At 60.5% G+C, this 57,671-nt stretch carries 37 protein-coding genes, 1 pseudogene and 2 riboswitches (1 of these 40 running past the window's edge); of the genes and pseudogenes, 18 read left to right on the plus strand and 20 right to left on the minus strand.

From position 1 onward, the window contains the following. The 6 genes from PMI01S_RS25005 to PMI01S_RS25030 form a co-directional block, all read right to left on the minus strand. A partial coding sequence (locus tag PMI01S_RS25005; RefSeq protein ID WP_371850938.1) for an SMP-30/gluconolactonase/LRE family protein occupies positions 1-999 on the minus strand: 999 nt, incomplete at its 3' end. A 68-nt stretch (positions 1,000-1,067) separates the two neighbouring features. After that, on the minus strand, positions 1,068-2,207 hold the full coding sequence (locus tag PMI01S_RS25010) for a sterol desaturase/SRPBCC family protein (protein WP_084322793.1): 1,140 nt from the start codon (positions 2,205-2,207) through the stop codon (positions 1,068-1,070). Between the two features lie 105 nt (positions 2,208-2,312). Further along, on the minus strand, positions 2,313-3,176 hold the full coding sequence (locus PMI01S_RS25015; protein WP_084322794.1) for a LysR family transcriptional regulator: 864 nt from the start codon (positions 3,174-3,176) through the stop codon (positions 2,313-2,315). 952 nt (positions 3,177-4,128) lie between these two features. After that, on the minus strand, positions 4,129-5,976 hold the full coding sequence (locus PMI01S_RS25020; RefSeq protein WP_084322795.1) for an amidohydrolase: 1,848 nt from the start codon (positions 5,974-5,976) through the stop codon (positions 4,129-4,131). A 293-nt stretch (positions 5,977-6,269) separates the two neighbouring features. Beyond that, entirely contained in the window at positions 6,270-6,584 is a 315-nt protein-coding gene (locus tag PMI01S_RS25025; RefSeq protein WP_084322796.1) for an SCP2 sterol-binding domain-containing protein, read from the minus strand. Between the two features lie 64 nt (positions 6,585-6,648). Beyond that, the gene (locus tag PMI01S_RS25030; protein ID WP_084322797.1) at positions 6,649-7,359 is read right to left on the minus strand and encodes a histidine phosphatase family protein; all 711 of its coding nucleotides are present in this window, start codon (positions 7,357-7,359) and stop codon (positions 6,649-6,651) included. A gap of 198 nt (positions 7,360-7,557) precedes the next feature. On the opposite strand from PMI01S_RS25030, the gene sohB reads away from it, so the two are divergent. Beyond that, complete coding sequence (sohB, locus tag PMI01S_RS25035) at positions 7,558-8,580, plus strand: protease SohB (RefSeq protein ID WP_084322798.1); 1,023 nt, start codon at positions 7,558-7,560, stop codon at positions 8,578-8,580. A gap of 187 nt (positions 8,581-8,767) precedes the next feature. Next, positions 8,768-12,613, plus strand: a complete 3,846-nt coding sequence (locus PMI01S_RS25040; RefSeq protein ID WP_084322799.1) for a dermonecrotic toxin domain-containing protein — start codon at positions 8,768-8,770, stop codon at positions 12,611-12,613. 41 nt (positions 12,614-12,654) lie between these two features. Here the strand turns inward: PMI01S_RS25040 and PMI01S_RS25045 are convergent, their stop codons facing one another. Further along, positions 12,655-13,149, minus strand: a complete 495-nt coding sequence (locus PMI01S_RS25045) for a DUF934 domain-containing protein (protein WP_084322800.1) — start codon at positions 13,147-13,149, stop codon at positions 12,655-12,657. After that, a complete protein-coding gene (locus PMI01S_RS25050) occupies positions 13,133-14,791 on the minus strand; it encodes a nitrite/sulfite reductase (protein WP_084322801.1) in 1,659 nt (552 codons plus the stop codon). The genes PMI01S_RS25045 and PMI01S_RS25050 overlap by 17 nt, the downstream gene beginning before the upstream one ends. Before the next feature lie 523 nt (positions 14,792-15,314). Here PMI01S_RS25050 and PMI01S_RS25055 point away from each other — a divergent pair. After that, on the plus strand, positions 15,315-16,388 hold the full coding sequence (locus PMI01S_RS25055) for an ABC transporter substrate-binding protein (protein WP_084322802.1): 1,074 nt from the start codon (positions 15,315-15,317) through the stop codon (positions 16,386-16,388). On the opposite strand, the gene PMI01S_RS25060 is transcribed toward PMI01S_RS25055, so the two are convergent. Continuing rightward, positions 16,385-16,603, minus strand: a complete 219-nt coding sequence (locus PMI01S_RS25060; protein WP_084322803.1) for a DUF2970 domain-containing protein — start codon at positions 16,601-16,603, stop codon at positions 16,385-16,387. The two genes, PMI01S_RS25055 and PMI01S_RS25060, sit on opposite strands and share 4 nt — an antisense overlap. A 139-nt stretch (positions 16,604-16,742) precedes the next feature. Here PMI01S_RS25060 and PMI01S_RS25065 point away from each other — a divergent pair, with 139 nt between their 5' ends. Next, positions 16,743-23,732 carry an NEL-type E3 ubiquitin ligase domain-containing protein gene (locus tag PMI01S_RS25065; protein WP_084322804.1) on the plus strand — a complete coding sequence of 2,330 codons (6,990 nt, stop codon included), beginning with the start codon at positions 16,743-16,745 and terminating at the stop codon, positions 23,730-23,732. Positions 23,733-23,794: 62 nt separating this feature from the next. Here PMI01S_RS25065 and metH read toward each other — a convergent pair whose 3' ends face one another. Beyond that, on the minus strand, positions 23,795-27,505 hold the full coding sequence (gene metH, locus PMI01S_RS25070; RefSeq protein WP_084322805.1) for a methionine synthase: 3,711 nt from the start codon (positions 27,503-27,505) through the stop codon (positions 23,795-23,797). A 155-nt stretch (positions 27,506-27,660) separates the two neighbouring features. On the opposite strand from metH, the gene PMI01S_RS25075 reads away from it, so the two are divergent. From PMI01S_RS25075 to nfuA, 3 genes and pseudogenes are all read left to right on the plus strand, one after another. Next, on the plus strand, positions 27,661-29,955 hold the full coding sequence (locus PMI01S_RS25075; RefSeq protein WP_084322806.1) for a fatty acid cis/trans isomerase: 2,295 nt from the start codon (positions 27,661-27,663) through the stop codon (positions 29,953-29,955). Positions 29,956-30,127: 172 nt separating this feature from the next. Further along, positions 30,128-30,771: pseudogene (locus tag PMI01S_RS25080) on the plus strand (hypothetical protein). Between the two features lie 57 nt (positions 30,772-30,828). Then, positions 30,829-31,413: a Fe-S biogenesis protein NfuA gene (nfuA, locus tag PMI01S_RS25085; RefSeq protein ID WP_028621370.1), complete on the plus strand. Its 585-nt coding sequence runs from the start codon at positions 30,829-30,831 to the stop codon at positions 31,411-31,413. Between the two features lie 171 nt (positions 31,414-31,584). Here nfuA and cobM read toward each other — a convergent pair whose 3' ends face one another. The 4 genes from cobM to PMI01S_RS25105 form a co-directional block, all read right to left on the minus strand. Further along, positions 31,585-32,331: a precorrin-4 C(11)-methyltransferase gene (gene cobM / locus PMI01S_RS25090; protein ID WP_084322807.1), complete on the minus strand. Its 747-nt coding sequence runs from the start codon at positions 32,329-32,331 to the stop codon at positions 31,585-31,587. An 82-nt stretch (positions 32,332-32,413) separates the two neighbouring features. Beyond that, complete coding sequence (locus tag PMI01S_RS25095) at positions 32,414-32,827, minus strand: cobalamin biosynthesis protein (protein ID WP_084322808.1); 414 nt, start codon at positions 32,825-32,827, stop codon at positions 32,414-32,416. Beyond that, complete coding sequence (locus tag PMI01S_RS25100) at positions 32,824-33,528, minus strand: CbtA family protein (protein WP_084322809.1); 705 nt, start codon at positions 33,526-33,528, stop codon at positions 32,824-32,826. The genes PMI01S_RS25095 and PMI01S_RS25100 overlap by 4 nt, the downstream gene beginning before the upstream one ends. Positions 33,529-33,539: 11 nt before the next feature. Beyond that, a complete protein-coding gene (locus PMI01S_RS25105; protein ID WP_084322810.1) occupies positions 33,540-33,731 on the minus strand; it encodes a CbtB domain-containing protein in 192 nt (63 codons plus the stop codon). A gap of 119 nt (positions 33,732-33,850) precedes the next feature. Beyond that, a riboswitch (cobalamin riboswitch) is annotated at positions 33,851-34,078 on the minus strand. A 175-nt stretch (positions 34,079-34,253) separates the two neighbouring features. Then, positions 34,254-34,466: riboswitch (cobalamin riboswitch) on the plus strand. A 100-nt stretch (positions 34,467-34,566) separates the two neighbouring features. Here PMI01S_RS25105 and cobW point away from each other — a divergent pair. From cobW to PMI01S_RS25130, 5 genes are all read left to right on the plus strand, one after another. Continuing rightward, positions 34,567-35,628 carry a cobalamin biosynthesis protein CobW gene (cobW, locus tag PMI01S_RS25110; protein ID WP_084322811.1) on the plus strand — a complete coding sequence of 354 codons (1,062 nt, stop codon included), beginning with the start codon at positions 34,567-34,569 and terminating at the stop codon, positions 35,626-35,628. 3 nt (positions 35,629-35,631) lie between these two features. Beyond that, positions 35,632-39,426, plus strand: coding sequence for a cobaltochelatase subunit CobN (cobN, locus tag PMI01S_RS25115; RefSeq protein WP_084322812.1), 3,795 nt, complete (start codon positions 35,632-35,634; stop codon positions 39,424-39,426). A gap of 165 nt (positions 39,427-39,591) precedes the next feature. Further along, a complete protein-coding gene (locus tag PMI01S_RS25120) occupies positions 39,592-40,590 on the plus strand; it encodes a magnesium chelatase ATPase subunit I (RefSeq protein ID WP_084322813.1) in 999 nt (332 codons plus the stop codon). Between the two features lie 119 nt (positions 40,591-40,709). Beyond that, positions 40,710-41,255 carry a vWA domain-containing protein gene (locus tag PMI01S_RS25125; RefSeq protein ID WP_167362957.1) on the plus strand — a complete coding sequence of 182 codons (546 nt, stop codon included), beginning with the start codon at positions 40,710-40,712 and terminating at the stop codon, positions 41,253-41,255. 184 nt (positions 41,256-41,439) lie between these two features. Next, on the plus strand, positions 41,440-43,086 hold the full coding sequence (locus tag PMI01S_RS25130; protein WP_084322815.1) for a phospholipase D-like domain-containing protein: 1,647 nt from the start codon (positions 41,440-41,442) through the stop codon (positions 43,084-43,086). Between the two features lie 163 nt (positions 43,087-43,249). Here PMI01S_RS25130 and PMI01S_RS25135 read toward each other — a convergent pair whose 3' ends face one another. Beyond that, entirely contained in the window at positions 43,250-44,473 is a 1,224-nt protein-coding gene (locus PMI01S_RS25135; RefSeq protein ID WP_084322816.1) for an NADH:flavin oxidoreductase/NADH oxidase family protein, read from the minus strand. Between the two features lie 77 nt (positions 44,474-44,550). Here PMI01S_RS25135 and PMI01S_RS25140 point away from each other — a divergent pair, with 77 nt between their 5' ends. Continuing rightward, the gene (locus PMI01S_RS25140) at positions 44,551-44,961 is read left to right on the plus strand and encodes a MerR family transcriptional regulator (RefSeq protein ID WP_084322817.1); all 411 of its coding nucleotides are present in this window, start codon (positions 44,551-44,553) and stop codon (positions 44,959-44,961) included. Here PMI01S_RS25140 and PMI01S_RS25145 read toward each other — a convergent pair. Then, a complete protein-coding gene (locus PMI01S_RS25145) occupies positions 44,945-46,486 on the minus strand; it encodes an MFS transporter (protein WP_084322818.1) in 1,542 nt (513 codons plus the stop codon). The genes PMI01S_RS25140 and PMI01S_RS25145 overlap by 17 nt on opposite strands. Positions 46,487-46,651: 165 nt before the next feature. Here PMI01S_RS25145 and PMI01S_RS25150 point away from each other — a divergent pair, with 165 nt between their 5' ends. The 3 genes from PMI01S_RS25150 to PMI01S_RS25160 all read left to right on the plus strand — a co-directional run bounded on the left by PMI01S_RS25150 (position 46,652) and on the right by PMI01S_RS25160 (position 48,289). After that, the gene (locus tag PMI01S_RS25150; RefSeq protein ID WP_084322819.1) at positions 46,652-47,518 is read left to right on the plus strand and encodes a LysR family transcriptional regulator; all 867 of its coding nucleotides are present in this window, start codon (positions 46,652-46,654) and stop codon (positions 47,516-47,518) included. A gap of 251 nt (positions 47,519-47,769) precedes the next feature. Beyond that, complete coding sequence (locus tag PMI01S_RS25155; protein WP_084322820.1) at positions 47,770-48,018, plus strand: type II toxin-antitoxin system Phd/YefM family antitoxin; 249 nt, start codon at positions 47,770-47,772, stop codon at positions 48,016-48,018. Beyond that, positions 48,008-48,289 (plus strand): type II toxin-antitoxin system RelE family toxin, encoded by a 282-nt coding sequence (locus PMI01S_RS25160; RefSeq protein WP_084322821.1) that lies wholly within the window; start codon positions 48,008-48,010, stop codon positions 48,287-48,289. The genes PMI01S_RS25155 and PMI01S_RS25160 overlap by 11 nt, the downstream gene beginning before the upstream one ends. Positions 48,290-48,462: 173 nt before the next feature. Here the strand turns inward: PMI01S_RS25160 and PMI01S_RS25165 are convergent, their stop codons facing one another. The 4 genes from PMI01S_RS25165 to wecB are packed head-to-tail and all read right to left on the minus strand — an operon-like array spanning position 48,463 to position 55,821. Beyond that, positions 48,463-49,338 (minus strand): DUF4434 family protein, encoded by an 876-nt coding sequence (locus PMI01S_RS25165; protein WP_084322822.1) that lies wholly within the window; start codon positions 49,336-49,338, stop codon positions 48,463-48,465. Beyond that, complete coding sequence (locus PMI01S_RS25170; protein ID WP_084322823.1) at positions 49,338-52,499, minus strand: NfrA family protein; 3,162 nt, start codon at positions 52,497-52,499, stop codon at positions 49,338-49,340. Before PMI01S_RS25170 ends, PMI01S_RS25165 begins: the two co-directional genes overlap by 1 nt. Continuing rightward, positions 52,496-54,670, minus strand: a complete 2,175-nt coding sequence (gene nfrB / locus PMI01S_RS25175; protein WP_084322824.1) for a cyclic di-3',5'-guanylate-activated glycosyltransferase NfrB — start codon at positions 54,668-54,670, stop codon at positions 52,496-52,498. The genes PMI01S_RS25170 and nfrB overlap by 4 nt, the downstream gene beginning before the upstream one ends. After that, positions 54,667-55,821 (minus strand): non-hydrolyzing UDP-N-acetylglucosamine 2-epimerase, encoded by a 1,155-nt coding sequence (gene wecB / locus PMI01S_RS25180; RefSeq protein WP_084322825.1) that lies wholly within the window; start codon positions 55,819-55,821, stop codon positions 54,667-54,669. The genes nfrB and wecB overlap by 4 nt, the downstream gene beginning before the upstream one ends. On the opposite strand from wecB, the gene PMI01S_RS31415 reads away from it, so the two are divergent. Both PMI01S_RS31415 and PMI01S_RS25185 read left to right on the plus strand, forming a co-directional pair. Next, a complete protein-coding gene (locus tag PMI01S_RS31415) occupies positions 55,805-56,398 on the plus strand; it encodes a hypothetical protein (protein ID WP_139273049.1) in 594 nt (197 codons plus the stop codon). The genes wecB and PMI01S_RS31415 overlap by 17 nt on opposite strands. A gap of 79 nt (positions 56,399-56,477) precedes the next feature. Next, positions 56,478-57,671, plus strand: the 5' portion of a protein-coding gene (locus tag PMI01S_RS25185) for a TerC family protein (protein ID WP_084322826.1). It continues 366 nt past the right edge of the window; the window shows 1,194 of its 1,560 coding nt (coding positions 1-1,194); it begins with the start codon at positions 56,478-56,480; its stop codon lies off the right edge, out of view.

Genomic DNA, 57,671 nt, shown 5'->3' on the forward strand with positions numbered 1-57,671 from the left:
CAGCGGCAAGCGCGTCATATGCGTCGCCTTCAACGATCCGAAATACAACCACTCCCCATACTCGCGCACCGTGGTGATCGGCGAGTAATTATCGCTGCTGCCGTCCTGCAGATTGGCAATCACCTTGCCCTCGACATCCAGTCCCAATACAAACCCGCGCTTCTCCACCGGTTTGGGCAGAACGGTCATCGCCCGCACGATCATCTTGCGCACGAAGGGATGCGCGGCCGTGGCATCGAGCAGCGCGTTGCGCGGGGCATACAGCGCCACCCAGAAGCGGTCCCGGCCATTGAACGCGAGGTTGTCCGGCAGGCCCGGCAGGTTGTCGATAAACAGATCGTGGGTGCCGGCCTTCGGACCGCTGAGCCAGTATCGACTGATGCGATAGGCACCGGTTTCGTTGACCAGCACAAAAGCCTCGTCCGGTCCCAGGGTCACGCCGTTGGCAAACTCCAGTTTATCCAGCAGGACCGCTGTTTTACCGGTCTGGAAGTCATAGCGCAGCAAGCGACCATCGCCGCCGTGCTCGATGATCGCCTCGCCGTCGTGGCCGTACCCGAAGCGGCTGGAAGCATCACTGAAATAGGCGTAGTGCCCGGACTTGTCGATGACCACGTCGTCGGTGAACCCGAAGTCCACGCCATTTACCGTCGTGGTCAGCGCGATCAATCGGCCCTGAGCGTCCAGCGACAGCAAGCCTTTGACGCCGTCGGCGATCACCAGCAAACCATTGGGGTGACGCGCCAGGCCCAACGGCCGGCCGCCGGTGTCGGCCAGCACTTTTGTGTCCTTGCCGTCGAGGCTGGTGCGAATCAGCCGGCCGTCATGCAGGCCGGTGATGAGGACATTGTCTTCCAGCAGCAAGGCTTCCGGCCCGTCGATATCGTCGGCGCCCACACGCTCCATACCTTTGAGGCGCTGGTTGTCGGCGTACGGCCCACCGGTGAGTGAAGGCGCCGGTGGCGGCGTCCAGGCCACCGGTTGCACCTTGGTCGGCATCAGCAGCAGAAACGCGGCAATGGCCACGATCAGCAGCAGCACGACATGGCGAAACTTGACGGTTCTACTCACACGGTGACTCCCGTCGGAGTCAAACGTTTGTGGGCCATTTCGCGCAAGGCCAGCATCGACGCGGCGGATTCATGATCGATGCGCCGCTTCAGCAAAAAACGGTTGGCAATGCGCATGCCCAGGCCGCTGAACTGGTACTCCAGGGTGCGGACAAACCGCGTGCCATCGCCCTCGGCCTCACATTCGTAGGTCACCTCCAGCGACAGGCCATGATCGCCCTGAGCGCGAGCACTCCAGCGACGACCGGGCAAATACTCGCTGACCGCCCAGCTTAAATGCCCCTCACGCCCGCCGGCCCTGATGTCTTCTTCGAAGCGCGATCCGGCATGCAGCGGACCGCTCTGGCCCTCGACCTTGAGCGACGACGGGTGCCACTCCGGCCAGCGGGTCGCGGTGCTGGCGTAGGCGAGCACGTCAATCGGGTTGCCGGCAATAGTGATCTGATGCTGCATGCGGGTCATGGGCGTTCTCGTCAGGTACGTGGGCTCCGGCTCCCAATAAAGGGTGCCGAACAGGTAGTCCGTCAGTGGAAAAACGATGTTGAAGTTGCGTTCCTGCATCAATTCCCGGCGGTGATGCAGTTCGTGCAGGCGGCGCATCTGACGGATCCACGGCCAGCGCGTCACCGGGTTCGAGGGCGGCAGGTGCTCGCAGGCATGGAACACTTCATAGGTGAGGTAACCGAGGACCAGACAGCCGCCGACCAGACCGGCGACGTTGGCATCGAACTGCTTGAGCATCCACCAGACGGGCAGGGTGATGACGAGCGTATGCATTACGATCAGCCAGGCTGGAAACAGGATCACCCGCCAGTCGCGGGCGCTGTCGTACGTCATGTTGCCAGGCGCGAAGAAGCTGTGATGGTCACCGGCATGGCGGGCATAGAACATCCGCGCGAAGTTTTTTTTGTGATGCCCGAGGTGGCGATGCACCGTGTACACGCCGAAGTTGAAGAACAGCAATGTCAGCGGCACCGCCAGCCACTCCAGCGGCAGCACCTGATGCACGCTGCTCCAGAATGCACCGATGGCCAGCAAGCCGAACAGCAACACAAAACCGCCGTGCAGCCAAGGGTTGTAGCGTGGATGAATGTCAGCGCGATAGCGGCTGCGAAAAGCCTCGGTGGTCTGCCTCACTGCGTTCACCTGTGGTTATTGTTGTCCCCGCAGATTAGACGATCCCGCCGTTTCCGGCGGGCCGAAGCGAGGGACACAAACGCCATGTTCCGGTGTAAAGCGGACTCAGGTCAGCGGGTTCCAGCGTTGCGACCAGTCATCGTCTGACTGGATGACTTCGCGCAGCAAGTCGAAGGCGTGTTGCAGGGTGGCCGAGTCACGGTCGCGGGAGTAGACCAGATAGGTCGGGTAGCTGAATTCCGGGGCTTTTGGCACTTGTTCCAGTACGCCGCTTTCCAGGTAACTCTGCACCACCCGGGTACGAAAGTAGCCACTGCCGCCGTTTTCCAGAATGTATTGCAAGGCCAGGGGGCCGAGGTTGAAGCTCAGCGCGGCCTTGGCTTTCTCTGGTAACGCGGCATCGTGCTGACGGCGAAAGTCCTGGCCCCAGTCGATGTACACGTAGGGGGCTGGTTTGCCGGCCAGGCGCACCAGAATCAGTTTTTCTTCCAGCACTTGCTCGACTTGCAGACGGGGCCAATATTCGGGCTGATAGACCAGTGCCGCGTCCAGCACCCCCAGTTCCAATTGGCGCAGCAGGTTTTCGCCGTCGCGGATTTCCATGCGCAATGCGTGGCCGGGAATTTTCTCCCGAAGTTCGGCGGCCCAACTGAGCATCAACGGGTTGCACAGACTGACTTCTCCGCCGATGTGCAGCACGTCGTGGTAACCCTCAGGCAGCGGCAAGTCCCGGCGCGCGGCTTCCCAGGTTTCGACCAGTTGATTGGCGTAGACCACGAAGGCTTCGCCGTTCGGGGTCAGGCGAGCACCGGCGCGGTTACGCACGAACAGCGTGCTGCCCAGCTGGTTTTCGAGTTTCTGTACACGTGCGGTGATCGCGGTCTGGGTGACGTGGAGTTTTTCCGCTGCGGCGACGAGGCTGCCGTGGCGGACGATTTCCAGAAAGGTGCGGGCGAGGTCGATGTCCATGGGGTGGCCGGTGCGGGAGGTTTGGGCATTGTAAACGGATACGGTTGGAGTCGTTTGTATGGCTTTCTCGCGATGAAGGTGTACATATCCGTTGTTGCGGTAACGGTGGCTATTGGTTCCGCCCTTACGGCGGGTCACTTGGAAATGCGCCAAGTAACCAAGCGCTTTTGCCCCTTTCGTTCGGTGCCTCGCTGTGGCTCGACATGCCCTCCTTCCGGTCCTGATCCGTGGGCCCGCCGCCATCGGCCATCCATGCCGGGTTGCCCACTGCGCAGAACCTCCACTCGGCCTCTCGATGGGGCGACTACCACCACAGCTCCGCGAGGCGGCCTTCGGGCCGACCTGGTTCTTGGATTGTGCGCATTCCCCCTGTGGGAGCTAGCAGGCTAGCTCCCACAGGGGATTGTTGGCGGGCATGACATGGGTGTTCACCGCCGATGGCGTTGACGGAAAACAGGTCGGCTATCAGGCCGCCTCGCTTTGTTTTTGATCTTGATCTTGATCTGCCCCGTCGGAAGGCCGAGCGCAGGTTCTGCGCAGTGGGCAACCCGGCAAGGATGCCGGGTTAGCCGCCCCCGGCCATGGATGGCCGATGGCGGCGGGCCCACGGAGCAGGACCGGAGCGAGGGTATGGCGAGCCTAGGCGAGCCACCGTACGTCAGGGGCGCAGGCGCTTGGTTACTTGGCGCTTTTCCAAGTAACCCGCTGTAAAAGCGGAACCAATAGCCGCCGTTACCGCAGGAATGGATATGTACACCATCAAAACCTATGTCGCCTGACGCTCAGCCATCGCTAGCAAGCCAGCTCCTACAGGGGTTTTGGGTACATCCGCAAGGTCAGGTCAGCTATCTACCCTGTAACCGAAATTGCCGGCGGTAGAGACCGACGAGGTATCCCCCCCGCAGACAAAATTTCAACCGCAGCCGCAGAAAGCACTCTTCAGCGGTTCAACTCAAAACGCAAAACACGAACAGCCAAACGCTCCCCAGAAGCCCTGAAAGTCACTGACCGGTGCCGAAGACAACCGCGCCCGTTCATGACGGTGAGCATGCACCGCACAAGCCCCGACGCATTGATGAGCCTGCGCCGTCATCGGCGCCAGCGGTCTCCAATGGCCCGGCACATTAACCACCGGTGACCATTCCGGCACCACCGGCACAGGCGGTGGACCGAGTTTTTCAAACTCGGCGGTGCCATGGACAATCTTGCCATCGACAATCGTCAGCACCGACTCGATCCATTTCACGGCCTCATCCTCGATATGGAAATAGTCCGCCGACAGCGCAATCAAATCCGCCAGTTGCCCGACCTTGATCTGACCCTTCTTGCCTTGCTCGGAAGAAAACCAGGCACTGCCGTGGGTGAACAGCTCCAGTGCGGTGTCGCGACTCAAACCTTGTGGGTGCAACGCCAGACCACCAACGGTACGCCCGCTGACCAGCCAGTACATTGAAGTCCAGGGGTTGTAGCTCGACACCCGCGTGGCATCGGTGCCGGCGCCGACGGGAACGCCCTCGGCGAGCATCCGCGCGATCGGTGGCGTGTGCTCGGCGGCCTTGGCGCCGTAGCGGTCGACAAAGTACTCGCCCTGGAACGCCATGCGATCCTGGATGGCGATCCCGCCGCCCAAGGCTTTGACCCGCTCGATGTTCTGTGGAGTGATGGTTTCGGCGTGATCGAAAAACCATGGCAAACCGTCAAACGGAATGTCGTGATTGACCTTCTCGAACACATCGAGCATGCGGCTGATGGATTCGTTGTAAGTGGCGTGCAGGCGGAATGGCCAGCGTTGCTCGACGAGGTGGCGAACCACGGGCTCCAGTTCCTGCTCCATGGTTTGCGACAGGTCCGGACGAGGTTCGAGAAAGTCTTCGAAATCCGCCGCCGAAAACACCAGCATCTCTCCGGCGCCGTTGTGTCGCAGGAAGTCGTCACCCTGGCCGTAATGGGAGGTACTGGTCCAGTTCTTGAAGTCGGTCAGTTCTTCCTTGGGTTTCTGGGTGAACAGGTTATAGGCGATGCGCACCGTGAGCTGTTGGTCCTTGGCCAGTTGCTGAATGACCTGATAGTCGTCCGGGTAGTTCTGATAACCACCGCCGGCGTCGATGGCGCTGGTGACGCCGAGGCGATTGAGTTCGCGCATGAACTGCCGGGTCGAGTTGACCTGATATTCCAGCGGCAGTTTCGGTCCCTTGGCCAGGGTCGAGTAGAGAATCATCGCGTTGGGGCGGGCGATCAGCATGCCGGTCGGGTCGCCATTGGCGTCGCGCTGGATTTCACCGCCCGGCGGGTTCGGCGTATCTCGGGTGTAGCCGACCACTTTCAATGCGGCGCGGTTCAGCAGGGCGCGGTCGTAGAGGTGCAGCACGAACACCGGTGTGTCTGGCGCAGCTTTGTTCAGTTCCTCAATCGTTGGCAGGCGTTTTTCGGCGAACTGGAACTCGTTCCAGCCACCGACCACGCGCACCCATTGCGGCGTGGGCGTGCGGTCGGCCTGATCCTTGAGCATGCGCAAGGCATCGGCCAGCGACGGCACGCCTTCCCAGCGCAGTTCGAGGTTGTAGTTCAAACCACCACGGATCAAGTGCAAGTGCGAGTCGTTGAGACCGGGAATCACCGTCCGGCCGTGCAGGTCGATGATTTGTGTGCCCGGACCTTGCAGCGCCATGGCCTGGGCGTCGCTACCGACCACCACGAAGCGCCCGTCCTTGATGGCGACGGCACTGGCCTGGGGTTTCTTGCGATCGACGGTGTGCAGGCGTCCGTTGTACAGAATAAGGTCGGCCGGGGTATCTGGCATGGTTTTACTCCCTGCGAATAGAGGGCTGATCCAGGCACCGACGGCACCTGCCGAAAGGCCTTGCAGTACATGTCGGCGATTAAAGCCTTTGTGGTCGTCAGGTGGGGGCATGGCAATGTTCTCCGCAAAAATGATCGGATTGAACAGCCGATGTCTGACGCATGCGGCCAGAAGGAATATAGACGGCAAATCCGCCGGTAGCCGATTTCCATAGGCGAAAAACGACGAATCCCGCCACAAGGGGCGGGATTCGTGTGCAGCCAGAGAGGCTCCCGAGCGCGGGAGCCGCCGTCTTAGGCTGGGAACAGCTCGGACAGTTTCATGGCCAGCATCATGTCGCCTTCAGCGCGCAGCTTGCCGCCCATGAACGCCTGCATGCCGTCGGTCGAACCATCAACGATGCCTTCCAGGGTTTCGCCGTCCATCACCAGAGTGACCTGGGCGTCAGGGTTTTCGCCTTCTTTCAGCTCGCAGGTGCTGTCCTTGACGATCAGCGAGAAGTTCTTGGTGTCGTCGATGCGGAAACCGAAGACCAGGTCCAGACCGGCAGCAGCGGCTGGGTTGAACTTGGCTTGCATTGCTTGTACGGCATCAGCTACGGAGGTCATGGTTCGATCCTTTCTTGGGTAATAAGAGCTGGGTGATTACAGCCAGGGTCACAATAGTCCGGACTCAGCGAAACGTGATGAGTTCCGGGGCTTTCAACAGCTGCAGATGCGCATGACTGTTGAAAGAAGCCAGTGCCACCTCGCGACCACGAAACTTCAGGTGGTTGAGCGAGGTGTTGACGATTTGCCAGTTAAGTTCAAATGCCTGCCGGGCAGGCATTTGCGTAATGAGGTGGAGCAGGGCGGTGATGGTGCCGCCGGAGGTGAACACGGCGATTTTCTGTGAGTTGTCGGCGCTTTCGAGGATCCGGTGCAGACCGGCCTGCACCCGCTCGACAAAACCCAGCCAGCTTTCAAGGCCCGGGGTGTCATACGTGCCGGCGAGCCAGCGCTCGATGATCAGGGCAAAAATACGCTGGAATTCGGCACGGTTCTGCGCGGCGTTGCGCAGGATCTCCAGCGCTTCGGGCTCGTCGTCGAGCATGGCCGGCAACAGCGCGCGGATTACCGCGTCGGCGTCGAATTCGTTGAAGGCGGAATCGGTTTCCACGATCGGCGCCGGCAAGCCTGCGGCAGCGAACTGTTCCAGTGCGCTGCTGGCGGTATGTTGCTGGCGACGCAGATCACCCGAGAGGCAGCGATCAAAGCGGATACCCAGCCCGGCGAGGTGCTGGCCGAGGACTTCTGCCTGGCGAATTCCGGTCGGCGACAGAACGTCATAGTCGTCTGCACCAAAGGAGGCCTGGCCATGTCGAATCAAATAGATACTGCCCACGTCCGCGTCATCCCGGTACGTTGAAGGTTTGGCGAGGTTATGAGGATGAGGGTGAGCTGTCAATGAAAAAACATACGCTTGTTTGAAATGCCCGTTACAGCTCGCTGCCAGAGGTTTCACGGCTGGTCGCCGGGCCGGCGCATGGGTATGCTGATGTTATCCCGCGCGCGATGAAGCGCATTGTATTGAGGAGTCTCTGTGGAGTTTCTGTCCGAATATGCCAGTTTCCTGGCTAAAACCGTGACACTGGTGATCGCCATTCTGGTGGTCCTGGCCAGTTTCGCGTCGTTGCGCAGTAAAGGTCGGCGCAAGTCGGCCGGCCAGTTGCAAGTCAGCAAACTCAATGATTTCTACAAAGGGCTGCGTGAACGCCTGGAGCAGACCTTGCTCGACAAGGATCAGCTCAAGGCCTTGCGCAAGGTCGAAGCGAAAACCGAGAAAAAGCAAAAGAAAAAACCCGAAGCCAGATCCCGGGTGTTCGTGCTGGATTTCGATGGTGACATCAAGGCTTCGGCCACCGAGAGCCTGCGCCACGAAATCACCGCGCTGCTGACCCTGGCCACGCCCAAGGATGAAGTGGTGCTGCGTCTGGAGAGCGGTGGCGGCATGGTCCACAGCTACGGCCTGGCGTCCTCGCAACTGGCGCGCATCCGCGACGCCGGCGTGCCGCTGACCGTGTGCATCGACAAGGTCGCGGCCAGCGGCGGCTACATGATGGCGTGCATCGGCCAGAAGATCATCAGCGCCCCGTTCGCGATCCTCGGCTCGATCGGCGTGGTGGCGCAGTTGCCGAACGTCAATCGTCTGCTGAGGAAGCACGACATCGACTTTGAAGTCCTCACTGCCGGCGAATACAAGCGCACCCTGACCGTGTTTGGCGAAAACACCGAAAAGGGCCGCGAGAAATTTCAGGAAGACCTGGACGTCACCCATCAGTTGTTCAAGAACTTCGTTTCCCGCTATCGCCCGCAATTGGCGATCGACGAAGTGGCCACCGGCGAAATCTGGCTCGGTGTTGCCGCGCTGGACAAGCAACTGGTCGATGAACTCAAGACCAGCGATGAATATCTGGCCGAACGGGCGAAGAAATCCGAGCTTTATCACCTGCACTACGCCGAACGCAAAAGCCTTCAGGAACGCATCGGCATGGCGGCCAGCGGTTCGGTCGATCGCGTTTTGCTGAGTTGGTGGAGCCGGTTGACCCAGCAACGCTTCTGGTAACTTTTATAGCTTCAAACAAATGAAACCGTGGATTCCCTCCACGGTTTCATTTTTTTGCCCTTCAGAAGCTCTGCTTTCCGTGCCCAAGCAGCGAAATTTCCTATCGTCCCTGTCAATCGCTCCCGCTTTTTCGGGGGCACGGGTCGGGTAGGGTGGTGGTCCTGAAATGACTGCAACGGAATGCACCATGAAAGAACTTCCTCTCGACGTTGCCGGCCCTTCTCCGGTGCCGTCTCTGCAAATGCGCGATGAACTGAAAAGCGCCGTGGACATCGCACTGCCACAATCCCCCAGTCAGTTTGGCGAGCGCTTGATCAAGGAAAAGTGGGGGGCGAACATCGATCCGCAGACTGCCTTGCTGGTGACGCTCGATTACCACTACAAGGGCCATCCTGCACAGGAGGGTATCGAGCAGGGGCAAGTGGCCAGTTCGCGGTCACTGCTGCAAGCCCTGCTTGCCAATTACCAGACCATTGGAGACGGGCGTTTTGCTGAAACGGCCTTTGGTCTGTACACGCCGCCGGACATCGGGCCTTCCGTGCGGATCGTACAGAACGTCGATGAATTCGCCGATCATGGCCGCGGCAATCATGAGACGTATGAAGGCATCTATCGCCAAACGGCTCCACAATCCTATGGCCCGCTGACTCAGATCGATTTGAGGCCGGCGGATTTCAAACGATGGGTGTGGGAGCTGGACCTGCAGGGGCTCTATAAAACGTACCTTGATCACGCCTGGCCGTCGGACGACGTGCTCGCTGCTGCCAGTCCTTACCCCTTGAGAACGTCAGTCAAAGCGGCGTTCGTCATGACCGCCTGGTTGCAGCTTCATGAACAACGCTTGACTCAAAAAGGCCTGGAACTGGTGTTGCAGGCGGCAGGCTTGCCGCCAGACCAGTCTTGGGAAACGCTGACCATCAAGCAACTGCAAGCGCCGACTCGCGTTTCTTCGTACGTCAAAGCCGGCCGTTTGAAACTGTACCGTTATACCGCGACCGATATCTGGGCCTTGCGCGACACCGCCAGTGCCCGCGTGCTGTTGTACATACCGGGCAACTCGTCACCCTTGCATGAGTTCGCCAACGCCACGCAAATGCACCACTGGATCGTCGCGCAGGGCAAGGTCAGCACGACAAAACAGGCATTGGCCTCGCACTTTGCCGAAGGCGATCGCGAGGACGGGACGTTTCACGCCGGTGTGCTGACGGCGCTGGATGGCATGGCGCAGTATCCGGCGAAACACCGACTGACCAACAATGCCGGTTTCTTCAACAACGACGGTTACTGGGGGCCGGACGAGTACATCGGCTACGACGATCCGCCACCGGCGACCGATCCGTTTGCGCAACTGGTGCTGACGATGAAACAGGCAGCCATGGCCAGCCTCGACAGCATCCGAAGCGATGCCCAGGTCAATCGCGATAACTTAAGTGCAGTCGTTGAACCGCTTGTGCAATGGATCAACCGATTCGGACCCCTGGCACTTTTCGTTCCGGGGGGCGAGGGAATATTGGCGCTGGCCGGGCTTATTGACGCGGGTTACGGTCTGGATCAGGTGGTCAACGGTAAAACCTCGAACGAACGGTCGGAAGGTGTGACGCGCACCGTTTTTGGTTTGCTCAATGCATTGCCGATAGCCGCAGAAGTGGCGCTGAAGGGTGAAACTGCGGTGGCCCATCCGGAAGAAGGAGGTGTGAGGCCTGCGCCGGAAATGCCCGTTGCCCCAACGCTACAACCAACCAGCCTGACACTGCCGACACGGGTCGAACTGATCCGCGGCATCGGCTCATCCGTGGCGTCTTTGAGCGATGACGTCCTGGCACAGATCGGCAAAGTCAGCGCGATCGACGACGATATGTTGCGGCTGATGCACACGGGTCATCCACCGACGCCTCTGCTGGCTGACACCATCAGTCGCTTCAAGATCGATCAGGATCTTGGTCCGGGGAGCGCAGCCGAGCCGTTCAACAGCCGTTACGCAGCGCTTCAACACTCGGAGCATGAGTGGGTGCGGCTGTTTCAACGCGAATATCCGGGCCTGCCCAAAAACGCCATTGAGCAAATGCTCGACCGCTACGGCGTGAATCTCCAAGCGACGCCCAACGTGACGGAGGCCAGGCAAGTGTTCGCACGCCTGGACAGCAAGGCACGGCAATACCAGCAACATGTACGTCTCAATCGAGCCTATGAAGGCCTTTATCTTCGTTCCGCGGTTAACCCGGAGTCGGACACACTGGCCTTGCACTCACTCCAGAATCTGCCCGGCTGGCCGAAAAGTCTTCGGATCGATGTACTCGATCAGACTGCCATCGGAAGCGTACTGGACCGCAGCGGTCCACTTGATGCAGCGGATGTCCGACACCTGATCAAGACCCGCGATCATTACCTGCATCACGGTATGCAGACCGACCTCTACCACGCGCTGCTGGGTGTGCTGTCAGAGGACGAGCGATCAGCGTTGCATTTGGTGTCGCTTGATCCGGCCAGTGAATTGCGGCTGAAAATCGGTGATCAGGCTTTACCCCGCTCAGAATTCAGACTCGGCCTCGGGCGAATGGACGCCAGGCTACCCTTCGACGCCCGGGGGCTCAGAGGCGGCGGCTTTCCGGCAACGCCCCAGACCGAGGCGCTGACGCAGCAGATGATGCGGCTGCAACTCAAAGAGATCTATCCGGAATTCACCGATGCCCAGGCGGATGCGGTTCTTCAGCGGGAAGGCTTGAACGCACAGGCTCACATTGAGTGGTTGAAGCAACAGTTGCAGCAACTCGACACCGACCTGACCGGCTGGGTAGATCAGGTGGAGAGCGACGTCCATGGCATGGATCTCGATTTTCTGACCCTGAATGATCCCGGAGCGGCGGGACTGAACGCTGCACAAATCGAAGCCTATAACGTTCAGCTCGGACAGATTGAAATACAAAGCGAACGTGCAGTTCGAAATGAGTTGGCCGAGCAGTTGGTCGACATTTGGCAACAGCGCGGACCACAGCAGGATCTTCTCCTGGCAGGGGATCAGGTACGCGGCGTCAAGCTGGATCTCGACTTCGAGAACTACCACCGGTTACCCAATTTGAATGTTCGGTTCAACAACGTTCTCGAGTTATCGATGCGTGGCTTCCACCTGACCGAAGAGGAAAGCCTGAACGGGTTTCTTGAGGGTTTTCCAAACCTTGAAGTGCTGAATCTGGAAAGTGTCGACCTGAGTCACTTCAACCGAGGCAGCGACGCGCAACGCTCCTTGCCTCCTGCAATCAATCAAATGCGGCATCTCACTACGCTGAATCTCAGGTCGACAAACCTGACTTTCAGTGAACGCGCGGCTTCTCAACTGACTGATCTGACCCGTTTACGCACTCTGGTGTTGAGCGATAACCCGCTAGGTGTCCCGCCGTTGGTGCTGGGAATGAACGACTTGCGCTGGCTCGACTTGAGACGTACCCGGATCAGGTCTTGTCCGGTCGGGATTATGGACGAGCCTTGTCTGCTGAGCCTGGACTTACGCAATAACTGGATAAACCGGGTTCCGCAACAGGTCCTGAATCAAGCTATCGCCAGAGACCGCGTGCTGTTGCAGGGCAATCAGTTAACGGACGAGGACACCCTGTTGCGTCTCGTGGACCACCGGAGGCGAACAGGAATCAACGTGTGGTTGAGCGACCCTGGCCCCAATTACGGCAACCCCATCGAGTGGTTACGCGAAGGCGATAGCGGGCAACGGGAAGCCCGAGCATCGACGTGGCAGAGGCTGGCAGCCAGGCCGCTCGGCAGCAGGTTCTTGAGAATAATGGACGGCCTGACGCTGACGGCGGACTTCAGGGTCGATTACTTTGCATTGCAGGCGAGGATGTGGCGACTTCTCGGCGACGCCGAGGCGTCAGAGGCGCTGTGGGCGCAACTGGTTCAGGATATTGAAGCGGCCGAGGTCGACCCTGAAAACCCGTTTACGCTGTTCGCGGCACTTGAGGATCGTGCCCGGTTTTATCGGGATTGGGAGACTATGGGCAGACCCTTTCCGATAAGCGCACAGTAGGGGAGAACCTTGAACCCCGGGCGGGGTTCAAGGTGTGACGATCAGCGGCGACGGAACAGCGGCAGCGGTTCGTCGGTGGCGGCCTGATAGGTCACCGAGAAGTCCTTGAGACCTTCCAGCGCTTCGTACGGGTCTTTGTCGGCGCGAATGGCAAACGCGTCGAAACCGCAGCGATGCATATAAAACAGCTGGTCGCGCAGCACATCGCCAATCGCCCGCAATTCACCTTTGAAACCGTAACGGTCACGCAGCAGGCGGGCGTTGGAGTAGTTGCGGCCATCGGTGAAGGCCGGGAAGTTCAAGGCGATGACCTGGAAGTTCGCGACGTCTTCACCGATTTCTTCGGCTTCTTCATTGGCATCCAGCCACACACCCAGGCCGCCATCGCGGGCCTTGAGCATGCGGCTGTGTTCGCGCCACAGCTGCAACGGGACGATCAGGTCGTCGCAGTTGCTGATCTCGTCGATGTTGAAGTCCTTGGGCAACAGGTGCCAGGTTTCGTCGACGACTTCGTTGTTCTTAATTATTCGCTGCATAGACGCGTTCCTTGAAGAGGTCGATGCCAATACGCTGATAGGTGTCGATGAAGCGCTCGTCTTCGGTACGTTGTTCGATGTACACGTCGATCAGCTTTTCGATCACGTCAGGCATGGCTTCCTGGGCAAAGGACGGGCCGAGGATCTTGCCCAGGCTCGCATCGCGGCTGGCGCTGCCGCCGAGGGACACCTGGTAGAACTCTTCGCCTTTCTTGTCCACCCCGAGGATGCCGATGTGACCGACGTGGTGGTGACCACAGGCGTTCATGCAACCGGAGATGTTCAGGTCGAGTTCGCCGATGTCGAACAGGTAGTCCAGGTCGTCGAAACGGCGCTGGATCGACTCGGCGATCGGGATCGATTTGGCATTGGCCAGCGAGCAGAAATCACCGCCAGGGCAGCAGATGATGTCGGTCAGCAAACCGATGTTCGGCGTGGCGAAACCTTGCTCGCGCAATTCGCCCCACATGGCGAACAACTGGCTCTGTTCAACGTCGGCCAGAATGATGTTCTGCTCGTGGGAGGTGCGCAGTTGACCGAAGCTGTAGCGATCGGCCAGGTCGGCCACGGCGTCGAGCTGTTTGTCGGTGATGTCGCCCGGCGCAACGCCGGTCGGCTTCAGTGACAGGGTCACGGCGACATAACCCGGCTTCTTGTGCGCCAGGGTGTTGCGGGTGCGCCAGCGGGCGAAGCCCGGGTGTTGCTTGTCGAGTTCGGCGAGTTCGGCGGTCTGGTTGTCCAGTGCCTTGTAGTCCGGGTCGACGAAGTGTTTGGCGACGCGATGCACTTCGGCTTCGGTCAGCGTGGTCTGGCCACCGCGAAGGTGTTCCATTTCCGCATCGACTTTTTGCGCAAAGACTTCAGGCGTCAGGGCCTTGACCAGAATCTTGATCCGCGCCTTGTACTTGTTGTCGCGACGGCCATAGCGGTTGTAAACACGCAGGATGGCGTCGAGGTAGCTCAACAGGTCTTGCCACGGCAGGAATTCATTGATGAACGCGCCGACCACCGGGGTACGGCCCAGGCCACCGCCGACCAGCACACGGAAGCCCAGTTCGCCCGCGGCGTTGTGCACCGGCTCAAGGCCGATGTCATGGACTTCGATGGCCGCACGGTCGGAAGTCGAACCGTTGATGGCGATCTTGAATTTACGCGGCAGGTACGCGAATTCCGGGTGGAACGTCGTCCATTGGCGAACGATCTCGCACCATGGGCGCGGGTCGATCAGCTCATCGGCAGCGACACCGGCGAACTGGTCGGTGGTGACGTTGCGCAGGCAGTTGCCGCTGGTCTGGATCGCGTGCATCTGCACGGTCGCCAGTTCAGCGAGGATGTCCGGGATGTCTTCCAGCGCCGGCCAGTTGAACTGCACGTTCTGGCGGGTACTGATGTGGGCATAGCCCTTGTCGTAGTCGCGGGCAATCTTCGCCATCATTCGCGTCTGGCGCGAAGTCAGCTGGCCGTAAGGCACCGCCACCCGCAACATCGGCGCGAAACGCTGGATATAAAGCCCGTTTTGCAAGCGCAGAGGGCGGAATTCTTCTTCGCTCAGCTCGCCTGCCAGATAGCGTCGGGTCTGATCACGGAACTGCTTGACGCGGTCCTCGATGATCCGCTGATCGTACTCGTCGTATACGTACATATAAGTCCTGTTCTCAGGCTTGGGCCGGTCGGATCCAGTTGCGATTTTCGCTTGCTGACATCTCCGATACTGCCTCGGCAATTCTGCGCGCACGGCCGCGCACTCCCTACGGAGCCGGGGCAAGATACCAGTTTGGAGTTATGCGCAAAAGTGATGTTTGAGTATATGTAAAGAACCAAAACGACTAACGAGAACTGTTATTGATAAACCCGTATTTGTCGTGCGGGCAATCCTCGTCTTTACTGTGGACGAGTCTTTATGCAATCACCGATAAAACCGACAAGAGGCGATGCAATGAGCAACCCTACCAAAGCTTCAAAGCCTGACAGTACGGTCGATGCGTGGGCCATTCTGTTTCTGATCATTCTGGTCGTAGGCACCGCGGTATTCTGGGTCAGCCATCAATAACCGACCCCGTCCGGGCCCGACGCTGACGATTGTCGGACAAAAACCGGAATAAACGCCGTTTTACGGAGGTTCGCTGGCTATAATGCGCAGCGAATTTCCGGGGCTCGGACGATCAATGTTGAAGTTCTTCTGCACTTTCCTGCTGATGCTGGGCATCACTTACGGCCCTGTTGCGCGTGCGGAATCGGTGTTGTTCCTGAATCCGGGAAAGGTGGATGAAGCCTTCTGGGTCAGTTATTCGCAATTCATGCAGGCAGCCGCCACGGACCTGGGGATTGACCTGCGAATTCTCTATTCCCGACGCATGCCGGAGCTCATGCTGGCGCAAGCCCGTCTGGCGCTGCAAGGCCCCGATCGCCCGGATTATCTGGTGTTCGTCAACGAACAGTACATTGCCCCGCAAGTCCTGCGTATGGCTCAGGGCAGCGGTGTAAAGCTGTTTATGGTCAACGCGTCGCTGACCGCCAATCAACTGAGCCTGTTGGGCGAGCGCCCCGACCGGTTGGGCAGCCTGGTGCCCAACGATGAGGAGGGTGGCTACCTGATGCTCAAAGAGCTGATCCGCCAGCATCCGCCCGTGGCGCCCGGTGAGGTGATCGAGTTGCTGGCGTTCTCCGGCCTGAAGATCACGCCATCGGCGCAACTGCGCGAGCAAGGCATGATGCGCGCGTTGGCCGAGCATCCCGAGGTACGTTTGCGGCAACTGGTTTACAGCGGCTGGACTCGGGACCGTGCGTATGAACAGGCGAAATTGCTGTTGCGGCGCTACCCGAAGGTGTCGCTGGTGTGGTCCGCCAATGACGAAATGGCGTTTGGCGCCATGCAGGCGTATTCAGAGACGGGCGGCGTGCCCGGAAAGGACGCGTTTTTCAGCGCGGTCAACACTTCCACCGCCGCGCTGAAGGCGAAAGTGGACGGACGATTGAGCGTCTTGTTGGGCGGACATTTCACCCTGGGCGGTTGGGCCCTGGTGGCATTGCATGATCTCGATCGGGGTGTGGACATCAGCCAGTATGGCGGCCGTGATCGCCAGATTCCGCTGCTGCAACTGGTCGACAAGGCCACCGCCAGGCGAATGCTGGCCATGGGGGACTCGCCGGATTACGGCGTGGACTTCCGCCGTCTGTCGGCCAAGGGCCGCCCGACGTCCTATCGCTATCCGTTCAGCCTGCAAACCCTGATGCGCTAAACCCCGGCCAGCAACAGCACCAGTTGCACGATGCCGTAGAGCGACAAAGCGAACACCGTCGTGAACAGAATCCCCAGAATCACAAAATGACTGGGTTTGCCGTGGGTGAAGTCCCGCGCCCGGTTTTTCCCGCTCTGCACCCCGAATGCCGCCGCCATGACGCTGTGCAGCATCTGCCACAACGTTGGTGGTTTGTTGTCGACTGGATCGTCCATAAATCCCTCTTCAGCAAGGTCTGAGCTATCAGCATAGCCAAACAACCTGCCCATTTCCCCCCTATAAATATGTACCGCCATACCGCCGGATGGCTGTGATGTCCTGATGCGCTCTCAATCGAGCATCAGGAGCAACATCATGCCGGACCGTTCCACGCCCACAGAGCCCGGGATTCACGTCCCCTTTATCAAGAGCCGCGTCCCCGACTGGACGCGTCACCTGACCAGCTCCCATCTCCAGGCCATGACGCAAGCGCGTAATCCCGCCCAGCGATTCATCGACACTTCCCCCGAGCTGTATGCCAAGGCGTCACAGGCCTTGCGCCAGGCTTTGCTCGACAGTCAGGCACAGAGCAACGCTTCCAGCCAGGCGCTGGCCACGACTCTCAAGGATTTCAAAGGCATCACCGAGTTCGCCAAGCCATTGCTGACGGATGCGTTGCAGAAAAAATTCGGTCAGGCTCCGGATGTTGTCGACACGGCGCTGTTTCATATGCGTTCGCCCAACCTGGCTGAAGAGCAGTCACTGTTGCAGGCGGCACTGCGTAACTTCGAAGAAGATGAGCCCTTCGACGGCGTTGCCCTGCAGGAGACCAGCGCGCTGGCGCCCGTAGGGGCACTGGAGCAGCACCTTTACGATGAAAGCACTCGCTACCCGTTCGCGAAGGTGCGCTACAGCATCCGTGACAAGTTATCGATCAAGCCCGCAGCGTTCGCCAGCCTGTGCCGGGAACTGGACGTGGGCAAGCAGTATCAGGACCATCTGAGTTCGGTATTCGATGCGCCCGACAAGGCTGCGACTGTACGCCAGCAGACGATTGCGGCGGACAAGGAGCGGATGCGCGTGCAGGCGCACATCGCTCGAATGAGGTCGGACATCGACGCCGCGGACCATGCCACGGTGTCAGCGATACTCGACGGTACCTCGGGGGCGCGCCTCAATGGGGAATCGGCCATTTACAGTCGGTTGCAGGTGTTCGGCTCGACGCTGAACGACGTGCTGATTATTGGCGCGGCATCGCGCAAAGTCAGAGCGACCCTGCAAAATCCCTGGCTCTTTGTGCTGCCGTTCACACCCGAACTGGCCAAGCTGATTCCTGATTCACGGATCATCGTCTACATTCCGGGTGATCCCGTCAGCCCCCTCAAGGCGTATGCCTCGGGCCGCGAGTTTGCCCGAGACCTTGCGATCAAGCTGCGCTCCGTCAGGTACCAGCGCTTCTTTGCCGGCTTTGTCGCACAAGATGAGTCAGGGCGTTTTTTCCACCGGCTCAAGCGCCAGCTCAAGGTCCAGAAGTGGGACCCGGCTCCGGTTTACCCCGGCCCGCCCTATGCGCCGGGCGCGTTCCTCAATGGCATGTATGTAGAGGTGTGGAACGAGAATGTTGACCTGGGGATGGATGAAACCTTCATTGATGGCGAAGTGTTTGCAGCCCGTTATGAGTTTCATCTGGCCAGGCTGAAGTCCAATGCCAGGTTGCTGGCAATACCCACCGCCGAGGTTGACCACGAAGCCTGGATAACGCGACTTGAACACTATGCCGAATGGGGTTTGAGCGTCTTGAACGTGGCAGCCTTTTTCGTGCCGGGGCTGGGTGAGGTCATGCTCGCCGTCACCGCCGTGCAATTGACCTACGAGGTTTACCAAGGGGCGGAGGCGTGGAAAGAGGGTGACGCCGAGGAGGCGTGGGGCCATCTCAAGTCAGTTGTGCAGAACGTAGCCTTCATGGCCGTGTTGGGCGCGGTCGCCAACAAGGCGCCGCCGATCATCAACTCGCGGTTTGTCAACGGGATGGCCAGGGTCGCCACGCCTTTTGGTGAATCGCGTTTGTGGAGTCCCGATCTGGCCCCGTACAAGAGCAGTGTGTCTCTGGAGGGTCTCGAGCCGAATGCATTGGGGCAGTATAAGGTCGGGGACAAGACCTGTATTCGACACGAGGGAAATGTCTACGAAAAGACCTTCGACCCGGTGTTGAAAAAATGGCGGATCCAGCACCCCGGCGATCCCCAGGCCTATCAACCGATCTTGCGGCATAACCGACTCGGTGCCTGGCATCACACCCTTGAACGACCGCTGGAGTGGGATCGCCCAACGTTGTTGCGCAGAATCGGGCCGCAGATGGACGTTTTTTCTGATGCGCAGTTACAGCAAATTGCCGAGGCCAGCGGGGTCAGTGATGATGCGTTGCGCCAGATGCACATCGATCTTCAGCCACCGCCGCCGCTATTGGCCGAGACCATCAGGTCGTTCAAGGCTGACCAACAAGTGAACGAGTTGATTGATCGGATCCGCAACGGCAATGAACTGGGCAGTGCTTACGAGGCTGTCGTACCGCTGGCTGTGGGGCTGCCAGACTGGCCCGTCGAGGAAGTATTGGAAGTCTTCGAGGGACCGGAACCCTGGGGGGCCTCGCAGCGCTTCGGTTCAGCGTCGGCAAGCAACAGTGTGAAGCCCACGATCAAGATCACCCGAGCCGAAGTGCAGGCCGGAAAATTGCCGGAGCGCGTATTACGGGCGCTAGACGAGCCACAAATCACCCGGTTGCTCGGCGCGCGCAGCGCACAACAAGGCGCGGACCGCGTGCAGATGTTCAGGGACAGCCTGGCCAACCGCGCCCTGGATAGCCAAAAGGCCCTGTTCGACCGACTGCTCACCGACCAGCAGACGACCAATGCCGATATTCAACGACTGCAGCGCAGTTTTCCCACACTGTCGCCGGAGGGGGCGCGACAGGTGCTGAGCAGTGCCAGTGCCGCCGAGCTGTCCCAATTGCGCAGCAGCGCAAAAATACCCTTGCGCCAGGCGCAAGAAATTCGCGCCCATTTACAGCAGGGCGCCCTGAACCGGGCGCTCTGCGGTTTACATCTGGAGAACATGGCGTCTGTGGCCAGCGATCGTCTGGCGTTGCACAGCCTGGAGCAGTTGCCCGACTGGTCGACAGATAGGCGCGTGGAGCTGCGGTCCGGCTCGATCAAGGGCCCATTGCTGGACAGCGTTGGCGGCGACAGTGCGACGATTCGCAATTACCTGGTCAAGGGCGACGGATATTTTCGGGCCTATGACACCCAGGGCAGGCCTCTTAACAACATCCCCGCCCATGGCCGCAATCTGTATGAATCGCTGCTGGAGTTCTTGCCCCAAGCGACACGGGCAACCCTGGAAGGCAATCAAGGCCAGGCCTTGCAAAAAAAACTGGCGAACCATGCCAGCACTCATCGCGACGACATGGCGCTGATCTTGAAACAGCGCCCGTTAAATGCCACCGGGCCGTCCCTGCGTCTGCCCAATGGCCGCCTGGGTTACCTGGCCAGTGGTCGTGGTGTCGGCTTCCACGATGGTGCATTGGTCTCCAGGGTACGGAACCTTTACCCGAACATCTCCGATGCGCATGCCAGTCAATTCGTCAGAAGCCGCCTGAGCGCGGGAGACACCGATCAGCAAGTGTTCAATCTGTTGAACAACCGTCAACGGGAATTCGACGCATTGGAAACCTCATTGAACACCTGGGTCGACGCTGTCGTGCCGGCCCCTGCTGGTGGGCAGTCTCGCCGGGTGATCGCCGATGGGTTGATCCAGTGCTGGCGTTATGGTCTTTACCGAGGGCTGGAGCCGGCTTTTGATCTGAATTTAAGCGGTATTGACACGTTGCCCGAGTGGGATGCCGACTTCACCCATGTGCGTAATGTGCAACTGGACAGTGGCCAGCTTATCGGGAACTCGGGCAATGAACTGCTTCAGCGGTTTCCAAAGATCAAAAAGCTGGATCTCTCCGTGAAAGTGCGGGACATGGCAGCCCTGGCCGAAAAACTGCCTGAATTGACCGAGATTACCGAGCTGACGCTCGATGGCGCATTGGAGACCTATGCACCGCAGTTGGTGCAGGCGCTCCAGGGCATGACTCAACTGGAGCAGCTGTCGCTCAGGGGCGATATGGGCGCAATGGACTTCGGCACGCTGACGAATCTGCGGTCCTTGAGGTTGGCGGGGAATCTGACCGAGTGGCCGACCGGGGTGTCGGGCCTGAACAGGCTTGAAACCCTCGATCTGCAGCGAATGCCGATCAAGTTGCTGCCTGACGAACTGTTCAGCGGGCGGGCGTCGATATGGCGGTGCTTGCAGCTGGATTGGGCGGCCCTGGAGCCGCAAGCTTTCATGAAAGCCTATGATTATGTGCATGACAACCCGGCACATCTGGTCGACGAACCGCAAATGATTGCCCAGTACTGTGGAGGGCGTTTGAGGAAGCTGGCACCGAATGATTACACCTTTGCATCAGACGCAATGGCGCGTTTCAGTCGCGACGGAGTATCGGGGCGGGCATTACTGGAACAGGTTGATGCACTGCACGAGCAGCATCTGGCATTCAATCAGTCATTGGATGCCTGGAAGGGCAGGGTTGTGCGGGTCGATGGCAGGCAAATGGAGATCTCGCACCGTGAGCTGATCGCTGAAAGAATCCGCGAATGCGCTCGCAAGGGACTGCGTTCCCGGTATTTACCTGCGGAACCTATGGCGGGCCCGTCGTGGTCGCGCGGTGACGCGGTGAACGAATTGTTGGACCTGACGGGGTTTGGGCCGCTGGGTGATTTACCCGCGCTTGGCGATACGGTCTTTCCTCATGTGCGCAGCCTGGTCCTCACTGGCAGCGGGCTTTCGAGCGTGCAGGTCAATGAGTTTCTGAGAGGATTTCCCCAACTGCGGTCCCTCAACCTCAGCTCCAACCAACTGACCGGACTGCCACAGGCCATTGATTCGCTCCGGGAACTCAGTGAATTGAACCTCTCATTCAATCAGATGAGAATCACGGCGTCAGCGCAAGCACGGTTGAACCGTTTGACCCACCTGAAAACGCTGAGCCTGGCGTACAACCGGGTCGATGCTCTTGAGGTCGGTTCGATGACCCGCCTGCAGAGCCTGGACCTGAGTCATACCCATATCCGCAGTTGGCCCGAAGGCGTGTTGTCGTTGCCCAACCTGCGCCGTCTGGCCTTGAATCACAGCGCCATTACTGACATCCCGGCAGCGGCCCTGACCGGGCATGATCAGCTGTTGATGGGGACCTCGCTGCAAGGTTGCCGGCTGAGCCCGCAAGCGGTGACGGCGGTGCGGGCATACGCGCAACGCACGGCGTCCCTCAACCCGATGGATATTTCACCAGTGCACCTGTCCGCCGGACGAACCGGTGGCGATCCGGAGTTCTTTCCGGAGGAGGTATCGGAACACCCGGACCTTTTATTGCCTTTGCACCTGGAACCAGGCGAAGGTGATTTGCCCCAGACCTCAGCCGCCAGGCTGCAGCGCCTTGATCCCCAGCTGGGTGATGCGCAAGCCGTTGAACGAATCGAAGCATGGCTTGCCCAGGGCATGACGGCTCTGGAAATTGAAGCCCGGCTGATTCAGTGGCAGCAACAGCAGATGCAATTGATCAAGCACTTGAATGACTGGATCGATGTCCCTGCCGTTCGCAGTCGCCAGGGTTGGGTGGGCGCGGTAGACCGCCGCCGGGCGGCTGATCAGCTCGTGGAGTGCTGGCGAGCCACCTTGCGAGATGTTCCTGCGGCGGAGGGAGCGCCGACTGATGCTGTCCTTGATTTTAACGGCCTGATCATCGGCGATTTGCCTGCCTTGCCGGTCACGTTCGAGCAGGTCGGTGCGTTGGACCTGAGCGGTGTCGGGCTCACGGAAAGCTCGGATGCGTTCCTGCGTTCGTTTCCCCGGCTGCGCAGTCTGACACTCAATCACAACGGCCTGGGCACCTTGCCCGAGGCAGTGGGGCAATGTGAACACCTCACCCGGTTGAGTGCCACGTATAACGATCTGCGTGCCAGTGATGAGTTGTCGCGCCAGTTGCGCTCGCTGAGGCATTTGCAATGGCTGGACTTGAGCGAGAACCGCATCGCCAGCTTTGATGTCACTGATCTTGAGCAGTTGCAGGGGCTGAATCTGAGCAACAACAATCTTTGGGAATGGCCGGAGGGTGTGCTGGAAGCGCCGGCGCTGACAACCCTCAACCTGAGTGGCAACCAGATAGAGGTCATTCCTCGCGCTGCCTTGCTGCCTCAGCACGAAACTTTGATGGCCGGCACCAACTTGACCGACAACGTCAATCTGGAACTGGATGAAATGTTACGACTGCAGGAGTACCTGGCGGACACTGGCCGTGGCTTGGGGTTCACCGCGCAAGAGATTGAGCGACTGCTCGAGGGCTACGGGCCTGAATCGGTCGACGGTTCCGAGAGCTCTGACTTGGAGGATCATCCCGACCATGAGATGCCGGAGGTAGAAAAAGCGCGGTGGTTTTCCGGCGTGGCGGCAGACTCGGAAAAACACCGGATGTGGAATGCCTTGATGGAGCAGGACACCACCCAGGACTTTTCATACATTCTCTCGCAACTTCAGCACACCCGGGACTTTGCCGCCGATCGCCTGGATCTCACGCAGCGCGTCTGGCGTGTCCTTGAAGCCGCTTATGGCGATCAAGCGCTGAGCGAACGGTTGATGGTTCTGTCGAAGGCATTGAGGAATCGCGCGACCTGTGGTGACGGTCGGATATTGTTGTTCAACGAGCTGGAAATCGAGGTCTATGAGTTCAATGCCTTGAAGGCCATTGCCCCCGAACACAAAGGTCGCGAGCTGCTGAAACTGTCGAGAAACCTGTTCCGCCTGGCGCAGGTCGAGGAGATCGCCAAAACGCGCATCCAGCTCAGGCCCGCTATCGATCCTGCCGAGATTCGCCTGGCCTATCGAATCGGTCTGGCTCAGCGTCTTGAGTTGCCCAGTCAGCCCAAAGGCATGGTGTATGAGAACCTGGCGCAGGTGGCGCCAGCGGATCTGGACGAAGCGTACGCAAAGATCATCGCCAAGGAAAAGACGCCCGTGTTCATCGAACAACTGACCGCGCGTAAATACTGGCGAGACTTTCTGGAGGAGAAATACCCTGGGGAATTTACCAGGGTGCAGCAGGGTTTCCAGGACAAGGTCAGTGAGCTGGAGGACAAGTACCCGGAGCTCAATACGGCCTACCTACAGGAGATGGACGCCCTGGATACCGTCAATAAAGCCAACCGCCTGCAACTGCTGACCACGCTCAGCGAGCGTGAGATAGCCGTGTTGGGCGCACAGGCCTGATCGGCCAGCCGTGGGCTCTGGAGTCAGTACATCTGCCTTCAGAGCCCACGGCTTCGGATCAATCAGTTGTCGTAGCCGAGGTTCGGCGCCAGCCAACGCTCGGTCACGCTCAACTCCTGGCCCTTGCGCGACGTGTAGCTCTGGACCTGATCCTTGTCGATCTTGCCCACGGCGAAATACTGCGCTTGCGGGTGAGCGAAGTACCAGCCGCTGACCGCCGCCGCCGGGAACATTGCATAGTGCTCGGTGAGGAACACGCCGCTGCGGCCGGCCTGCATCTCGCTGGCTTCAGGGTCGAGCAAGGCGAACAGAGTGCTTTTCTCGGTGTGATCCGGGCACGCCGGGTAACCCGGGGCAGGGCGGATGCCGGTGTATTGCTCTTTGATCAGCGCTTCGTTATCGAGGGTTTCGTCCTTCGCATAGCCCCAGTGCTCTTTACGCACTTGCTGGTGCAACCATTCGGCGCAAGCTTCGGCCAAACGGTCGGCCAGGGCCTTGACCATGATCGAGTTGTAATCGTCGCCCGCGTCCTGATAAGCCTTGGCCACTTCTTCGGCGCCGATGCCGGCGGTGGTGATGAAACCACCCACGTAGTCGGTAATTTCGCTGTCCTTCGGCGCGACGAAATCGGCGAGGGAGAAGTTCGGCTTGCCGTCGGTCTTGATGGTCTGTTGGCGCAGGTGATGCAGCTTGGCCAATGGCTTGCCGTCATCGCCGTAGACTTCGATGTCGTCGTCGCGCACCTGGTTGGCCGGCCAGAAACCGAACACCGCACGGGCGCTGATCAGTTTCTCGTCGATCAGTTTGGCGAGCATTTCCTGGGCGTCGGCGTACAGCGCGGTAGCGGCTTCACCGACCACTTCGTCTTCGAGGATGCGCGGGAATTTGCCGGCCAGGTCCCAGGAGATGAAGAACGGTGTCCAGTCGATGTATTCGGCCAGGACTTTCAGGTCGATGTTGTCCAGCACTTTGGAACCGGTGAACGTCGGTTTGACCGGCACGTAGGTGCTCCAGTCGAACTGCGGCTTCTTGGCGATGGCGGCCGGATAGCTCAGGCGTTCGGTGCGGGCGCTGCGGTTGGCGGTGCGCTCGCGAACGTCGATGTATTCCAGGCGGGTCTTCTCGACGAACGCCGGTTTCAATTCCTTGGACAGCAATTGCGTGGCAACGCCTACGGCGCGGGAGGCGTCGGTGACGTAGATCACCGCGTCGTTGCTGTACTTCGGCTCGATCTTCACCGCCGTGTGCGCCTTGGAGGTGGTCGCGCCACCGATCATCAGCGGCAGGTGGAAATCCTGACGCTGCATCTCGCGGGCCACGTGGACCATTTCATCCAGCGAAGGCGTGATCAGGCCGGAGAGGCCGATGATGTCGCATTTCTGCTCCTTGGCCACCTGCAGGATTTTCTCTGCCGGCACCATCACGCCGAGGTCGACGATGTCATAGCCGTTACAGCCCAGCACCACGCCAACGATATTCTTGCCGATGTCGTGCACGTCGCCCTTCACCGTGGCCATGAGGATCTTGCCCTTGGCTTCCGGTTTGTCGCCTTTTTCCAGTTCGATGAACGGGATCAAGTGGGCCACGGCCTGCTTCATCACGCGGGCGGATTTCACCACCTGCGGCAGGAACATTTTGCCGGCGCCGAACAGGTCGCCGACGATGTTCATGCCGGACATCAGCGGGCCTTCGATCACTTCGATCGGGCGCGCGAACGACTGGCGCGATTCTTCGGTGTCTTCGACGATGTGCGTGGTGATGCCCTTGACCAGCGCGTGTTCCAGACGTTTGTTGACGTCCCAGCCGCGCCACTCTTCGGTCTCGGCTTCCTTGACGCTGCCGTCGCCCTTGTACTTGTCGGCGATGGCGAGGAGGGCGTCGGTGCCTTCCGGGGTGCGGTTGAGGATCACGTCTTCGACGGCGTCGCGCAGTTCCACCGGGATCTGGTCGTAGATCTCCAGCTGACCGGCGTTGACGATGCCCATGGTCAGGCCATTGCGGATCGCATACAGCAGGAACACCGAGTGAATCGCCTCACGCACCGGGTTGTTGCCACGGAACGAGAACGACACGTTGGACACGCCGCCCGAGGTCAGCGCATACGGCAGCTCGTCACGGATGTAGGCGCAGGCGTTGATGAAGTCCACGGCATAGTTGTTGTGTTCTTCGATACCGGTGGCCACGGCAAAGATGTTCGGGTCGAAGATGATGTCTTCCGGCGGGAAGCCGACTTCGTTGACCAGAATGTCGTAGGAGCGTTTGCAGATTTCTTTCTTGCGCGCTTCGGTGTCGGCCTGGCCGGCTTCGTCGAAGGCCATCACCACCACGGCGGCACCGTAGCGTTTGCACAGTTTGGCGTGATGAATGAACTGCTCGACGCCTTCCTTCATGCTGATCGAGTTGACGATGCCCTTGCCCTGGATGCACTTCAGGCCGGCTTCGATCACTTCCCATTTGGAGGAGTCGATCATGATCGGCACGCGGGAGATGTCCGGTTCACCGGCAATCAGATTGAGGAAGGTCACCATCGCCTTCTTCGAATCGAGCATCCCCTCGTCCATGTTGATGTCGATGATCTGGGCGCCGGCCTCGACCTGCTGCAGGGCGACCTCCAGCGCTTCGGTGTAGTTGTCTTCACGGATCAGGCGGGCGAATTTGGCCGAACCGGTGATGTTGGTCCGCTCGCCGACGTTGACGAACAACGAGCTGCGATCGATGGTGAACGGCTCCAGGCCCGAGAGGCGGCACGCCTTCGGAATGTCCGGGATTTCACGCGGCGCATAACCGGCCACGGCTTTGGCGATGGCTTCGATGTGGCCCGGCGTGGTGCCGCAGCAACCGCCGACGATGTTGAGGAAGCCGCTTTGGGCGAATTCCTCGATGACCTTGGCGGTCTGCGACGGCAGTTCGTCGTACTCGCCGAATTCGTTCGGCAGGCCGGCGTTCGGGTGCGCCGACACGTGGGTGTTGGCCTTGTTCGACAGCTCTTCCAGGTACGGGCGCAGCTCACTGGCGCCGAGGGCGCAGTTCAAACCGACCGAGATCGGCTTGGCGTGGGCCACGGAGTTCCAGAACGCTTCGGTGGTCTGGCCGGACAGGGTGCGGCCGGAGGCGTCGGTGATGGTGCCGGAAATCATGATCGGCAGCTCGACGCCCAGCTCTTCGAACACCCCTTGCACGGCGAAGATCGCGGCTTTGGCATTCAGTGTGTCGAAAATGGTTTCAATCAGGATCAGATCGGAACCGCCTTCGATCAGGCCTTTGGTGGCCTCGGTGTAGTTCTCCACCAGTTCATCGAAGGTTACGTTGCGGTAGCCGGGGTTGTTGACGTCCGGCGACAGCGAGCAGGTGCGGCTGGTCGGGCCGAGCACGCCGGCAACGAAGCGCGGCTTGTCCGGGTTTTCGAGGGTTTTCGCGTCGGCGATCTTGCGCGCCAGGCGAGCGCCTTCTACGTTCAGTTCGTAGGCCAGTTCTTCCATGCCGTAATCGGCCATGGAAATCCGGGTGGCGTTGAAGGTGTTGGTTTCCAGAATGTCAGCGCCGGCATCCAGGTAGGCTTTTTCGATGCCACCGATTACGTCCGGGCGCGTCAGCACCAACAGGTCGTTGTTGCCTTTGACATCGCTCGGCCAGTCGGCGAAGCGTTTGCCACGGTAATCCTGCTCCTCGAGCTTGTAGCTCTGGATCATCGTGCCCATACCGCCATCGAGAATCAGGATGCGCTCTTTGAGGGCGTGCTTGAGAGCTTGAAGGCGAACACTGCGATCGGACATTGGGACTACTCGGAAAGACCATGACGAAGGGCCGGGATCATAGCAAACCTGTGCGCTTTTAGAGCATGTGCGGTTTTTGCATGAATATCGCTCATGTTGGCAGCGAGGCCATACCGGTAGAATCGCGGCGTTTTTTCACGATCAGGACCAGGGACATGTCTTTTCGCGTCATCAGCAGTGTTTTGCTGTTTTTAAGCTGGGGCGCCGCCGCGCAGGATCCGGCCGTTTCCGCTGCCATTTCTTATACCCGCGACATTCAACCGATCTTCACCGAAAAGTGCGTGGCCTGCCATGCCTGCAATGACGCCGCCTGTCAGCTCAATCTGGGCAGCGGCGAGGGTGCTGCGCGCGGCGCGTCGAAAGTCCCTGTCTACGACGGCGAACGCAGGCAGGCTGCCGCGCCGACCCGATTGTTTTATGACGCTTTCGGCAAGCACGCCTGGCAGCAAAAAGGCTTCTATCCGGTGCTCGACGCTCAGGGCAGCCAAGCCGCGTTGATGGCGCGGATGCTGGAGCTGGGGCACAAAACGCCGCTGACGCCCAACGCCAGGTTGCCGGAAGACATCGTCCTGGGTCTGAACCGGGAAAACAGTTGCGCGATGCCGGCCGAGTTCGACGGTTACGCCAGCGCTCATCCGAAGGAAGGCATGCCGCTGGCGGTCACCGGCCTGACCGATCAGCAGTACCAGACGCTGCAACGCTGGCTGGCCTCGGGCGCGCCGATCGATGAGCAAGGTCTGGTGCCGTCGGCGAAAGAAGCCTTGCAAGTGGTGCAATGGGAAAACCTGCTCAACTCGCCGGGCGCCCGCCAGAGCCTGGTGGGGCGCTGGTTGTTCGAGCACTGGTTCCTCGCCCACATTTACTTCAAGGACGGCGAGCCGGGGCATTTCTTCCAGTGGGTGCGTTCGCGCACGCCGACCGGCCAGCCGATTGACCTGATCAACACGCGTCGCCCGAATGACGATCCAGGCACCCAGGTGTATTACCGCTTGTGGCCGGTGCAGGGTGTGATCGTGCAGAAGACCCACATCACTTATCCGCTGAGCGCGGCGAAGATGGCGCGGATCAAAAGCCTGTTCTACAACGGCAACTGGCAGGTCAACGCCTTGCCGGGTTACGGGCCGGAGCGCCGGGCCAATCCGTTCACCACGTTCGAGGCGATCCCGGCGCAGGCGCGTTATCAGTTCATGCTCGATAACGCCGAGTACTTCGTGCGCACGTTTATCCGCGGGCCGGTGTGCCGCGGCCAGATCGCCACCGACGTGATCCGCGATAACTTCTGGGCGCTGTTCCAGGCGCCGGAACACGACCTCTACATCATCGACCCGAACTACCGCGGGCAGGCCACGCCATTGCTGGCGATGCCGGGCCAGAACGATGACGTCGGCAGTGTCCTGAGCCTGTGGCATGACTACCGCGACAAGCGCAACGAGTACGAGGCGCTGCGTCGCGACAACTACGCCGATGCGCCCGCGCCGAGCTGGTCGACCTTGTGGGCAGGCAACGATAACGCGCTGCTGACCATCTTCCGGCATTTCGACAGCGCCTCGGTGGACAAGGGCCTGATCGGCGAAGTCCCGCAAACGATGTGGCTGTTCGATTTTCCGCTGCTGGAGCGCACGTATTATCAATTGGCGGTCAATTTCGACGTGTTCGGCAACGTTTCCCATCAAGCGCAGACGCGCCTGTACTTCGACCTGATTCGCAACGGCGCCGAGCAGAATTTCCTGCGCCTGATGCCCGCCGATTCGCGGGACGGTTATCTCGACGACTGGTATCAGAGCGGCGGAAAATTCAAGATGTGGCTGGACTATGAAGCCATCGACAACGACAAACCGACCGCGCTGAAACTCGACGAGAAAGACCCGAAACACGACTTTGCGATGCAGCTGCTGGCTCGCTACGGCGAGCTCAACGCCAGGCCTGATCCGATCAACCGCTGTGACGGCGCTTATTGCTCGAGGCCGAATATCGATCCGGACCTGCAAAGTGCCGAGCAGGCCTTGAGCCGCCTGACGTCGCGCCCGGCAGCGGGCCTCAAAGTGATTGATCAACTGCCGGAAGCAACGATGTTGCGTATTGAGGCCAAGAGCGGCAAGCGTGAGGTTTACAGTCTGTTGCGCAACCGCGCGCACAGCAACGTGGCGTTTCTGCTGGGCGAGTCGCTGCGCTATCAGCCAGGGCTCGATACCCTGACCATTTTCCCCGGCGTGCTCAGCAGCTACCCGAACTTCATGTTCAACATTCCCGCCGGGCAAGTGCCAGCGTTTGTGGAGGCGATGGAAAATGCCAAGGACGCCAACCGTTTCGAGAAAATCGTCGAACGCTGGGGGATTCGCCGCAGCCATCCGCAGTTCTGGTTTTATTTCCATGACCTGAGCACGTACGTCCACGAAACCGACCCGGTGGAAGAGGGCGTGCTGGACATGAACCGCTACGAGAATCTTTGATCGACTTTTGATGAGGGCTCGGTGCCCCAGTTTCATGTATACCGCCGATCCCCTGTAGGCGCCGGCTTGCTGGAGATGGCTTCCTCGCAGTCACCTTGATGTTGAACGTGACGCCGCCATCGCCAGCAAGCCGGCTCCTAAAAGGGAAATGCGGTGGTTTGCAGGGCGGTCGATGTTGATTTCGGTACAGGCACTGCGCGCGCTCTCGGCCTGGACGGTGGGCCGATCGGTCAGATGTTCATCGACAAAGGCGCGGTGGGCGTTGATGTCTTCTTCGTTATCAGTGGTCTGGTGATATTCCTGTCCACCGAGGGCAAGTCGCTGCCGCTGGGGCGGTTTCTGTCCTGGGCGTTGCTGTTCCGTTTGCAGGCACCGTTGCTGATCGTCGCTGCGCTGCTGTTTGCAGTGTGCCAGGCGTGGACCGGTTACGGCTGGATCAGCGAGTTTTACCGTTCGGACATTGTTTATGAGTTTCTGCTGGGGATTGCCATCGGCATGACCTACCGCCGTGGCTGGATCAAACCCGTTTTATGGTTGCCATTGCTGGCGCTGTCGTGCATGGCGCTGGAACGCTTTTTCGAGAACCGCCGGATGTACCTGATGCACGTGTTGGTGCTGTCTGCCGGAGGTTTTGTCGCACAGCGTTATGGCGTAAACCCCTATGTCATGTTCACCGTTTGCGTTGCGACCATTGGCGTGGCGTCGTGGGCAAGTTACGAATGGGTGGAAAAAAGCAGCTATCGGTGGCTTAAAGCGCGGATTGACGGCGAACTGCCTGATCGCGGCGAACTGGCGCTTTCCCGACAAAAATACTAGGACTTTGTACGGCGCGATGATTGGCGTAAACTGCGCCCAAGCCTGCGAGGAGTTTCCATGACCGCTATTACCATCACCGACGCCGCCCACGATTACCTGGCTGATCTGCTCTCCAAGCAGAACACCCCGGGCATCGGCATCCGCGTCTTCATCACCCAGCCTGGCACCCAATACGCCGAAACCTGCATTGCCTATTGCAAGCCGGGCGAAGAAAAACCCGAAGACACCGCGCTGGGGCTGAAAAGCTTCACTGCTTATATCGATTCGTTCAGCGAAGCTTTCCTGGACGACGCGGTTGTCGACTACGCCACCGACCGCATGGGCGGCCAGCTGACCATCAAGGCGCCAAACGCCAAAGTCCCGATGGTCAACGCCGACAGCCCGGTCAACGAGCGCATCAACTATTACCTGCAAACCGAAATCAACCCGGGGCTCGCCAGCCACGGCGGTCAGGTCAGCCTGATCGATGTGGTTGATGACGGCATCGCCGTGCTGAAGTTCGGCGGCGGTTGCCAAGGCTGCGGCCAGGCGGACGTCACCCTGCGTGAAGGCATCGAGCGCACCTTGCTCGAGCGCATTCCCGAACTGAAAGGTGTTCGCGACGTGACCGACCATACGCAGAAAGAAAACGCCTACTACTAAGGTGTTCGCTGCAGAAACGAAAAAACGGCACCCGTGAGTGCCGTTTTTTTATGGGTGAATTTCACTGACGCCTTCGTGAGCAAGCCCGCTCCCACATTTGTTCGCCGTCGTTCACAGATGTTGTGTTCGCTGAAGATTTAATATGGGAGCGGGCTTGCTCGCGATGGGGCCCTACGGTCGATACAAATGCGCATGCCCGGCGCGATACAGCGATGACTCACTGAAGTGATCGCTCCCCAACACCCGACCCACCAGAATCAACGCCGTGCGCCGAAACCCCTTCGCCTCGACCTTCCCGGCAATATCCGCAATCGTTCCCACCACCCAATCCTGATCCGGCCAGGTCGCCCGATGGATCACCGCAATCGGGCAGTCCGCGCCGTAATGTGGCAGCAATTCCACGAGGATTTTCTGCAGATGATTGACCCCCAAATGAATCGCCATGGTCGCCCCATGCTGCGCCAGACTCCCCAACTCTTCACCCGCGGGCATCGCAGTCTTGTCAGCGTAGCGAGTCAGAATCACGCTCTGTGACACGTCCGGCAATGTCAGCTCCGCACCCAAAAGCGCCGCGCAGGCCGCCGTGGCGGTGACACCGGGAATGATCTCAAACGGAATATCGAGTTCGCGCAGGTAGCGAATCTGTTCGCCAATCGCGCCATAAAGACTTGGGTCGCCTGAATGCACCCGCGCCACATCCTGGCCATTGGCATGGGCGGTCTTGATCAGTTCGATGATCTGTTTCAAGTGCAGTTCGGCGCTATTGACCACCTGTTCGGCGCGATGGCCCTCCAGCACCGCGGCAGGTACCAGGGAGCCGGCGTAGATGATCACCGGGCAACTGCGGATCAGCCGCTGGCCTTTGACGGTGATCAGTTCCGGGTCGCCGGGACCTGCGCCAATGAAGTAGACGGTCATCGTCGTTTCCTGTCAGAAAAAGGGTCTGGGCAAAGCTTCAGATGAAGATTGCTCATGATCGAGGGCGGGATTATCGAGGATTTTACGCAGCGCTGGCCAATGCCAGGGTCGCCTGGGCGTATTTTTGTCGTGAGATCAACAGTTTTGCCGGTGCCTGAGCCAGTTGTTCTGCGAGGGCGAGGGCGGCGCTTTCCGCTACGCCATAGCAGCCGGTGCGCTCAAAAGCGATGTCCGAGCGGTGGCTGAGTTGAGGTTGATAACCAGCCAGTTGCTCACTGCTGAAGTACATCAAGGGCAGCGCGAGTTGTGCGGCGAGTTCGATCAGGCCAGGCTCGTCGCGCTTCAGGTCGATGCTGGCCAGGGCCTTGATCTGGTGAAGTCCGATTTGATGCGCCTGTAATGCCTGATCGAGTAACGCCCGCAGCGTGCTGACGGGGCAGCCGCGCTGGCAGCCCAGGCCGACCACCAAAGTCGGCGCTGTGCCGGTATCCGTCATGCGTGGTATTGGCCATCGCTTTTGCGGCGGAACAACCAGGCGCTGATCAGGCCAAGGGCCAGCCAGAACGCCACGTTGGTCAGCTGCGAAGCGATTTTGAACTGGGATTCCAGGGCTTCCGGCGCGAGCATCGAGTGCACTTCCGGTTGCGGCGCACCGATGACGTGAGGAACGGCGAGAATCGCCACACCCAGGATCTTCATCAGCCAGTGCCGGCTGAACACGATCAGCGCGATGCCGACAGCGGTGGACGCTGCAGTGCCGATCCACCAGATTTGCCGTTGTGCCAGGTCCGCCGCGGCAGTGCCCGGCAGTTCCGGTGGCAGGCCCAGGGTCGGCGCCAGTACAAACGTCGCGTAACCAGCCAGACCCCAAAGCAGGCCCTGGGAGGTTTTGGTTGGCGCACGCAAGGTGTAGAGGCCGGCGAGCATCAGCGCGAAACCGACAGCCACCACCAGGTTGCCGCCAGTCGTCGACAGCACGCGCTGCCAGCCGTCTTCCGGCTCCCAGGCTTCGGCATCATGGGGGTGAGCGGCGGTACCGGCGGCGTGTTCGTGAACTTCAACCGCAGCCGGCTCGGATTTTTCGTAAGTCTCAGCCTGCAGAATCAGCGGGGCGACCCAGAAACTTTGCAGCAGAGTCAGCAACAGGGCGGCCAGCAGCCCGGTGAAACCCGCGGTTTGCGCAATACGCTTGATCATGTCGGCAGGTCTCAATGGCACGGGAAGGCAGAGCTGTGGCGGGTATCGTGCGCTGCGTTGTGCACTGCTTCGATGTGCGAAAAACCGGCGAAATACACAAGGCACGCGCCAAGAATCGACGCACACACGGCGGCGGTCAGGCGTTGGCTCAGGGTTGTTGTGGTGCTGGCGGTGCTGTGGCCGGTGCTGCTGATGATCGACATGGCGCTTCCCTCTGGTCTGTCAGCGGGTGAATAGAGCGCATGGAAGATCCCTGCGAATCGGGCTCGCAGAGATTCAAACAGCGCCCGCCCACCGCGGGTTTGTTATTCAGTGAACAGAACGTCACTTTGTGTTGCGGGCCGGTCTCCGGGCTCGCGAGGGGCTTGGGCGTCAGCCGAAACCTGCAAGCGTCACCTTCCCATGCCTAACTGCTGGCACAGTGGATCTGACGCTTCGCTCGCTTACCGTTGCGGGGGCAGCACCGGACTGACATGGCTTTGAGTAAAGCACATGATTCACCGGTTTCCCGTTTCACCCTGTGAAGGGCACCCGTAACAAGGTGCGTAGGAGAGCATGGGCAGGGGTTGGGCGTCAATTGGCAGGGGTTCTCAATTGGGATTGAAATGATGATTTGTAGGAGCTGCCGAAGGCTGCGATCTTTTGATCCTGTTTTTTAAAAGCAAAATCAAAAGATCGCAGCCTTCGTCAGCGCCTACAGACATTGACCCGCCCCAAGACGATGCGTAGCCTTGCGCTTTCGAGGTTCTTCGGCGTTTGCCGAAGCTAAGAAGGGAACGCGGTCGATGCCGCGGCTGCCCCCGCAACTGTGAACGGTGATGTTCGCTGCCACGCCACTGCACGCTCCAGCCCTGGAGCCCGCGGGAAGGCGCAGCAAACGCCAGTCCAGCGACTGGCACACCGTCAGCCAGGAGACCTGCCTCGACACGAATTCTCACTACAACCGGGCGGGGTGATCCGGTGGCGAAATCTTCCGCGCGCGCATTCGTTGCAGCGGTCGTCGTCCCGTATGCCCGCCACCTTGCCAAAGGGCATCCGATGAAAACACTGGCCAAACTCCCCGTCACCATCGTTACCGGCTTCCTCGGCTCGGGCAAAACCACCTTGCTGCGGCACATGCTGGACAACGCTCAGGGCCGCCGCATTGCGGTGATCGTCAACGAGTTCGGCGAACTGGGCATCGACGGCGAAATCCTCAAGCAATGTTCCATCGGCTGCACCGAAGAAGAAGCCAACGGCCGGGTCTACGAACTGGCCAACGGCTGCCTGTGCTGCACCGTCCAGGAAGAATTCTTCCCGGTGATGCGCGAACTGGTCGCTCGTCGCGGCGACCTTGACCACATCCTGATCGAAACCTCCGGCCTGGCCCTGCCAAAGCCTTTGGTGCAAGCCTTCCAGTGGCCTGAAATCCGCAGCGCCTGCACGGTTGACGCGGTGATCACCGTGGTCGACAGCCCGGCTGTTGCCGCCGGCACTTTCGCGGCCTTCCCGGATCGGGTCGACGCCCAGCGCAAACTCGACCCGAACCTGGACCACGAATCGCCCCTGCACGAACTGTTCGCCGACCAACTGGCCAGCGCCGACCTGGTGATTCTCAACAAGGCCGACCTGATCAGCCCGGAAGACCTGGCTCGCGTACGCCTGGAAGTCGCCGAAGAACTGCCGCCGGCGGTGAAAGTCATCGAAGCCAGCAGCGGTCGCCTGCCACTGGACGTGCTGATCGGCCTCGGCGCCGGTTCCGAAGAGCACATCGACAGCCGTCACAGCCATCATGATCACCACCATGAAGGCGAAGATGATCACGATCACGACGCGTTCGACTCCATTTCCATCGAACTGCCACAAGCCGACGAAAGCCTGCTGCTGGACGCGCTGACCCAACTGGTGGTCAAGCACGGCATTCTGCGGGTCAAAGGCTTCGCCGCCATCCCGAACAAACCGATGCGTCTGTTGATCCAGGGCGTGGGCACGCGTTTCGACAAGCACTTCGATCGTCAGTGGGGCACTGATGAAGCGCGCACCACGCGTCTGGTGTTGATCGGTCAGGAGCTGGACGCCGCGCAACTCGAAGCGCAACTGCGCGCCGCGCTCAGCGTTTAACCCATGCACCTGCTCAGGACCCAGCCCGGCGGTTTCGTGTCGGACGACAACATTGCCGACCTTGGACAAACCCCCGCCGAGCTGGTGATCCTGTGCAGCGGTGATTCCAGCCTGGCGCTGCTCGCCGAAGCGGCGCAGCAATTGCCGGACCATTACCCGAGCGTGCGCCTGGCCAATCCGATGCAGGTGCAGAACCATGCGTCGGTCGACCTGTATGTCGATGAAGTGCTGCGCCACGCCAAGGTAATTCTGATTTCGCTGCATGGCGGCATTGCCTATTGGCGTTACGGCGTCGAGCGTCTGGTCGAGCTTTCGCAGCGCGGCGTGCAGCTGATTCTGGTGCCCGGCGATGATCGCCCGGACCCGGAGCTCAGCGACCTCAGCACGGTTGGCGTCGAAGACCGCGACCGGCTCTGGCATTACCTGCGCCAGGGCGGCATGGCCAACGCCCTCGATCTGTTTCGCTGTCTGGCCAATCGCTGGCTGGATCGCGACTATGCGTGGGCCGAACCGCAAACCCTGCCGCGTACCGCGATCTATCACCCACAAAAAAGCCCCGCCGCATTGAGTGATTGGCACGCCGACTGGCAAGCCGGTCAACCGGTGGCGGCGGTGCTGTTTTACCGCTCGCATTTGCAGGCGGCGAACACTGCGTTCATTGATGTTTTCTGCCAGCGTTTGCAAACGGCGGGGTTGAACCCCTTGCCGATTGCCGTGGCCAGTTTGAAAGAGCCCGGCTGCCTGGCGGTGGTCGAGGACTGGCTGGATGAAGTCGAAGCAGGGGTGATTCTCAATACCACCGGTTTCGCTCAATCCAGCCCCGAAGCGCCGCATTTGCGGCCGTTCCGCCGCAATATCCCGGTGATCCAGGCCATCTGCGCCCAGGACAATGAACCCGGTTGGCGTGCCAGCGAGCAAGGTCTTGGTCCGCGGGATCTGGCGATGCACATTGCGCTGCCAGAACTGGACGGCCGGATCATCAGCCGCCCGATCAGTTTCAAGGACCTGGCGTGGCGCAGTGAGCGCAGTCAGTCCGATGTGGTCTGTTACCGGCCTGCACCTGAGCGCATGGATTTTGTCGCCGAACTGGCGCGGCGCTGGATCGATCTCGCGCGGCTGCCGAACAGCGAAAAACGCATCGCCCTGATCCTCGCCAATTACCCGACCCGCGACGGGCGCATTGGCAATGGCGTCGGCCTCGATACACCCGCCGCAGCGTTGAACATCCTTCGTGCGTTGCACGCAGAAGGTTATCCGCTGCCCGCCGAACTGCCCGACAGCGGCACCGCGTTGATCCAGCAATTGCTCGGCGGTGTCAGCAACGACCTCGATACCCTCGACCAGCGTCCGTGTCATCAAAGCCTGGCCCTGGACGACTACAACTCGATGTTCAACGCCTTGCCCGAGGCCAACCGCCAAGCCGTGCTGGAGCGCTGGGGCACACCCGAAAGCGACCCGATGTTCCGCGGCGGGCGGATGATGATCGCCGGACTGCGTTTGGGCCTGACCTTCATCGGCATTCAACCGGCGCGCGGTTATCAGGTCGATCCGAGCGCGGTCTATCACGACCCGGACCTGGTGCCGCCCCACGGCTATCTGGCGTTCTACTTCTGGTTGCGCAACACCTATGGCGCTCACGGCGTCATCCATGTCGGCAAGCACGGCAACCTCGAGTGGCTGCCGGGCAAAGGCGTCGGGCTGTCGGACACCTGCTGGCCGGACGCCTTGCTCGGGCCGCTGCCGAACATCTATCCGTTCATCGTCAACGATCCGGGCGAGGGCGCCCAGGCCAAGCGGCGCACTCAGGCGGTGATCATCGATCACCTGATGCCGCCGCTGACCCGCGCCGAAACCTACGGGCCACTGCGCAACCTCGAACTGTTGGCCGACGAATATTACGAAGCGCAATTGCTGGATCCGCGTCGCGCCCGGGAGTTGCAGCGCGACATCCTGCAACTGGTGCGCGACACGCACATCGACCGCGAACTGCAACTGGACGAGAAACTCGACAGCGACGCCGATGCGGCGATCTGGTTGCCGCGTCTCGACACTTACCTGTGCGATTTGAAAGAGTCGCAGATCCGCGATGGCCTGCACATCTTTGGCGAGTCGCCCTCCGGGCGTTTGCGCATTGATACGTTGTTGGCGTTGTTGCGCATTCCTCGTGGCGATGGCCGTGGGGCGCAATCAAGTCTGTTGCGGGCGTTGGCCAAGGCATTCGAGTTGGGGTTTGATCCACTGGATTGTGCGTTGGCCGAGCCTTGGGCCGGGCCGCGTCCAATTGAACTGCAATCGCTTGGCGATGAAGCCTGGCGCACGGCGGGGGACACCCGCGAGCGCCTGGAGCTGTTCGCCGCGCAACTCATCGCGCAAACCCTGAATCCCGACCCCGAACCCTTGTGGCGAGGGGGCCTTCTCCCACAGGAGGCGAGTTGGGACGAGGTTGGCGCCATCCTCGACCACCTGCACGAAGTCGTCGCACCTCGACTGGACGCCTGCGGCCCCGCAGAAATGCGCGGTCTGCTCGACGCCCTCAGCGGCCGCTTCGTCCCGGCCGGCCCTAGCGGCGCGCCAAGTCGCGGTCGCCTGGACGTGCTGCCGACCGGACGCAACTTCTATTCGGTAGACGTGCGCAACCTGCCGACCACCACTGCGTGGCGCATCGGTTTCCAGTCGGCCAACCTGATTCTTGAACGGCACTTGCAGGATCACGGCGATCACCTGCGTCAGCTCGGCCTGTCGGTCTGGGGCACTGCGACCATGCGCACCGGCGGCGATGACATCGCGCAGGCCATGGCGCTGATGGGCGTGCGCCCGGTCTGGGCGACGGGCAGTCAGCGCGTCGATGATTTTGAAATTCTGCCGCTGAGTCTGCTGGACCGTCCGCGGGTCGACGTGACCTTGCGCGTGTCCGGTTTCTTCCGTGATGCGTTTGCCAATCTGATCCGTCTGTTCGACGCCGCCGTGCAAGCGGTCGCCGCGCTGGAGGAGCCGGACGATCTCAATCCATTGGCCGCCAAGGTCCGCGCCGAGCGTGAAGCGCTGTTGCAATCGGGGCTCGATGAGGAGGCGGCCAGGCGTCAGGCCGGTTGGCGCATCTTCGGCGCCAAACCCGGTGCTTACGGCGCAGGTGTGCAAGGCGCCATTGACGGGCGTCTGTGGCAAAGCCGCGAGGACCTGGCCGAGGTGTACCTGAACTGGGGCGGCTACGCTTACGGCGGTTCCGACGAAGGCACCGCCGCCCGCGAACAGTTCGCCCAACGCCTGAGCCAGGTTCAGGCCGTGCTGCAAAACCAGGACAACCGCGAGCATGACTTGCTCGATTCCAACGACTATTACCAGTTCCAGGGCGGCATGCTCGCCGCCGTGGAAAGCCTGAGCGGCGAAGCGGCGGCCAGTTACCATGGCGATCACAGTCAGCCGGACTTGCCGAAGATTCGCACGTTGAAGGAAGAGCTGAATCGGGTGATTCGCTCGCGGGCGGCCAATCCGAAGTGGATCGACGGCGTGAAACGCCACGGCTACAAAGGCGCGTTTGAACTGGCAGCCACGGTCGATAACCTGTTTGCCTTCGATGCGACGACGCAGTTGATCGACGATCACCAGTACGCGTTGCTGGCGGATGCGTATTTGCTGGACCCGGCGACGCGGGATTTTGTTCGCGAGCATAATCCGCATGCCTTGCGCGACATGACCGAACGCATGCTGGAAGCGCAGCAGCGCGGAATGTGGAAGGAGCCTGGCGAGTACCGCGAGGCGCTGGAGAACTTGTTGTTGGACATAGAAGAAGACAGCTGATGCGCCGCCGACTCTGTGGGAGCGGGCTTGCTCGCGAAAGCGGTGTGTCAGTTGACACCATTGGTGAATGTCAGGCCGCATTCGCGAGCAAGCCCGCTCCCACAGGTAAGAGGTTTGTCAGTGAATTGCACTGATCCACCCACCGACCATGAACGAGAATTGAAGATGACCGACACCCCGCATTTCCCCTTATCCGCCGTGGTCGGCGCCGACGACTTGAAACTTGCCCTGTACCTCACCGCCATCGACCCGAAAATCGGCGGCGTGCTGATCGAAGGCCCGCGCGGCATGGCCAAGTCCACCCTGGCCCGCGGCCTCGCGGACCTGCTCGCCAGCGGTCAATTCGTTACCTTGCCGCTCGGTGCCACGGAAGAACGCCTGGTCGGCACCCTCGACCTCGACGCGGCCCTGAGTGAAGGTCGCGCACAGTTTTCTCCCGGCGTGTTGGCCAAGGCTGACGGCGGTGTGCTTTACGTCGATGAAGTCAATCTGCTGCCCGATCACCTCGTGGACCTGCTGCTCGACGTCGCCGCCAGCGGCACCAACCTGATCGAGCGCGATGGCATTTCTCATCGGCATTCGGCGAAGTTCGTGCTGATCGGCACGATGAACCCGGAAGAGGGTGAGCTGCGGCCTCAACTGCTCGACCGCTTTGGCTTGAACGTGGCGCTCAGTGGTCATACTGCACCGACCCAGCGTGGCCAGATCATCCGCCGGCGTCTGGATTTCGACAGTGATCCGCAACGGTTCTGCGCCGAGTGGGAGGGCCAGCAGCAGTCTTTGCGTGAACGCTGTGAGAACGCGCGCAGCACGCTGGCGAGCATTCCCCTCGACGATGAAGCGCTGGCACAGATTACCGAGCGCTGTTTCGCTGCGGGTGTCGATGGCCTGCGCGCCGATCTGGTCTGGCTGCGCGCCGCCCGTGCCCACGCGGCGTGGCGGGGGGCGAGCGCCATTGCCGACGAGGATATCGACGCGGTGGCCGAATTCGCCTTGCGTCACCGTCGTCGCGAACAATCGCCACCGGCGCCGCAACAGGCCCGACAACCCTCACCACAACATTCCGACCCGAGTGAAGGCCAGGGCCAATGGGGCGAAATGCCGGCCCAGGCGTTGCCGGTCGGTGCCCGACGCGAAGTGCCGAGCTGGCCAAAAAAGCCCTAGGCATTCGCCCTCGATCTGATGCGGGGGCGAATGCCAGGCCCCGCGCCGGATCGCTGGCCAACGGCAAACAGGGCACACGTCAGGCTGCACGCAGTGGTTCGATCAACTGGCCCGGCACCTTGCTCAATGGCCGTCCTCGTCAACGCCAGGATGTGCTGTTTCATTTACGCACCCGTTCGCCCCATGAACTGTGGCTGGTGATCGTCGACGCCTCGGCCTCGACGCGTCGCCACCAGGCATTGAGCGATGCCAAGGGGTTGCTGGCGCAACTGTTCGACGACGCTTACCGCCAACGCGCGCGCCTGGCGTTGTTGACGGCCAGCGGTCATGCCCCAGCGTGGCAAGTGCAGGGGTTGAAAGCGTCCAGCGGTTTACGCCACTGGCTCGATGGCCTCGGCGCGGGCGGCGGCACGCCGTTGCTGGCGGCGCTCGGCGAGGCGGGACGATGGCTCGCGGCACGACAAAAACGCTTTCCGGCGGAACAGCAGCGGTTGTTGCTGGTGACGGATGGGCGATTGAAGGAGTGGTCGAGTTTGCCGGCGCTGGAGTGTCCAGGGTTGTTGATCGATATCGAGCGCGGGCCGATTCGGTTGGGGCGGGCGCAGCAGTTGGCGGCGGAGCTACAGGCGGATTATCGACATATCGATGAGTTGATTTCAGGTTGAGTTTTACAGTGTCTGTGCTGGCCTCTTCGCGAGCAAGCCCGCTCCCACATTTGATCTGCGGCGTTCACGGATCCCATGTGGGAGCGGGCTTGCTCGCGAAGGCATCACCTCGGTATCGGATAATCACGACCAATCCGCAGCGCTGCCCTATGCTCTGAAAGCAAGCCATTCACAGGAGTGAAGCATGCGTGTTCTCGCCACAAACAGTCAGGACGATTTTCGCGTCAAAGCCTACGCCGGCACCAACGGCGTGTTGCTGGCCATGGACCTGGCCGAATCCCGTCGCACAGGCCTGCTGGGTTTCGCCATCGAGAAACAGCAGGGTAGCAAGCCCTGGTTGTTCCTCTTCAACAGCCTGACGTTCCCCGGCAAGGCGCATACATTCCCGCAGTTTCACGCCACCCCGAGCGATCTTGCGCCGTTGCAGAAATTTCGCTGGGCCGATTACGCGGTCAATCCGGGAATGACCCTCCATTACCGGATTCACCTGGCGTACGGCAGCGCTGACGCACCGCAGCTGGGCGAGTACCTGGAAGTCAGCGTCACGTCCGACAATGGCCTGCCGCAGCATCAAAGCGTGATCTTCAACCGTGCGGTGGCCGCCAGTCAGGCGTTCCAGCGCAAATTTCCCGAACTCGACGCGCTGATCAGTGCCAACAAAAACCTGCCCATCGAAGCCTGGCCCGATGCGCCTCGGCAATGGCTGGAAAACGGTTTGCTCGGACGCTTGCTGGGGTTCATCGAGCGGGCGGTGGATGATCAGTGGGCGCTGGACATCGCCATTTACGAATACGAGTTGCAGGTGATCGTCGATGCCGTCCACGCAGCGTTCGAACGTGGCGTGAAGGTTCGCGTGCTGTATCACGCGCAACCCGACGATGACGACACCGCCATCAACGAAGCCAGCCTGGAAAAAATCCCGGCGGCGAACAAGCGCGGTCGAATCACCCACAACATTTTCCACAACAAATTCATGGTGCTGAGCCGGGTCGATGCCGCCGGGCAGCTTCAGCCCGAAGCGGTGCTCTGCGGCAGCACCAACTTCACGCCCAATGGCGTTTATCGTCAGGCGAACGTGGTGCATGTGCTGGATGATGCCAGTGTCAGTGCGAGCTATCTGCGCACTTTCGAGCAAGTCTGGGCGACACCGGGCGATGTCGGCGCCACCCGGCAATGGATCACGCAACACAACCCGATGGACCCACAGCAGCCCATGTTCGCCGGCTTCTCACCGCGTTCGGGTCAGGGCGATTTACGTGAGTTCGTCGAGATCATCACCGCCGCGAAAAAAGACGTACTGTTCGTCACGGCGTTCGCGTTACCCGACGACATCCTCAACGCCTTGCTTGGCCAGCCCTACGACGACATTTTGCGTTACGGCCTGCAAAACACCGCGAGCCGCATTACCGGTTTCCACGCCGATCGTAGCGCCGAGTTCGCCGCTACCGCACTGCTCAACACCGGGCTGGAGGGCTGGCTTCGCGAAAACATGAAAGGCCAGAAGGGCAACCTGCTGGTGCACACCAAAGCCGTAGTCACCGACTTCACCAGCGACGCGCCGACGATCATCAGCGGCAGCCACAACCTCAGTGCTGCGGCCAGCAATGGCAACGACGAGAATTACCTGATCGTTCGCGGCGATACTGACCTGGCTGATCGCTACGGTTTGGAGTTGCTGCGGTTTTACGAGCATTACCGTTTTCGATATTTCGCCAAAAAGCTTGCGCTGAAGCAGGTTCATCCGCTGGCGGCGGATGACAGCTGGACCAATGACTATTACCTCTCGGGGGATTTGCGGCAGCTGTCCAGATTACGATTCTCCGGGCGATAAAGGTCTCCTTGTGGGAGCGAGCTTGCTCGCGAAAGCGATGGGTCATTCAACATGGATGTTGGCTGACACGACGCCTTCGCAAGCAAGTCGAATCGTCGCACCGCCGCTCCCACATTTGATCTTCACCAGCCTCACCATCGCCTCGTTCCCACGCCCGCGCCGATTACTTACTCATCGCCTGCCGGTACTGCCGCGTGCGGCGGCCGATGTACACGCGGTCGAGGATCAGCGCCCAGACTGCCGACACGTCGGGCCGCGGCTTGCGTCCACGGCTGAGGCGATGGAGCTGGAATTTCACCACCGCCATGCTCGCCAGCGCGGCCAACGGCTTGCGTTTCCAGCGAATCGGCGGCAGTTGCGGGTGGCTGTTCCGGCCTTCGCGCCAGTGTTTGACCAACTGCGGTTCAAGGGCCAGCGCCGTGCCAATACCGGCCATGGCGATGTCGCTGGCGAGCACCTGCTCGACGATCGCCAGGCGTCGAATTCCGCCTGTCACCATCACTGGCATGCGCGCCACGCTCGCCAGTTCGCCGGCCATCTCCAGAAAATACGCTTCCCGCGCCAGAGTCCGGCCATCGCGCGCCTCGCCTTGCATGGCGGGGGCTTCGTAGCTGCCGCCCGACAACTCCAACAAATCGATCTGCGAATCGTTGAGCCACTGGATCACTTGTCGGGCATCGTCGGCATCGAATCCGCCGCGCTGGAAGTCGGCAGAGTTGAGCTTCACCGCCACACAGAACTGCGGCGACACGGATTGGCGAACGGCGCGGACAACGTCCAGCAGCAAACGTGCGCGATTTTTGAGGGGGCCGCCCCAACAGTCAGTTCGACGGTTAGTCAGCGGCGACAGGAACTGACTGATCAGGTAACCGTGGGCCGCATGAATCTGCACGCCGGTGAATCCGGCTTTTTCAGCAAGCGCAGCGCTGGTGGCGAAGCGCGTGATCACCTCGGCGATATCGTCCTCGGACATCGGTTTGGGTTCGGCAAACATCTTGGAAAATGAGCCGAGATCCAGCGCCACCGCCGAAGGTGCCCACGCTTGCTGGCCGAGGTTGGCCATGGTCTGGCGCCCCGGATGATTGAGCTGCATCCAGAACTGCGCGCCACCGGAACGGCCAATCGTTGCCCATTGGCGAAAGCGTTCCATGTCGCGTTCATCTTCCAGCACCACGCCACCGGGGCCGGTCATCGCACGACGATCGATCATCACGTTGCCGGTCAGCAGTAATCCGGCTTCGCCCCCGGCCCAGGCCTGATACAACCGAAACAGCGCATCGGACGGCGCCTGTCCGGTATCGGCAAGGTTCTCTTCCATCGCCGCTTTGGCAATGCGATTGCCGATGGTCTGGCCGTTGGGCAAATTCAACGCTTGGAAGGGCGACATGCTTGACTCCTCATCAGTGAAGAGCAGAGGCTAAGCTTAAAGTTAACTTTAATGTCAAGCAGGCAAATGAGGCTGAGATGAAGATTGGTGAATTGGCGCAGTTAAGCGGGTTTAACCCGTCGCGTATTCGGTTTTACGAAGCCCAGGGCCTGATCCAGAAAGTGGAGCGCCGGGCGAACGGCTACCGGCATTATCCCGAGCAGGTTTTGCAAACGCTGTACCTCATCCAGTGCGCGCAGCAGGCCGGGTTCAGTCTGGAAGAGTTGAAGCAGTTGATGCCGGACACCGCGACCGGGGAATTCAAGCACGACGAACTGCTGGCGGGGCTCACGCGCAAAGTCGAGCAGATCGAAGAAATGCAGCTGCACCTGGCGCAGAGCAAGGCGAAGCTGTTGGCGGTGATCGACGATATTCAGGCAAAACCCGCCGGCATGGGCTGCGATGCCAATGCCGAGCGGGTGCTGGCTTCATTCAAGCATTCGCGTTGATGACAGCAGCGGAGGGGGCGGGGATCGGATTGCGCATCAGCGTGCCCACCACCAACGCCCCCAGCAAGGCCAGTAAGCCGGCCACCAACAGCAAGAGACTGAAGCCACCGACGAACGCCTGTCGGGCCAACGGTTCGACCGCGTTGCGAGCGGTTTCCGGCAGCAGGCCCAGCGCCGCCGTCATGTCGCCGGCCACCACCCGCGAGGCGATACCCTGAGTCTGGTCGAGCCATTGCGTACCCTGTGCCGACAGACTGGTGCGCAGCAATTGCTCGGTATGACTGGACAGCAATGCTCCGTACACGCCGATAGCCAACACGATGGCGCTGAAGCGCATGGTGGTGCTCATGCCCGACGCCATGCCGGTACGTTCCCGTGGCACGCAGGCCATGATGTTTTTCTGCGTATCGCCATTGAGCAGTCCGGCACCGGCGCCCGTCACGGCAATCGCCAGGGCAAAGGGCAGGTATCCGCCGCTGCTGACCGCCCAGGCGCTCAGCAGGTTGCCGCTTCCTACGAGGGTCAAACCGGTGGCCATCAACGTCGCCGGGGCAAAACGGCCGGCCAGACGCACGCCGATTCGCGGGCAAATCAGCATGGTCAGGGCAAACGGCAACATGCCCAGGCCTGACGCGATGGCCGAGAAACCCAGGCCGTTCTGCAGGTAGAACGGCAGCAGCGTCATCATCACCTGGGCGCAACCGGCATAGGCAAACATACCCAACAGAGCGCCGATGAAGCGCGGGTGTTTGAACAATTGCAGGTCAACCATCGGCCGCTGCTGCATTCGCTCGATCACGACGAACAGACCCAACAACAGCGCGCCGCCGATCATCCGGGCGTAGGTGGTCGGGTTGCTCCAGCCGATCCGGTTGGCCTCGATCAGGCCCCAGATCAGGCACAGCAAACTGGCGCTGAACGCCAGGCTGCCCCACGGATCGAGGCGTGCCGATTGAGGGTCGCGGGATTCCGGCACAGCGCGCCAGACCATCAGCATCAGAAACAGGCCCACCGGCAAATTGAGGTAAAAAATCCAGCGCCAGCCGATGTACTCGGTAATCAGCCCGCCGATGGTCGGCGCAGCGGTCATTGCCACGCCCATGCACGCGCCCCAGAACGCCCAGGCTTTCGCCCGCTCAACTTCATCGTGAAAAGTGTGGCCGATGGAGGCGAGCGCTGAGGTCAGCAACAACGCCGCTCCGACGCCTTTGACCGCCCGTGCGATGTCGAGGAACAACGCCGTGGGTGCCGCGCCGCAACCGATCGAGGCGAGAATGAACAGGCCCAGGCCACAGAGCAGGGTTTTCTGCCGGCCAAAGCGGTCGGCAATGCTGCCTGCCGGTAAAAGCAGGGCAGCGAAGGCGAGCATGTAAGCGCTGACCACCCATTCGATGTCGGCAAAGTTCGCACCCAGGTCCCGGGCGATCGTCGGCAGCGTGACGGCGACAATGTTGGTGTCGAGGACGATCAGCGAACAGACGCCCGATGCTGTCAGCAGTGTCAGGCGAGGACTGACACGGCTCATGATGTGATTGCCTTTTGGGCAAGGCCGTTGATCGCGGAGGCGCTAAGAGGTTTGACGTGCATGACATGGGCTCTCTACTGTGATTGCACCGCGAGCTTATCGCGACCGTTTGGCCTCATTGTTAGCCGGAAAACGGAACTTCATTACCTTTGAGCTAATGCACCGATGGATATACGGCATTTTCGCTATTTTCTGGCCGTTGCCCGGCACGGCAACTTCACTCGCGCCGCCGAACAACTGGGTATCGCGCCGCCGACCCTGACCCGGCAGATCCAGGACATGGAGAACGAACTCGGCACGCGCCTGTTCGTGCGCCAGACACGGGAAGTCAGCCTGACCGAAGCCGGCGCCGCGCTGGTGATCGAAGCCGAGGCGACGGTGCGGCAATTCGAATATGCCCAGCAAAATGCCCAACGCGCCGGGCGGGGGGACATTGGCCATATCGAGTTGGGTTACGTGGCCTCGGCGGTGTACTCGGGTTTGCTGCAAAAACAGGTACAGGCCTTCAGTCGCGAGTGTCCGGACGTCAGCCTGAATGTGCGCGAAAGCCCCATGGTGTCGTTGCCGACGATGGTGCTCGAGGGGCGATTCGACATCGGTTATGTCCGCTCGCCCATGACCTTGCCTGAAGGCCTGGAGGCTATCCGCCTGGATGCCGAGGGCTTTGTGCTGGCGCTGCCGACCGAGTCGTGGCTGTGCCGGTTGACCGAGATCAGCCCGGAGCATTTGCAGGCCGAGACGTTCATCCTTCCGGAGCAGATCAGCGGCACCTTGCAAGTGGCTGCCGAAGGCGGGTTTGCGCCGAAACTGGGCGCGCAACCCGGCGGGCTGGTGGCGGTGCTGGCGTTGGTGTCGCTGGGGCAGGGCGTGGCAGTGGTGCCGGAATCGGTGGTCGGGCATGTTGGATTGCCCGGCGTCCTGTACCGGTCGATCAAGGGCTGTGAGGCGAGCTCGTGGCTGTCGTTGGTTTATCGGCGGTTTGAGAAATCGGCGGCGGTGGTGCGGTATATCGAGCGGGTCAAAAACCGCTGACTACAGACAGGATGTCGACTTTCCCAGCCCTTTTTTCTTCAATGGAAAATTCCTACTCCAACCTGGACATACTCGATTGTGTTTCAGGAAGTACCCGACATTGAACGCGGAAATCAGGAAGCGTGTGGGGTGATACTTTTTGTTCGGTCGTAACGGGTAGCCGTCGCGGCTTTAACGTCGAAGGGTAGAAGCCAGGCACGCTTTGGAGTGCTATTTTTAGCACTTCTTAAAGCACTCTCTGGAGCACCTTCATGACACACATCCTCCTTTCGAATGTTGTAGCGAGCATTTCAGAATTGAAAAAAAATCCGATGGGTACAGTGGCTGCTGGTGGAGGACTGTCTGTTGCGATCCTCAACCGCAATGAGCCGGCTTTCTATTGCGTTCCCGCCAAAGAATACGAAGCCATGATGACCAGGCTCGAAGATCTTGAGTTGATCGCCCTTTGTAAGGAACGTGAAAACGATCCGACCATAAAGGTTTCAATTGATGACCTATGAGTTGGAGTTTTCTGAAAAGGCATGGAGGGAATGGAAGAAGCTCGGTGCAAATCTGCAGGAACAGTTCAAAAAGAAGCTTCAAGAGAGGCTGGTAAACCCTCACGCTCCCGCAGACCGGCTGGGCGGGTTTGGGAATGCGTACAAAATCAAACTGCGTAGCGCCGGGTATCGTCTGGTCTATCGCGTAGTGGATGAAGTGCTGGTCGTAACAGTAATAGCGGTGGGAAAGAGGGAGCGTGGAGCTATTTACAAGGAAGCAAGTGAGCGCTAGCTGTGCGCCGCTGGGGTACAGAACCCGCTTTTATCAGACGAACACCTCAATCCGTGGATGCGCAGTGACCATGCACCTTGACGGCGCTGCTCCTTGGCATTTCCACGCACAGCGTGGGAATGATCACCGATGGCCGTCTTCGCGAGCAGGCTGACGGTCAGACGACTCAGATTCTATTGATGAACATCGCCGACCTGATGCTTGTGCTGGTTGTCGAGAATCACCTTGCCCCACGGTCGATAGCGCAGGGAAAACACCGCCGTAGGGTGACAGCCTGCCGATGTGGCGTCCGGCGTGGCCGGTTCCGCGCGAAACGGTTGGCCCTCGGTGCTGACCTGCCGGAAGGCTTCGCGCACGATGCCGATCGGGCAGGGCAGTGCACTGGCGTAGCCGTTGCGCACCAACGGCGGCAAACGACCGGTGCCGGCACCGTCCTGCCACCACACGTGAACTCCCGCGCTCGCCAGCCCACCCAGCCACTGGCCGTTCACCTGCGGCGCGAGCTTGCCCACATTGAAGGCGCTGACGTGCAACGGTGCGTCCAGTTTGCCGGCGAAATCCTTGAGCTGGCGTTCCAGCGTTTGCCGACGATCCACGGCCAGGAAGTGAAAATCGTCGAGTTCAAGCGGCAGATACCAGCCGCTGACCGGGAGCTTCCAGTCTTTGCGCAGCCGCTGTTGCTGAGCCAGTGACTGGCCGAGCTGCGCCTGCCAGTAAACGGCAAGCCCGGCGCTGTCCAGTTCATCGATGCGCTGGTAATAGGCCGGGTCCATGCGCAAGCCGAGTACCAGCTTCAGGCCTTGTTCATGGGCCAGCTCCAGACTGTTGGCGAGCCAGCCATTCGCGCCGCCGAAGTCCGAATCTCCGTAGGCAGTCCATTGCACGACGACGGTTTGCACGCTGTGTCTGGCGGTGTCTTGCCAGATCCGCCGCCATTGCGCCTGGCTGACACTGGCGTCGACGTTCAGCGGTTGATAGAAAATCTGTTCATCGGCGCGGGCCAGGGTGCTGCTCAGTAGCAGGCAAAAAACGAGTAGAAATCGCGTCATCAGAAATTCAACTCCACGCCCAGCAGCACGCCGTTGCCGCCGTCATACAGATTACCGCTCAGGGATTGCTGGTATTCGGTACGCACCGTCAGGTGCGCGCGGTAAGCGTTGTAGATGTCGTCGTCGAACCACCATTGCCAACGCAGGCCGATACCGGTGCGCAGGTCCTGGCGCCAGTCGTTGCTCGGGTCCTGTGTGGCGAACTCGAGAAAGCCGTAAGGCATGATGGTTTGTGCGCCATTGAACGGCAGCTTCCAGGTGTGACCTTGCTGGAATCGCGACAGCCATTGGTGATCACCGGCCTTGGTCCACCACGCCGCGTCGAGGTAGAGGAAGCGTTCTTCCCAGTCGTTTTCATCGACGCGCCAATCGTTGCGGAATCGCCCCTGATCGAGGAATGACGCGGTGGCGCGCAGCAGGTAATCGGTGCTGGTGTGACCGTCCTGGCGGTGGTCGTTGAACTGGTCGGCCAGCTTTTCGGGGATGAGCAGTTGACCCAGGCTCAGATGCTGATTGTCGTTGTCATTGAACGTGCTTTGCTTGTAGATCTCGCCGTAGAAGTTGATGTTCGCGGTGCCCCACGGTTTGTAGCGCAGACCGACGCCGGTGCCGAGGGATTCGCCATAGCTCGATCGGCCCTGCCCACCGAGCAACACGCGGCCGTAGAGTGACAACGCGCTACCGGCGCGACTCGGTTCTTCTCCGAGCGCATGGTCCCAGATGGCCACTTGCACATTCTGCGAGGTGGCGCGACGTGACGAGTCGCGAAGGGTGCCATTGGGGCGGAAACTGTCGTTGGTCGAGACCCCGGCCGGCGACCAGGTGCTGGCGAGCGTGCGGCTGTCGCGGCGGGACAGGGTTTCGTGAGCGCGGCGCTGGCGATAGCGGCGGGCTTCCATGCTGCCGTCCTCATCGTCGGCGGCGATCGGGTGCTGTTCCAGGTCAATGACCCGACGCAATTCCTTGCGCGCCGCCGCGCTGTCTCCGGCTTCGTCATAACGCAGGGCGAGGGTTTCGCCGAGGCGATAGTCTTCCGGGAAATCCCGGGTAGCGCTTTGCAGGTACGGGAGGGCGTGGGCGCGCTGTTCTTTCGTGTCAGCCCCGGCGAGACGCATGCCGTAATCGGCACGGTACCGCGGGTTGTTCGGTTCGCGGCGCACGGCTTCGGCCAGCCACGTGGTGCTTTGCTCCAGCTCGCCGGCCTTCTGCGCGGTGACCGACGCCGCATAAAAATGACCGGCATCCGGCGCCTGTTGCAAGGCTGAACGTTGACGCTGCAACGCCTCTGCATGATCGCCGCGGGCGTCGGCAACCGCTGCACCGAGCGACCATTCATTGGCGCCTCGGGCTTGGCTGCGTTGCCAGTAACGTTCTGCGGCTTGAGGGTCACCAGCGGTGAGGGCGCTGCGACTGGCCGTCAGTTTGGCGTTGTCGCTCAGTTCGGCATCCGCGAAGCTGCGCCAGATGACCAGGGCGCCTGAGGAATCTCCGGCCGCCTCCAATGCATAAGCCAGCGGCAGACGGCTGCCACGGTCGCCGAGTTTTTCGGCGCTCTGATAGTAGACGACGGCTTCACCCGGTCGATCCGGCATGGCGCAGCGGCCCAGGGCGCGATAGTCGCCTGCGACCTGCGGGTGGTCGCCGATGGCTTGTTGCACCACTTTGCACTGACCCTTTTCCGCCAGTTGCGCCAACAGTTGGCCGCGAGTCGCGGGGTCGACGCGCTTGAGCAGCGACACCATGCGTTGCTGTTGCGCCGGGGTAGTCGTCGATGAAGCATAGAGCCCCGCCAGCCGTTGCAGCATGGCCACGGGCAACTTGCCGCCGTGACGATCGTAGGCGCTTTCAAGCAACTGTTGCGCGTGTTCGCGCTGGCCGGCGTTGAGCGCCAGATACGTTGCCTGATTGAGTGAACCGAGGTTGCCGGTCTGCTGGTAATGCCGCTCCCAAAGCGTTGCCGCTTCGGTGTTGCGCCCCAACGCCTGAACCAGTTCGGCTCGACGCTTCACCACGTCAGCGGTCTGTGGTTGGTCGGCGAGCCAGGCGAGCACTTTGTCGCTCTGGCCCTGGTCTTGCCAGATATCCAGCAGTTGGGCCTGTCGGCGGCTATCCCAGGGTTCCGGCAGCCGCGTGCTTTGCAGCAGCTCGGTGGCTTGCAGGCGCTGGGCCAGGATCAGCCAGGTTTGCGGTTCGTCGCTCGGTGGGCAGTTGTGCAATTGTGTGCGTGCGGCTTCCGGATCGCGACCGGACAGCCATTCGGCCGTTTCCAGGCACGGACGCTGCAATTCGCCACTCAAGCGTTGCACGGTCGGCACATCGCCGGTCTGTCGCGCCAGTTCCCACAGACGCTGGCGTTGCGCCGGATCAGCCAGATCGCTGGCCGGCAACGTTTGAATCCAGCGCTGGGCCTGCTTGACGTCACCCATGGCGATCGCCCGGTCGACCATGGCAAGGCGCACCGTGCGCGCCGCTTCGGGTGTCGGTGCCTGTTGCAGCAATTGCTGCAACGGCTGTTCGTCGAGACGTTGCACATAGGCATTGGCCAGTCGCTTCCAACCCTCGGCGTCCAGTTGCTTGCTGGCGGCCAGTGGCGCCAGTTGCTCGATGGTGCCGTCCCAGTCGCGCAATTGTTCGGACCAATTGGCGCGAGCCTCGCGCAGGATATTGTCGTCCCCCTTGGGCGCCAGTTGCGCAAGCCAGTCGTGGGCCCGGCCTGCGCCACCAAACCTGGCCAGGCTAAGGCTGTAGGCCTGCCACAGGCGTACACGCTGATTGAGGTTGCTGGTCGTCAGCCATTGTTCCACCTGCTCGCTGCTCGGCGGATCCTGTTCGATCCAGGTCAGGCGCAGGTTGAGCAGGGCGTCGTTGTTATCCGGATTGTCCGGCAGCGCTTGCACCGCATCCTTGTAACGCCGCTGCCTGGCCAGCGCTTCCACCAGCATTGCCCGGGCTTCATCGTTGTTCGGCACTTTGGTCAGCAGGTGGCGCATCAGCCGCTCGACTTCGGCCCAGTTACCTTTTTTCGCCTCGCGGTAACTGCGATCCATGTAGGGGAAACTGCGGAACTGTTCGAACTCGGTCAGTGGTTCAGCGTGTATGGAAAAGGTACTCAGGCTCAGTAACAGGCTGGCGATCAGAAGGGCATGACGATCAGGCTTCATGCGACCTCCCGGACAATGCGGTAGGCGGCCTGCTGTTCGCTGGCCTGATCGGCCAGGGCCTGTTCGAGAATGTCCTGAGTGATCATGCCGCGCGAGATCAGGTGTTCGCCCAGGGACATGTGCTCGGCATCGAAGTCGATCAACGCCTGATTGAACAGGCTCGGCGGGACCATGCCGCGCACTTGCAGCAGGTTGCCCAACAGCACTTGGTGATGACTGACGCGTTCGAGCAAGGCTTCATCGTCCTGATGACGCTCAAGCACTTCGAGCATGTGGTGAACTTCCTTATTCTGACGGGGGCTGGCGCACCAGTAGCGGATGCCCAGCGTGACCCGGCCCTGAGGCGCGAGGCGGCAGCGCACCGGGCGTTTCAATTGACGACTGATGGCGCCTAGGGAGACCTGGCTCACCGGGCCTTCGGAGGCGAGCACCAGTGTATTGCCGTCCTCAGCCACCGGCAGCACGCCGTAGTGGGAGGCGATCTTGCGCGGCACGGCGTCGATCAGACGTTTGTCGAGTTTGAACGGATTCAACGGTGCCCATTCAAGGCCCAGTTGTTCGGCAAGGGTTTCTACCAGTTGCGTGCTGTTGATGTGTTCGCGAAGCAGCAGCTCGTGGCCCAGACGCCGGCGTATCGGGCTGGTGATCGCCGCTTCCAGTTGTTCTTCGGTGAGCAGGCCTTTTTCCACCAGACGATGACCTAGCGGCGTGCGGTGGGTCTTGGTCAGGGCCGGGAATTCGTGGGTTGTCTTGTCCCACGCCACGCGGCGCGAATCACCCATTTCCATGACCTGGCGCAGCGCCCGCACGTTGGCGAAGAAGTTGATGAAGTTGCTCCATATCGTGCGCGGTGTCGACAGCAGGCCTTCGACCAGTCCGTAGTAACGGGTGACGAACCAGCCACGCTGAAACAGCCGATTGATCAACATCAACCCGTTGAGCCACAAGAGCGCCGCGAGTACCGGACTGGTGGACAGGATCGACGGATAGTGCCAGGCGGTCGGTGCAATTACCGTCAACAGCCACATCGCCAGCAGCACGAGGCACAGCAGGCTGACCAGGAAAGTCAGCAGGTAAGTGATCATGCCGCGACGGTCACGCCAGAGGAAATAGTTGAGCAGGCCCCTGGGGCTCCAGCCGAGGTTCTTGGTGCCTTGAAAAACGATGCCGACGATCCAGCGGGATTTCTGGCGGATGGCCTGCTGAAAATCCCGGGGGAAATGCTCGCGAACGCAGATCACCTGGGAAAACACACGGTCCATGCCGAACGCCCATGGCTGTTCGAGCGCCAGTTTCGGGTCGGTCACCGAGTAGCGCGCAAAGATGCACTTCATGCCTTTTTGCTTGAGGCGGAAACCGATGTCGTAGTCTTCGGTCAGGCTCTGCACGTCGAAGGCAATGCCGTCGCCGTCTTCGAGCAGGGCGCTGATGGCTTTACGGCTGAAGCAGGTGCCGACCCCGGCGCTGGGCACTTGGCCGGTCAAGGCTTCGCGGACGATCACGTCCTTGCCGTGGTTCTCGGCGAACTCGTCGACATAATGACCGGCGGTGAAGCCTCGCCACTCCGGCGCATAGGGATAGACCGGAATCTGGATCAGGTCCTTGGCCGGCAGCAGATAGTTGAAGAGGCGCAATTCCATTGGCGAAATCACGTCTTCGGCATCGTGCAGAATGAACCCGGCAAACTGGATTTTCGCCTCGCTTTCAAAGCGCAGGATCGCGTCGATGACATTGTTCAGACAGTCGGCCTTACTGGTCGGGCCGGGACGGGCGCAGACCACTTTGTGCACGTTGGGATAGTGCTGGCAGACCGCATCGACGTCGGCCTGCGTCTCGGCATCGTTGGGGTATGTACCGACGAAAATCTGATAGTTCTCGTAATCGAGGGTCGACGCCGCGAGACGCGCCATCTCGCCCACCACACCCACTTCGTTCCATGCCGGAACCATGATTGCCAGCGGTTTTTCGGCAATGGCGTACAGGCGCTCTTCGTCCGCGCGCTTGAATTTTTCATAGATTCGCCAGCGCCGGACCAGCTTGCGTCCCCAGTACACGAGATCGATGAACAGGTCATCGAGACCGAGGAGGAACATCAACAACGCGAGGACGATCGCGAGGTATTTGAGACCGAACAGGACGTAGGCAAAAAAATCGACTAAATCGAAACTCATCGTGCTTTGACCGCTGCCGAGCGCTCGCTCAACCACTGGCACAGTCGGGTGGCGATGCGTTCGCTGGCATGGCCGTCGCCATAGGGGCTGTGGACACGACTCATGCGTTCGAAGTGAGCTTCGTCATCCAGCAGCAGGCAGCTTTGCTTGACGATGCGGTCGGTGTCCGTGCCCACCAGCAACACGGTCCCGCCTTCAAGCACGGAAGGCCGCTCGGTGACATCGCGCAGCACCAGCACCGGCTTTCCGATGGCCGGGGCTTCTTCCTGGACACCACCGGAGTCGGTGAGGATGAAATGCGCACGGCCCATCAGCCAGACGAAATGCTGGTAGTCCTGTGGCGCCACCAGGTAAATGTTCGGCTTGTCCGACAGCACGCCATACACTGCTTTCTGCACCTGCGGATTGAGGTGCACCGGGTAGACGAATTGCACATCGGGGTAGCGCAGCGCGAGGTCGGCAAGGGCCAGGCAGATATTGCGGAAACCGTCGCCGAAATTCTCCCGGCGGTGGCCGGTGATCAACACCATGCGTCGATTATCGTCGAGCACCGCCAGGGGCGAGTCGGCGGCCGGATGCCAGTTGATCTCCTGTTGATGCGTGCGCATCCACAGCAGCGCATCGATCACCGTATTGCCGGTGACTTCAACAGTGGCTTTGGACACGCCCTCACGCAGCAGGTTGTTTTCACCCTTGGTGGTCGGGGTGAAATGCAGGTCGGCGAGGACGCAGGTCAGGCGTCGGTTGGCTTCTTCCGGCCAGGGCGCACGCAGGTTACCGGTACGCAGGCCTGCCTCGACGTGGCCGATGGGCAACTGCCGATTGAAAGCGGCGAGGGCGGCGATGAAACTGGTGGTGGTATCACCGTGGACCAGCACGATGTCAGGTTTCACCCGCTCGTAAGCCTGATCGAGATGAGCCAGCAGTTGCTGGGAAAGGCCGTTGAGTGTCTGACCCTGAGTCATGACCTGCAGATCATCGTCGACCGTCAGTTCAAAGGAATCCAGTACTTGCTTGAGCATCTCCCGGTGCTGACCGGTGGAGCAGATGTTCAATTCGACCCCGGGCCATTGACGCAGCACTCTGGCGAGCGGCGCCATCTTGATGGCCTCCGGGCGAGTGCCGAAAACCATCATGATCTTGAAAGACATTGACCCTCCAGGGATGCGACAAGGCGCTGGCTCCAGGCCGGCAGCGCTACTTCTGTTACTGGAACATGAATCAAAACAGCCGCATCGAGGGTTGTCCAATACGGTTTTACGCTTGATTGATGTCGATCATTGTAACGAATGCACGGTGGATAGTGGCTATTGGATCGCACCTGCTCGCAAGGAAGTCGCTTCCTTGGATGATGTTTCGTTTCTCGGCAAAAACGCACCGATTGTGAACCTGATACCCGCGCCCGTAGCCAACGACAGCGCTTCTCCATCGGCACCTTTCGTAGCACTCGCACAGGATTTTGTGAGCGCCGACGATCCGATGCGGGAGCGAGACCGGCTGCCGGCGACGACGGCGGAAAAACAATGTAAATCCGGATGTTCTACAGATTTTGTAATGATTTCTGACTGTAGGAAAAGTCCCTTGCACCTGTACGCTCCAAGGCCTTTTTCCTTTCAGGATTTGCATGAACACCCTCTCGGAGCCCCCCAGTTACCCTTCCTTCCCGTGCTACCGCGCGGTGTTGATGCACGCGAAGCATCCGGTCTTCCGACTTCTGAATACCTTTGACATTGCAGCCCCACGGCCTCTGCGCCGCGACTTGCCGTGCCCGGCATTCTGAATTCACTGAACAGATCGAGACGTTTTTATGGAATGGATAGTTGACCCCACTGCGTGGCTGGGCCTGTTGACGCTGATCGTGCTGGAGCTGGTGCTCGGCATCGACAACCTGGTGTTTATCGCGATCCTTGCGGACAAACTGCCGCCCGAACAGCGCGACCGTGCGCGCCTCATCGGTTTGTCCCTGGCTTTGCTGATGCGCCTGGGACTGCTGGCGAGCATTTCCTGGCTGGTGACCCTGACCCAGCCGCTGTTCGAGGTGTTCGACCATAGTTTCTCCGGCCGCGACCTGATCATGTTGTTTGGTGGTGTGTTCCTGTTGTTCAAAGCGACCATGGAGTTACACGAACGACTGGAAGGGCATGTCGGCGAGCGTTCTACCGGTACGACTTACGCACTGTTCTGGCCGATCGTTGCGCAGATCGTCGTACTCGATGCAGTGTTCTCCCTCGACGCGGTGATCACAGCCGTGGGCATGGTCGATGAACTGGCAGTCATGATGATCGCGGTGATCATTTCCATTGGCCTGATGATCGTCGCCAGCAAGCCGTTGACCCGTTTCGTCAATGCACACCCGACGGTAATCATGCTGTGCCTGGGCTTCCTGATGATGATCGGCTTCGCGCTGACCGCCGAAGGCCTGGGCTTCCACATTCCGAAGGGTTACCTGTACGCCGCCATCGGTTTCTCGATCCTGATCGAGGTCTTCAACCAGATCGCCCGGGCCCGACGCAAGAAGTCCATGCAAGGCCTGCGGCCGATGCGCGAACGCACGGCCCACGCGGTGCTGCGTTTGCTCGGCGGGCGCAAACTGGCGGCGGAAGAAGTCGACGAGGACATTGCGGACTTGCTGGAAAACGGTGAGGCGCCAACTGAAGTGCTGTTCGACCGACGTGAGCGGGTGATGATCAGCGGCGTGCTGCAACTGGCCGAGCGGCCGATTCGCACGTTGATGACCGTGCGCGCTGATGTCGATCACATCGACCTGTCCGACGATGCCGAAACCATTCGTACACGGCTGATGCATTCTTCCTGCTCGCGCTTGCCGCTGATCCGCGACGGTGCGGTGGATGAGCCTCTGGGCTTCGTGCATAAGAAGGAACTGCTCAAAGAATACCTGGCCGGCAACGAACCTGACCTGGAACAACTGGCGCGCAAGGCTATCAACTTGCTGGACAGTTATTCGATCCTCAACGCCCTGGAGCAAATGCGGCAAGCCTCG

Origin of the sequence: Pseudomonas migulae NBRC 103157, assembly GCF_002091715.1 — a bacterium.
Classification (GTDB): domain Bacteria; phylum Pseudomonadota; class Gammaproteobacteria; order Pseudomonadales; family Pseudomonadaceae; genus Aquipseudomonas; species Aquipseudomonas migulae_A.

Bases quoted from the DNA above. Each gene is read 5' to 3' on its own strand.
- PMI01S_RS25025 (WP_084322796.1), bottom strand. From the start codon at position 6,584: ATGACCTCCGTAGCTGATGCCGTACAAGCAATGCAAGCCAAGTTCAAC.
- cobW (WP_084322811.1), top strand. From the start codon at position 34,567: ATGAAAACACTGGCCAAACTCCCCGTCACCATCGTTACCGGCTTCCTC.
- nfrB (WP_084322824.1), bottom strand. From the start codon at position 54,670: ATGAGTTTCGATTTAGTCGATTTTTTTGCCTACGTCCTGTTCGGTCTC.
- PMI01S_RS25020 (WP_084322795.1), bottom strand. From the start codon at position 5,976: ATGCCAGATACCCCGGCCGACCTTATTCTGTACAACGGACGCCTGCAC.
- PMI01S_RS25155 (WP_084322820.1), top strand. From the start codon at position 47,770: ATGACACACATCCTCCTTTCGAATGTTGTAGCGAGCATTTCAGAATTG.
- PMI01S_RS25065 (WP_084322804.1), top strand. From the start codon at position 16,743: ATGCCGGACCGTTCCACGCCCACAGAGCCCGGGATTCACGTCCCCTTT.
- cobM (WP_084322807.1), bottom strand. From the start codon at position 32,331: ATGACCGTCTACTTCATTGGCGCAGGTCCCGGCGACCCGGAACTGATC.
- cobN (WP_084322812.1), top strand. From the start codon at position 35,632: ATGCACCTGCTCAGGACCCAGCCCGGCGGTTTCGTGTCGGACGACAAC.
- PMI01S_RS25135 (WP_084322816.1), bottom strand. From the start codon at position 44,473: ATGTCGCCCTTCCAAGCGTTGAATTTGCCCAACGGCCAGACCATCGGC.
- PMI01S_RS25015 (WP_084322794.1), bottom strand. From the start codon at position 3,176: ATGGACATCGACCTCGCCCGCACCTTTCTGGAAATCGTCCGCCACGGC.
- PMI01S_RS25040 (WP_084322799.1), top strand. From the start codon at position 8,768: ATGAAAGAACTTCCTCTCGACGTTGCCGGCCCTTCTCCGGTGCCGTCT.
- nfuA (WP_028621370.1), top strand. From the start codon at position 30,829: ATGACCGCTATTACCATCACCGACGCCGCCCACGATTACCTGGCTGAT.
- PMI01S_RS25095 (WP_084322808.1), bottom strand. From the start codon at position 32,827: ATGACGGATACCGGCACAGCGCCGACTTTGGTGGTCGGCCTGGGCTGC.
- PMI01S_RS25050 (WP_084322801.1), bottom strand. From the start codon at position 14,791: ATGTACGTATACGACGAGTACGATCAGCGGATCATCGAGGACCGCGTC.
- PMI01S_RS25130 (WP_084322815.1), top strand. From the start codon at position 41,440: ATGCGTGTTCTCGCCACAAACAGTCAGGACGATTTTCGCGTCAAAGCC.
- PMI01S_RS25165 (WP_084322822.1), bottom strand. From the start codon at position 49,338: ATGACGCGATTTCTACTCGTTTTTTGCCTGCTACTGAGCAGCACCCTG.
- PMI01S_RS25060 (WP_084322803.1), bottom strand. From the start codon at position 16,603: ATGGACGATCCAGTCGACAACAAACCACCAACGTTGTGGCAGATGCTG.
- PMI01S_RS25150 (WP_084322819.1), top strand. From the start codon at position 46,652: ATGGATATACGGCATTTTCGCTATTTTCTGGCCGTTGCCCGGCACGGC.
- PMI01S_RS25140 (WP_084322817.1), top strand. From the start codon at position 44,551: ATGAAGATTGGTGAATTGGCGCAGTTAAGCGGGTTTAACCCGTCGCGT.
- PMI01S_RS25045 (WP_084322800.1), bottom strand. From the start codon at position 13,149: ATGCAGCGAATAATTAAGAACAACGAAGTCGTCGACGAAACCTGGCAC.
- PMI01S_RS25170 (WP_084322823.1), bottom strand. From the start codon at position 52,499: ATGAAGCCTGATCGTCATGCCCTTCTGATCGCCAGCCTGTTACTGAGC.
- PMI01S_RS31415 (WP_139273049.1), top strand. From the start codon at position 55,805: ATGATCTTGAAAGACATTGACCCTCCAGGGATGCGACAAGGCGCTGGC.
- metH (WP_084322805.1), bottom strand. From the start codon at position 27,505: ATGTCCGATCGCAGTGTTCGCCTTCAAGCTCTCAAGCACGCCCTCAAA.
- wecB (WP_084322825.1), bottom strand. From the start codon at position 55,821: ATGTCTTTCAAGATCATGATGGTTTTCGGCACTCGCCCGGAGGCCATC.
- PMI01S_RS25105 (WP_084322810.1), bottom strand. From the start codon at position 33,731: ATGTCGATCATCAGCAGCACCGGCCACAGCACCGCCAGCACCACAACA.
- PMI01S_RS25160 (WP_084322821.1), top strand. From the start codon at position 48,008: ATGACCTATGAGTTGGAGTTTTCTGAAAAGGCATGGAGGGAATGGAAG.
- PMI01S_RS25145 (WP_084322818.1), bottom strand. From the start codon at position 46,486: ATGAGCCGTGTCAGTCCTCGCCTGACACTGCTGACAGCATCGGGCGTC.
- PMI01S_RS25120 (WP_084322813.1), top strand. From the start codon at position 39,592: ATGACCGACACCCCGCATTTCCCCTTATCCGCCGTGGTCGGCGCCGAC.
- PMI01S_RS25100 (WP_084322809.1), bottom strand. From the start codon at position 33,528: ATGATCAAGCGTATTGCGCAAACCGCGGGTTTCACCGGGCTGCTGGCC.
- PMI01S_RS25075 (WP_084322806.1), top strand. From the start codon at position 27,661: ATGTCTTTTCGCGTCATCAGCAGTGTTTTGCTGTTTTTAAGCTGGGGC.
- PMI01S_RS25055 (WP_084322802.1), top strand. From the start codon at position 15,315: ATGTTGAAGTTCTTCTGCACTTTCCTGCTGATGCTGGGCATCACTTAC.